The organism is Streptomyces sp. NPDC059679 (assembly GCF_042734105.1).
Classification (GTDB): Bacteria; Actinomycetota; Actinomycetes; order Streptomycetales; family Streptomycetaceae; genus Streptomyces.
Window position 1 is genome coordinate 1 of the sequence record NZ_JBHWES010000020.1, and the last position, 54,546, is coordinate 54,546.

General features: G+C 70.6%; 56 protein-coding genes and 2 pseudogenes (1 of these 58 only partly in view). 25 read left to right on the forward strand and 33 right to left on the reverse strand.

Annotation, left to right across the window (positions count from 1 at the left end; all coding sequences use genetic code 11):
• The 5 genes from ACFV2X_RS21830 to ACFV2X_RS21850 all read right to left on the reverse strand — a co-directional run.
• Positions 1-1,071 (reverse strand): replication initiator (locus ACFV2X_RS21830; protein WP_385618869.1); only part of this gene is annotated, 1,071 nt, incomplete at its 3' end.
• A 137-nt stretch (positions 1,072-1,208) separates the two neighbouring features.
• Positions 1,209-1,892 carry a DUF2637 domain-containing protein gene (locus tag ACFV2X_RS21835; protein ID WP_385618871.1) on the reverse strand — a complete coding sequence of 228 codons (684 nt, stop codon included), beginning with the start codon at positions 1,890-1,892 and terminating at the stop codon, positions 1,209-1,211.
• 41 nt (positions 1,893-1,933) lie between these two features.
• Entirely contained in the window at positions 1,934-3,316 is a 1,383-nt protein-coding gene (locus ACFV2X_RS21840) for a cell division protein FtsK (protein WP_385618873.1), read from the reverse strand.
• A 2-nt stretch (positions 3,317-3,318) separates the two neighbouring features.
• The gene (locus ACFV2X_RS21845; RefSeq protein ID WP_385618875.1) at positions 3,319-3,516 is read right to left on the reverse strand and encodes a hypothetical protein; all 198 of its coding nucleotides are present in this window, start codon (positions 3,514-3,516) and stop codon (positions 3,319-3,321) included.
• Positions 3,513-3,851 carry a hypothetical protein gene (locus ACFV2X_RS21850; protein WP_385618878.1) on the reverse strand — a complete coding sequence of 113 codons (339 nt, stop codon included), beginning with the start codon at positions 3,849-3,851 and terminating at the stop codon, positions 3,513-3,515. Before ACFV2X_RS21850 ends, ACFV2X_RS21845 begins: the two co-directional genes overlap by 4 nt.
• A 180-nt stretch (positions 3,852-4,031) precedes the next feature.
• Between ACFV2X_RS21850 and ACFV2X_RS21855 the strand changes: the two genes are divergently transcribed.
• Entirely contained in the window at positions 4,032-4,442 is a 411-nt protein-coding gene (locus ACFV2X_RS21855; RefSeq protein WP_385618880.1) for a GntR family transcriptional regulator, read from the forward strand.
• Here the strand turns inward: ACFV2X_RS21855 and ACFV2X_RS21860 are convergent.
• A complete protein-coding gene (locus tag ACFV2X_RS21860; protein ID WP_385618883.1) occupies positions 4,439-4,837 on the reverse strand; it encodes a VOC family protein in 399 nt (132 codons plus the stop codon). The two genes, ACFV2X_RS21855 and ACFV2X_RS21860, sit on opposite strands and share 4 nt — an antisense overlap.
• Positions 4,838-4,846: 9 nt before the next feature.
• The gene (locus ACFV2X_RS21865) at positions 4,847-4,981 is read right to left on the reverse strand and encodes a hypothetical protein (RefSeq protein WP_385618886.1); all 135 of its coding nucleotides are present in this window, start codon (positions 4,979-4,981) and stop codon (positions 4,847-4,849) included.
• Between the two features lie 534 nt (positions 4,982-5,515).
• Between ACFV2X_RS21865 and ACFV2X_RS21870 the strand changes: the two genes are divergently transcribed.
• Positions 5,516-5,782, forward strand: coding sequence for a hypothetical protein (locus ACFV2X_RS21870; RefSeq protein ID WP_385618888.1), 267 nt, complete (start codon positions 5,516-5,518; stop codon positions 5,780-5,782).
• A gap of 554 nt (positions 5,783-6,336) precedes the next feature.
• Here ACFV2X_RS21870 and ACFV2X_RS21875 read toward each other — a convergent pair.
• A complete protein-coding gene (locus ACFV2X_RS21875) occupies positions 6,337-6,822 on the reverse strand; it encodes an ATP-binding protein (RefSeq protein ID WP_385618890.1) in 486 nt (161 codons plus the stop codon).
• 137 nt (positions 6,823-6,959) lie between these two features.
• On the opposite strand from ACFV2X_RS21875, the gene ACFV2X_RS21880 reads away from it, so the two are divergent.
• Positions 6,960-8,507, forward strand: coding sequence for a hypothetical protein (locus ACFV2X_RS21880; RefSeq protein WP_385618893.1), 1,548 nt, complete (start codon positions 6,960-6,962; stop codon positions 8,505-8,507).
• A complete protein-coding gene (gene ribD, locus ACFV2X_RS21885) occupies positions 8,507-9,394 on the forward strand; it encodes a bifunctional diaminohydroxyphosphoribosylaminopyrimidine deaminase/5-amino-6-(5-phosphoribosylamino)uracil reductase RibD (RefSeq protein ID WP_385618895.1) in 888 nt (295 codons plus the stop codon). Before ACFV2X_RS21880 ends, ribD begins: the two co-directional genes overlap by 1 nt.
• Before the next feature lie 30 nt (positions 9,395-9,424).
• On the opposite strand, the gene ACFV2X_RS21890 is transcribed toward ribD, so the two are convergent.
• From ACFV2X_RS21890 to ACFV2X_RS21905, 4 genes are all read right to left on the reverse strand, one after another.
• Positions 9,425-9,907: a hypothetical protein gene (locus tag ACFV2X_RS21890; RefSeq protein WP_385618897.1), complete on the reverse strand. Its 483-nt coding sequence runs from the start codon at positions 9,905-9,907 to the stop codon at positions 9,425-9,427.
• A 391-nt stretch (positions 9,908-10,298) separates the two neighbouring features.
• Entirely contained in the window at positions 10,299-11,015 is a 717-nt protein-coding gene (locus ACFV2X_RS21895) for a hypothetical protein (protein WP_385618899.1), read from the reverse strand.
• A 477-nt stretch (positions 11,016-11,492) separates the two neighbouring features.
• Positions 11,493-11,846, reverse strand: a complete 354-nt coding sequence (locus ACFV2X_RS21900) for an antibiotic biosynthesis monooxygenase family protein (protein ID WP_385618902.1) — start codon at positions 11,844-11,846, stop codon at positions 11,493-11,495.
• A 138-nt stretch (positions 11,847-11,984) separates the two neighbouring features.
• Entirely contained in the window at positions 11,985-12,968 is a 984-nt protein-coding gene (locus ACFV2X_RS21905) for a LysR family transcriptional regulator (RefSeq protein ID WP_385618905.1), read from the reverse strand.
• A gap of 96 nt (positions 12,969-13,064) precedes the next feature.
• On the opposite strand from ACFV2X_RS21905, the pseudogene ACFV2X_RS21910 reads away from it, so the two are divergent.
• Positions 13,065-13,421: pseudogene (locus tag ACFV2X_RS21910) on the forward strand (NAD(P)-binding domain-containing protein); the annotation flags it as partial.
• Between the two features lie 94 nt (positions 13,422-13,515).
• Here the strand turns inward: ACFV2X_RS21910 and ACFV2X_RS21915 are convergent.
• Both ACFV2X_RS21915 and ACFV2X_RS21920 read right to left on the reverse strand, forming a co-directional pair.
• The gene (locus ACFV2X_RS21915) at positions 13,516-13,764 is read right to left on the reverse strand and encodes a hypothetical protein (RefSeq protein WP_385619192.1); all 249 of its coding nucleotides are present in this window, start codon (positions 13,762-13,764) and stop codon (positions 13,516-13,518) included.
• Between the two features lie 5 nt (positions 13,765-13,769).
• On the reverse strand, positions 13,770-14,261 hold the full coding sequence (locus tag ACFV2X_RS21920) for a hypothetical protein (protein ID WP_385618907.1): 492 nt from the start codon (positions 14,259-14,261) through the stop codon (positions 13,770-13,772).
• Positions 14,262-14,345: 84 nt separating this feature from the next.
• On the opposite strand from ACFV2X_RS21920, the gene ACFV2X_RS21925 reads away from it, so the two are divergent.
• Genes ACFV2X_RS21925 through ACFV2X_RS21935 form a run of 3 tightly spaced genes read left to right on the forward strand, consistent with a single transcriptional unit; the run spans position 14,346 to position 15,738 of the window.
• Positions 14,346-14,687 (forward strand): PadR family transcriptional regulator, encoded by a 342-nt coding sequence (locus ACFV2X_RS21925; protein ID WP_385618910.1) that lies wholly within the window; start codon positions 14,346-14,348, stop codon positions 14,685-14,687.
• Entirely contained in the window at positions 14,684-15,346 is a 663-nt protein-coding gene (locus ACFV2X_RS21930) for a hypothetical protein (protein ID WP_385618912.1), read from the forward strand. Before ACFV2X_RS21925 ends, ACFV2X_RS21930 begins: the two co-directional genes overlap by 4 nt.
• 8 nt (positions 15,347-15,354) lie before the next feature.
• Positions 15,355-15,738, forward strand: coding sequence for a hypothetical protein (locus tag ACFV2X_RS21935; RefSeq protein ID WP_385618915.1), 384 nt, complete (start codon positions 15,355-15,357; stop codon positions 15,736-15,738).
• A gap of 58 nt (positions 15,739-15,796) precedes the next feature.
• On the opposite strand, the gene ACFV2X_RS21940 is transcribed toward ACFV2X_RS21935, so the two are convergent.
• Together ACFV2X_RS21940 and ACFV2X_RS21945 are read right to left on the reverse strand one after the other, a co-directional pair.
• Positions 15,797-16,489, reverse strand: a complete 693-nt coding sequence (locus ACFV2X_RS21940) for a hypothetical protein (protein WP_385618918.1) — start codon at positions 16,487-16,489, stop codon at positions 15,797-15,799.
• Between the two features lie 133 nt (positions 16,490-16,622).
• Positions 16,623-17,876, reverse strand: a complete 1,254-nt coding sequence (locus tag ACFV2X_RS21945) for a hypothetical protein (protein WP_385618920.1) — start codon at positions 17,874-17,876, stop codon at positions 16,623-16,625.
• Between the two features lie 165 nt (positions 17,877-18,041).
• Between ACFV2X_RS21945 and ACFV2X_RS21950 the strand changes: the two genes are divergently transcribed.
• Positions 18,042-18,467: a DUF6210 family protein gene (locus ACFV2X_RS21950; protein ID WP_385618922.1), complete on the forward strand. Its 426-nt coding sequence runs from the start codon at positions 18,042-18,044 to the stop codon at positions 18,465-18,467.
• Positions 18,468-18,507: 40 nt separating this feature from the next.
• Here the strand turns inward: ACFV2X_RS21950 and ACFV2X_RS21955 are convergent, their stop codons facing one another.
• A complete protein-coding gene (locus tag ACFV2X_RS21955) occupies positions 18,508-19,536 on the reverse strand; it encodes a hypothetical protein (RefSeq protein ID WP_385618925.1) in 1,029 nt (342 codons plus the stop codon).
• Positions 19,537-19,583: 47 nt separating this feature from the next.
• Here ACFV2X_RS21955 and ACFV2X_RS21960 point away from each other — a divergent pair, with 47 nt between their 5' ends.
• The gene (locus ACFV2X_RS21960) at positions 19,584-20,186 is read left to right on the forward strand and encodes a DUF4240 domain-containing protein (protein ID WP_385618927.1); all 603 of its coding nucleotides are present in this window, start codon (positions 19,584-19,586) and stop codon (positions 20,184-20,186) included.
• A 33-nt stretch (positions 20,187-20,219) separates the two neighbouring features.
• On the opposite strand, the gene ACFV2X_RS21965 is transcribed toward ACFV2X_RS21960, so the two are convergent.
• Together ACFV2X_RS21965 and ACFV2X_RS21970 are read right to left on the reverse strand one after the other, a co-directional pair.
• Positions 20,220-20,594, reverse strand: coding sequence for a VOC family protein (locus tag ACFV2X_RS21965; RefSeq protein ID WP_385618929.1), 375 nt, complete (start codon positions 20,592-20,594; stop codon positions 20,220-20,222).
• A complete protein-coding gene (locus ACFV2X_RS21970; protein ID WP_385619195.1) occupies positions 20,591-21,241 on the reverse strand; it encodes a TetR/AcrR family transcriptional regulator in 651 nt (216 codons plus the stop codon). The genes ACFV2X_RS21965 and ACFV2X_RS21970 overlap by 4 nt, the downstream gene beginning before the upstream one ends.
• A gap of 286 nt (positions 21,242-21,527) precedes the next feature.
• Here ACFV2X_RS21970 and ACFV2X_RS21975 point away from each other — a divergent pair, with 286 nt between their 5' ends.
• Positions 21,528-22,697, forward strand: coding sequence for a trypsin-like serine peptidase (locus tag ACFV2X_RS21975; RefSeq protein ID WP_385618931.1), 1,170 nt, complete (start codon positions 21,528-21,530; stop codon positions 22,695-22,697).
• Positions 22,698-22,806: 109 nt separating this feature from the next.
• Complete coding sequence (locus tag ACFV2X_RS21980; RefSeq protein WP_385618933.1) at positions 22,807-23,349, forward strand: DUF1269 domain-containing protein; 543 nt, start codon at positions 22,807-22,809, stop codon at positions 23,347-23,349.
• An 80-nt stretch (positions 23,350-23,429) separates the two neighbouring features.
• Here the strand turns inward: ACFV2X_RS21980 and ACFV2X_RS21985 are convergent, their stop codons facing one another.
• The gene (locus ACFV2X_RS21985) at positions 23,430-23,906 is read right to left on the reverse strand and encodes a GNAT family N-acetyltransferase (RefSeq protein ID WP_385618935.1); all 477 of its coding nucleotides are present in this window, start codon (positions 23,904-23,906) and stop codon (positions 23,430-23,432) included.
• A gap of 65 nt (positions 23,907-23,971) precedes the next feature.
• Here ACFV2X_RS21985 and ACFV2X_RS21990 point away from each other — a divergent pair, with 65 nt between their 5' ends.
• Genes ACFV2X_RS21990 through ACFV2X_RS22000 form a run of 3 tightly spaced genes read left to right on the forward strand, consistent with a single transcriptional unit; the run spans position 23,972 to position 26,564 of the window.
• The gene (locus ACFV2X_RS21990) at positions 23,972-24,769 is read left to right on the forward strand and encodes an exodeoxyribonuclease III (RefSeq protein ID WP_089505259.1); all 798 of its coding nucleotides are present in this window, start codon (positions 23,972-23,974) and stop codon (positions 24,767-24,769) included.
• A 41-nt stretch (positions 24,770-24,810) separates the two neighbouring features.
• A complete protein-coding gene (locus ACFV2X_RS21995) occupies positions 24,811-25,350 on the forward strand; it encodes a tetratricopeptide repeat protein (protein ID WP_385618938.1) in 540 nt (179 codons plus the stop codon).
• Positions 25,351-25,373: 23 nt separating this feature from the next.
• A complete protein-coding gene (locus ACFV2X_RS22000; protein ID WP_385618941.1) occupies positions 25,374-26,564 on the forward strand; it encodes a barstar family protein in 1,191 nt (396 codons plus the stop codon).
• A 36-nt stretch (positions 26,565-26,600) separates the two neighbouring features.
• Here the strand turns inward: ACFV2X_RS22000 and ACFV2X_RS22005 are convergent, their stop codons facing one another.
• The 4 genes from ACFV2X_RS22005 to ACFV2X_RS22020 all read right to left on the reverse strand — a co-directional run bounded on the left by ACFV2X_RS22005 (position 26,601) and on the right by ACFV2X_RS22020 (position 30,675).
• Positions 26,601-27,620: a helix-turn-helix domain-containing protein gene (locus tag ACFV2X_RS22005; protein ID WP_385618943.1), complete on the reverse strand. Its 1,020-nt coding sequence runs from the start codon at positions 27,618-27,620 to the stop codon at positions 26,601-26,603.
• An 89-nt stretch (positions 27,621-27,709) separates the two neighbouring features.
• Positions 27,710-27,946, reverse strand: a complete 237-nt coding sequence (locus tag ACFV2X_RS22010; RefSeq protein ID WP_385618945.1) for a hypothetical protein — start codon at positions 27,944-27,946, stop codon at positions 27,710-27,712.
• A gap of 42 nt (positions 27,947-27,988) precedes the next feature.
• Positions 27,989-28,414: a winged helix-turn-helix transcriptional regulator gene (locus ACFV2X_RS22015; protein WP_385618947.1), complete on the reverse strand. Its 426-nt coding sequence runs from the start codon at positions 28,412-28,414 to the stop codon at positions 27,989-27,991.
• A gap of 65 nt (positions 28,415-28,479) precedes the next feature.
• Positions 28,480-30,675: a glycogen debranching N-terminal domain-containing protein gene (locus ACFV2X_RS22020; RefSeq protein WP_385618950.1), complete on the reverse strand. Its 2,196-nt coding sequence runs from the start codon at positions 30,673-30,675 to the stop codon at positions 28,480-28,482.
• Positions 30,676-30,807: 132 nt separating this feature from the next.
• On the opposite strand from ACFV2X_RS22020, the gene ACFV2X_RS22025 reads away from it, so the two are divergent.
• The 5 genes from ACFV2X_RS22025 (at position 30,808) to ACFV2X_RS22045 (ending at position 36,185) form a co-directional block, all read left to right on the forward strand.
• Entirely contained in the window at positions 30,808-31,884 is a 1,077-nt protein-coding gene (locus ACFV2X_RS22025; RefSeq protein ID WP_385618953.1) for a LacI family DNA-binding transcriptional regulator, read from the forward strand.
• A gap of 125 nt (positions 31,885-32,009) precedes the next feature.
• Positions 32,010-33,260, forward strand: a complete 1,251-nt coding sequence (locus ACFV2X_RS22030) for an extracellular solute-binding protein (RefSeq protein WP_385618954.1) — start codon at positions 32,010-32,012, stop codon at positions 33,258-33,260.
• A 237-nt stretch (positions 33,261-33,497) separates the two neighbouring features.
• Positions 33,498-34,484: a carbohydrate ABC transporter permease gene (locus ACFV2X_RS22035; protein ID WP_385619197.1), complete on the forward strand. Its 987-nt coding sequence runs from the start codon at positions 33,498-33,500 to the stop codon at positions 34,482-34,484.
• Positions 34,481-35,437, forward strand: a complete 957-nt coding sequence (locus tag ACFV2X_RS22040; protein WP_385618957.1) for a carbohydrate ABC transporter permease — start codon at positions 34,481-34,483, stop codon at positions 35,435-35,437. Before ACFV2X_RS22035 ends, ACFV2X_RS22040 begins: the two co-directional genes overlap by 4 nt.
• An 85-nt stretch (positions 35,438-35,522) precedes the next feature.
• Positions 35,523-36,185 (forward strand): NADPH-dependent F420 reductase, encoded by a 663-nt coding sequence (locus ACFV2X_RS22045; protein ID WP_385618959.1) that lies wholly within the window; start codon positions 35,523-35,525, stop codon positions 36,183-36,185.
• A 105-nt stretch (positions 36,186-36,290) separates the two neighbouring features.
• Here ACFV2X_RS22045 and ACFV2X_RS22050 read toward each other — a convergent pair whose 3' ends face one another.
• The 4 genes from ACFV2X_RS22050 to ACFV2X_RS22065 all read right to left on the reverse strand — a co-directional run bounded on the left by ACFV2X_RS22050 (position 36,291) and on the right by ACFV2X_RS22065 (position 42,179).
• Complete coding sequence (locus ACFV2X_RS22050; RefSeq protein ID WP_385618961.1) at positions 36,291-37,397, reverse strand: chondroitinase-B domain-containing protein; 1,107 nt, start codon at positions 37,395-37,397, stop codon at positions 36,291-36,293.
• Positions 37,298-37,816: a chondroitinase-B domain-containing protein gene (locus tag ACFV2X_RS22055; RefSeq protein ID WP_385618963.1), complete on the reverse strand. Its 519-nt coding sequence runs from the start codon at positions 37,814-37,816 to the stop codon at positions 37,298-37,300. Before ACFV2X_RS22055 ends, ACFV2X_RS22050 begins: the two co-directional genes overlap by 100 nt.
• 72 nt (positions 37,817-37,888) lie before the next feature.
• Positions 37,889-38,143, reverse strand: a complete 255-nt coding sequence (locus tag ACFV2X_RS22060; RefSeq protein ID WP_385618965.1) for a discoidin domain-containing protein — start codon at positions 38,141-38,143, stop codon at positions 37,889-37,891.
• 541 nt (positions 38,144-38,684) lie between these two features.
• Positions 38,685-42,179, reverse strand: a complete 3,495-nt coding sequence (locus ACFV2X_RS22065; protein WP_385618968.1) for a hypothetical protein — start codon at positions 42,177-42,179, stop codon at positions 38,685-38,687.
• Positions 42,180-42,669: 490 nt separating this feature from the next.
• Between ACFV2X_RS22065 and ACFV2X_RS22070 the strand changes: the two genes are divergently transcribed.
• Positions 42,670-44,343, forward strand: a complete 1,674-nt coding sequence (locus ACFV2X_RS22070; RefSeq protein WP_385619200.1) for an immunity 49 family protein — start codon at positions 42,670-42,672, stop codon at positions 44,341-44,343.
• 46 nt (positions 44,344-44,389) lie between these two features.
• Here the strand turns inward: ACFV2X_RS22070 and ACFV2X_RS22075 are convergent, their stop codons facing one another.
• The 3 genes from ACFV2X_RS22075 to ACFV2X_RS22085 form a co-directional block, all read right to left on the reverse strand.
• Entirely contained in the window at positions 44,390-45,265 is an 876-nt protein-coding gene (locus ACFV2X_RS22075; protein ID WP_385618970.1) for an NAD(P)H-binding protein, read from the reverse strand.
• A 126-nt stretch (positions 45,266-45,391) separates the two neighbouring features.
• Entirely contained in the window at positions 45,392-46,261 is an 870-nt protein-coding gene (locus tag ACFV2X_RS22080) for a YwqG family protein (RefSeq protein ID WP_385618973.1), read from the reverse strand.
• Positions 46,262-46,286: 25 nt separating this feature from the next.
• Entirely contained in the window at positions 46,287-47,060 is a 774-nt protein-coding gene (locus ACFV2X_RS22085; RefSeq protein ID WP_385618976.1) for a MerR family transcriptional regulator, read from the reverse strand.
• Positions 47,061-47,207: 147 nt separating this feature from the next.
• Here ACFV2X_RS22085 and ACFV2X_RS22090 point away from each other — a divergent pair, with 147 nt between their 5' ends.
• From ACFV2X_RS22090 to ACFV2X_RS22105, 4 genes are all read left to right on the forward strand, one after another.
• Positions 47,208-48,758, forward strand: a complete 1,551-nt coding sequence (locus ACFV2X_RS22090) for a flavin-containing monooxygenase (RefSeq protein ID WP_385618979.1) — start codon at positions 47,208-47,210, stop codon at positions 48,756-48,758.
• Complete coding sequence (locus ACFV2X_RS22095) at positions 48,755-49,765, forward strand: alpha/beta fold hydrolase (protein ID WP_385618982.1); 1,011 nt, start codon at positions 48,755-48,757, stop codon at positions 49,763-49,765. The genes ACFV2X_RS22090 and ACFV2X_RS22095 overlap by 4 nt, the downstream gene beginning before the upstream one ends.
• Positions 49,762-50,652 (forward strand): SDR family oxidoreductase, encoded by an 891-nt coding sequence (locus ACFV2X_RS22100; protein ID WP_385618984.1) that lies wholly within the window; start codon positions 49,762-49,764, stop codon positions 50,650-50,652. Before ACFV2X_RS22095 ends, ACFV2X_RS22100 begins: the two co-directional genes overlap by 4 nt.
• 82 nt (positions 50,653-50,734) lie before the next feature.
• Positions 50,735-50,944, forward strand: coding sequence for a hypothetical protein (locus tag ACFV2X_RS22105; protein WP_385618987.1), 210 nt, complete (start codon positions 50,735-50,737; stop codon positions 50,942-50,944).
• 73 nt (positions 50,945-51,017) lie between these two features.
• On the opposite strand, the pseudogene ACFV2X_RS22110 reads toward ACFV2X_RS22105, so the two are convergent.
• A pseudogene (locus ACFV2X_RS22110) lies at positions 51,018-51,659 on the reverse strand (RNA-guided endonuclease InsQ/TnpB family protein); the annotation flags it as partial.
• Positions 51,660-52,029: 370 nt separating this feature from the next.
• Positions 52,030-54,546: the 3' portion of a S41 family peptidase gene (locus ACFV2X_RS22115; RefSeq protein ID WP_385618990.1), read on the reverse strand. The gene runs 1,065 nt beyond the window's last position; the window shows 2,517 of its 3,582 coding nt (coding positions 1,066-3,582); its start codon lies off the right edge, out of view; its stop codon occupies positions 52,030-52,032.

Below are 54,546 nucleotides of genomic sequence, written 5' to 3' on the forward strand. Positions count from 1 at the left end.
GGGTTCGGACTGGCCGCTGCCCTCACACGACTCGCACAGGTCCCGGAAGCCATCGGGGCCGTGCTGGTAGCCGCGTCCGGCGCAGTGGGCGCAGCATAGGGAGCGGTCCACGGTGCCGGAGTCCTCGGCGCTCTTGGTGGCGTACTTGGCGACGTAGGCGGCGACCTTCTGATCGGTCAGCTCACCGTCGCCCAGGGCGGCGATCTCCCGGATGTCGAGCTGATCGCCCCACCTCAGCTCGCGCTCCCCGACTGCCTTGGAGGCAACGGTGAGCACGGCGCGCCCAGCGGCATCTTTGATCGCGTGGGTGAGTGCGTCGGTGGTGGCCCAGGCGGGCGGGGGCTGGTTGCTGCCTTCTGGGCCGTCGAGGCGGATGACGGCGTGGAAGTGGACCAGGCCGCGCCGCTGGTACTCGGCCACCTTGGCGAAGGAGACCCGCAGGGAGGCGTTCAGTGCCTTCTGTGTCATGCCGAGGTGCGCGGCCAGCTCGCGGCGCAGGTAGGTGGTGAAGCGTGCCCAGAGCGCTCCGGCGTGCGCGTTCCAGAGCACGGCCCCGGTGTAGTCGTAGGTGGCGGGGGACAGCGGAGTGCCGAGGGCGGGGTCATTGGCCGGGTGGCGGGTGCCGCAGCGGCAGGGCAGGTTCTGGCCCGCGTCGGTGGTGCGGCGGTTGTGGACCGGCCCGAAGGACGGGGCGGTGAGGGTGACGAAGACCCGGGGGTGTGTGCGGACGGCCTCAGGCACTGTCTTGCCGCCGGAGAGTCCGGCTTTGATCAGGTGGTAGGTGTCGGCGGCGTAGAGGCGGGAGCAGGCCGGGCAGCGGGACGAACGGCGGTTGCCACACGCGGTCAGGAGGCGGCCGGTCGGCTCGTCGGCGGTGCTGTACGACCGCAGCACGGTGTTCGTCGTGGCGTCGAGGGTCTGTGTGGTGCCGACGAGCTGAACCGGGCGAGTGCAGCCCCGGACCCGGCTGATCTGGTCGTGGACGCGGTCGAAGTCGGGGAGGTGTGCGAGTTCGATGAGGTCCCGCAGGGCCAGGCTCGCCACGTGCCGCAGGTCCAGGGGGCGTTTCACGGCGGATACCGTCCTTTCTTGGAGGGGGAAGGGCCCCGAGCGGGGCAGGCCAAGGCGTGCGGGTGCTACTCGGGGCATGGCGAACCGAGCCCGGGAGGCGGGGCCAAGGTCGGATTGCCGGGACGGCCGGCACGGGGTCAGAGCTGGGCGTGCGCGGCGGTGGCCAGCGGGAGGGCGACGCCGAGGCGGGTCCGGAGCTGGGCCGGGGTGATGGGCGCGCCGTGCTCGGCCTGGTAGGTGTCGGCGATGGCGCGGGCCGCGTTCAGCAGCGGCGCGGGCACGGTAACCGCCGGGGGCGCCGGGAGCTCTGGAGCCGGGGCTGAGACAGGGGCCGAGGCGGGGGCAGGCTCGGCAACCGGCGCGGGAGCTGTCTCGGCCGGAGCAGGGTCCGGGGTGGCCGCCGAGGCTGGAGCGACGTGGGTGACGGCGTGGAAGTGGCGCAGGAGTTGCGGGCCGACGGCTCCCCAGCCCAGGAGGAGGAGCGGGGCGACGGCGTCCACTGCGGCTCGGCCGTAGTGCTTGGCGACGAGGGGTTCGGCGATGTTGAGGGCCAGGGTCAGCAGCCCGGACAGGTGCATCAGGCGTGTGGCGCCCTTGATCTGCTCGGCGGGAATGCCGCGCAGGGACAGGTAGCGCAGGGCCACCAGGAGGCCGACGACGGACAGGTCAACCATGGGAGCGATCAGCGGAGCGATTGGACGGGGGACGCCGAGCCGGAGCGCGAGGGCCCAGACGTTGCCGAAGGAGAAGACGAAGGCCAGGGCCGCGATGATCGCCATGACCACGGTGACGGTGCGCTGAGTGATCCGATCCTCAGACATGAGGTGTTCACCTCCTTTCGGGTGTCGGCTCGTCGAGGAAGTCACTTGGTGAGGAGGACCGGCGCACCGGCGCCGCTGGAGAGTTGTTCGTGGAGGAGTTCGGCGGGGTCGCGGGTCAGGTGGGCGGTGTCAGTGGCGATGCGGGCGGCGTCCTCGTCAGCCACGTATGGGGTGCGGATGCGGGTGAAGCCGGGTCGGCCCTGATGAGCCATGGAGGCCACGCCGACATAGGCCGGGTCCTGGAGCGCGGTCGGGTTGGCGTCCGGCCAGTTGCGGATGTCCTCCCCGAGGGCGACCACGGCCGCCTCTGCCGTCTTCTGGGCGAAGGACAGGCCGACCGGGCACACGTCCCGGATGAAGGTGGGGATGGCATCGCCGGTCGCTTTCTGCGTCGCGATGATCACCAGGATGCCGACGCTCCGGCCCTTCTTCACCAGGTCCTCAACCAGCCGGGCGTTGTCAGCGGCCAGCGCGGCCAGCTTCTTCGTCTGCGGGTCCGACCCCTTGTGGTCGCGGAAGTAGGTGTGTGCCTCATCCACGATCAACACCGTCAGCGGCCACGTGGCGGAGGGGCCGAGGTGCCACATGTTCTTGACGCCCAGCACGGCGCGGATGGACGCCGAGCGGTCCCGCCGCAGCTTCACCAGCCGCTTGAACAACGTGTTCGCCTCTTCGAGGTCATCGCCGACGAACGCGAACATGCGTTGCGCCAGGTCGGCGTAGTCGCCCTCATGGGAGGAGGTCACCTTGCCGTCCGCTACGGCGTACTGGATCGCATCCGAGGGGGCGGTGTCGCAGATGAACTTGTTGACCAGCGATGTCTTGCCGAACCCGGGCAGCCCGGCCACCGTGACCCCGGGCACGTCCGACAGGCTCACGTCGATCGGCTGGGCGTACTCGTCCACCCCCAGGCCCCACACCGCCAGTTCCTCAGGAACCTCACCAGTGGGTATGTGCTCGGTCGGGACGATCAGCGGGTCAACCCGTACGCCACGGATCACCAGCTGCCCCGGCTTGTCCGGCAGGACCGAGACCCGCGTACACCGCCACGCATCAGCAAGGTACGGGGCCGCCCGCTGGAACTCCGCCAGGCTGACCTTCGGCAGGCACACCGCCCGCACCACCACGCCGTACCGGTCGGCGTGGACCTTGATCTTCGGGATGAGGACCCGGGGCTTGGGCACCTTCCCGTCCGGCGCCACGATCACCGCAGCCGGAGGCGTCTTGTCCATCACCGACAGGCCCGCCATCGGAGCCAGCCGACGCCAGCCACGCCGCACCCGCACCGCTTGCCGAATGCTCGCCCGCGTCATCTTGTCGGCACGCACATAACGCACCACCCACCACACGACCCATATCCCGCTCAGGGCCAGGGCCGCCCCGGCCAGAGACGGAGCCAACCCAATGACTTCACCCACCGTCACAGTCAGTCCTTGTTCTCGTAGAGGAATCGGAACAGAGAGATCCGGAGCTCCAGCAGGTCACGGCCGGAAGCGAACTTCGGGTAGCCGTGCGACTCGATCACCTCGACCACGTCCAGGAGCAGGCCGTTCGTGAAGCGCGAGTCGTCATCCCCGCTCTCTGGCGCCACCGGATAGACCGGCTCAGGCTTGGCGGTCGTCACTTGACCAGCTCCAGCGCCGCCGCCCGGTAAGCAACACCATCGGACAACTGCCCGTTGAAGACCCGCGCCCACGGCGTGGCGAACAGCTCCACCACCCGAACCGGGACACCCGGCTGAAGACCATCCGGCAGACCGCCCGCCGGGACAGTCAGCTTCAGCTGCTCCGCCCGACCCTCCTCCATCAGGAACACCGTCAGGGTGTGCAGGGTCTCCCCCGTGTCCCGGTCGGTGGCCAACTCGCCCGTCTCCGGGTTCTTCACCTTCGGGATCGGCGCCGTGCCAGCGATGAACATCGTCGAGGGCAGCAGCCCCACACGGATACGCGTCATAGCCATGCCTAGCTTCCTTTCGATCAACAGCCGCTCGGTGCGGCGAGATCAACAGTGCACCATGTGAGCTAGTGCGTCAAGCACATAGCGCACCACCGAAGTAGGGGAGCTAGCCCACATCGGGCATAAGGAGAGGCAACATGCGTTCTAGTGCGATGGGTGGGCTTAGCGGGCTACCCTCGTGCTATGAGCCTGCCGAGGGATACCCACACTCCGCCTTACCGGCTGGTCGCCGAGGAACTGCGCCAGCAAATCCGGTCCGGCCGCATCAAGCCGGGCGAACGGGTCCCGTCTTCCCGCGATCTCGAAGCCAAGTACGACATCGCGAACATGACTGCGCGGTCCGCACTGCGCGTACTGCGCGACGATGGGCTGATCTATTCCACGCCAGGGCGGGGCAACTTCGTCGTTGACCCCCTGCCCCCAGAGCCGGGCGAGACCCCGGGGGCAGGCGAGTCGGAGGGCCAGCGGCAGATGGCCAGCGCTGAGTATCTGGAGCTCTCTGGACGACTGGATGAACTCAACGCGAAGGTGGACGACCTCATGGGGTTCCTCCAGCAGCTCGCCAGCTTCACCGAGCGTCAGAAGAAGAGCTAGGTCGTTTCGTTTGGATCATCGTGTGCAACCCGGTGATGCCCGAACACAAGGCAGAAAGGATGACCGACCGGATCCGCGAAGACGCGGAAGCGTCCTTCCCACTCGCCTGGAAGGCGGCTGGCTCCGAGGGCTAGGACAGCGCGCTCTGCGGCGTCGGCATCATCGACACGGATGTCTAGATGCATCTGCTGTGGGTTGTGCGGATCGGGCCAGGCCGGTGGCCGCCAGTGTTCACTGCGCTGGAACGCCAGCTGTCGTGCTCCGGGCTCAGTGCCGATCACGACCCAGTTCTCCGAGTCCTCGTTGACCCGCATGCCCAGGAGCTCTGCATAGAAGGCTGCGAGCGCGCGAGGCTCAGGACAGTCGAGCACCGTCTTCTCCAAGCGACCAATCATGGATCGACGCTAGATGGTCTCGCGGGCGCCAGGGGAAGCGGCCAGACTCTCGGCGACCTGGCGGGCCAACTCCTCCAGCTGGGCAATCTTCTTGTCGAGTTCAGCGAGGCGAGCCAAGATCTCCGCCGACTCCTGCGCGTTCATGTGCACCCCGTTCGTGTTGCTTATTGCCTCTCACCTCCACCAAGTCTTTTTGCAGGGCCCGTTCAGACATCGACCCCCTGTGACGCTGGTCACGCCTGGCTCTTGCTTCCTGATCGGGCGTCCGCAGCGACGGACAAGCGACGCTCGGAGCGCCCAGAGCGTGAGCTGTTCAAAGTTTCTTTACTGGATCAAGAAGCGGCCCGCTTGCGCGGGCCGCGCGCGCTGGCGGCCCGTGGCCGCCGCCCGCTCCTGTCTCCGCCCCGCTCAGCGGCGCCCCCGGCCCACTCAGCGCGCCACCCCACAGCAGCGACCCACCAGACGCAGTCAGTACCTGGAACAGTCGCCCGCGGTGCTCCCACCGACCACAGCGCAGACGCCGAAGCAGCAGCACGACCAGGACCACGCGCCCAACCTGCCAGCCGTCGAGGGGCGGCTACGCAGAGCGGCTTACATGGCCGGCCGTCCGCCGACTGCGGCCATCGCTGTTGTGCGCGCAAAGAGGCCAGCGGGGAGAGGGGGCGCCCGGGCGGGGCCATGTCGTTCGTCGACCCGGGCCGGATGTGGCCGGCCGCCGTACTGCCGCCGTCACGGATGCGGGAGCGTGAGCAGACCGCACTGCCCGGCCGTGGCGGGCGGGGGGCAGCTGCTGCCGCGCAGTGGCTCAGGCCGCCGTGGTCGCTGCGCGTCGGCGCGGGCATCGTCGTGGCAGGGCAGCGTGTCGTAAACACTCTCCTCACCACCACCGCCGAGCCCACCGCGCCGCGCCTGCCTCGCACTCGCAAACCCCTTTTCTCCACCTGAACTCATCCGGGACAAGGCAGAGTCGAGCGAGAGCACGACAACCGCCCCGGTACCATCGGCACCGGGGTCCTGATCAAGGACTCTCCGCCGGACCACCCGTCCGCCTGCCAGGGTTTGAGGGGTGGTCCGGTTTTGCATCTGTGGTTGTTGTGCGCGGTCCGGCCCCCCACCCGCCGACCGAACGGGTATGAAGATCGCGGGGAGCCGGACCGCAGACGGCGGACGGGGCAGAGTCCGCCGCCACCCCCAAGGCACAGCGTGTGACGTCGGTGAGACCGGGGGAGCTCACAGGATGTGTGCTTGCCTCACGGACACTGAGCCAAGGGGAATTGGAGGACGGAGGCCACCGGGTCCTTCCCGGGGAACGGCAGCCCCCGCCCCGTCTCTAAGGCAGCAGCGCGCCGCCTTGCCACCAGGGAATCTGTCGTCCGCCCGAGCGCAGCGGTACGCCTCTGCGGTGAAGCAGGTCGTAGAGCATCGTGCTCGCTATGCCGAACCGTCGCTGAATCTCTATGACCCGCATGCCGTCTCGGTACGCAGTGATGATGTCCGGCTCAAGTGCCGCCCATTTCGGTGTCCGCTTCGCCATGCGGCATCCCACCCTTCATCCCTTGACCAACATCCGAACCAGGAGCCGTCAGCACGGCCCACACCGACTTGCCAACCACCGGGCGCGGGGTCACACCCCACCGGTCCGCGAGCGCTTCCACCAAGACCAGCCCTCTGCCATGGGGAACTTCAATGCTCGGGATCTTCAGCTTGGGCCGCTCGTCCGAGGCGTCATGAACCTCGATCCGTACGGATTCGCCCTGGAGCAGGTACCGGGTCTCGATCTCCCGGCCAGGTGACACCCGAGCATGGCGAACGGCGTTCGTCACCAGCTCGGACAGGACCAGGACCGCCATCTCCTCGACGGTCGCCAGGCCCCAACCGCTCAGGGCCTTGCGCAAGTCGGCGCGTGCCAGACCGACGGAACGAGGATGACGGGCCCAACGCCGGACCACCTCACACTCACTCGCGTTCGTCAGCTCTGGCTTCATGGCCACAAGCTTGCAGGTCAGAAGCCCCGTTCGGACCACCCAATGGGGTACCCATGGCCCCCAATTGGGGTACCCCATCAGCTGGCGCGATCTACGCTGGACTGACGCGCACGTCCCTACACCCTCGCGAGCCGCCCATGAGTGAACGTGAAGCCAGACGCAGCGGGTACCCCCTCACGATCCCGGACCGCCTCTTGCAGAGCGAAGACCTGAAAAGGGCATGCAGACGACGGGACTTCGGGGAGATCTTCAGGCTCGTCAACAGACGTGGACCAGCGAGCTATGCCGAAATCGCGGCAGCGGTCGGCAAGATGACCAGCGCCCGAGTCGGCGACGTAATCCGAGGTGTTCGGGGTATTCGTGGCCAGGCCGTCATGGAACGCATCGCTGACGGACTGGGGATTCCCGGCCACATGCTCGACCTCCCTGAACGTCCGTGGGAGGGTACCCCGGCAACGGACGCCATCACCCAAACCCGTGACTACGCTCGAAGTGGCCAAGACGGCTCGGACGGAGCATCGTCCGCATTCCAGATAGAGACTGTTTCCGGTCTGCCGACCGTTCACGTAGATCCAGCGGATTCGGCGGATGCGGATGCGCTACCCCAAATCGTTCTTGTTTCGGTGTGCGTCGACGGGAAAGAGCAGATCGTGCCGATAAATCGCCGAGCCCTTCTCGGGCATGCTATTGGTATCGCCTTGCAGGGGAATGGTGTCTTCAAGCCCGGCAATGTTTCGGCCGGGGTTGTGCGCTCCAAGTCAGTGAGGCAGCCGCGACTTCCGGCAGCGCGGAACGAAGCGGCGATCGAGCATCTTCGCGATATGTGGCACGTCCTTGTCAGGGCAGACAACCTCTTTGGTCCGCGCCATGCTCTTTCGACCGTGCATCAACAGCTCGACGTATTGCAAGGCCTGTTGGAAGACAGCAGGGGTGAGTATCGGCACGAGGTGCTGAAGCTGTCTGCTCAGTACGCCGAATCAGCCGCATGGCTTCACGAGGACTCCATGGACGTGGCCAGCGCCGAGACCTGGACGAGCCGGGCCATGGAATGGGCCATGGAGGCCGGAGACGAGGCCATGTTGTCGTGGACTCTGTTTCGTCGGAGCCAGCTCGCAGCGGGGAAGCGGAACGCGGGTCAGGCGATCGGCCTCGCGCAAGCTGTGCAGCGCCATGAACGAGTTCTCACCAGGCCGATGAAAGCGGCAGCCATCCAGCAGGAAGCGCAGGGCCTGGCGCTTGATGGTGACGAAGTCGCCTGCCATCGGAAAATGGACGAGGCTCATGAATTCGCTGCTTCCGTTGATTCATCCGGGGATGCGCGATCAGGGCACGGCGACTTTTGTACGTCCAGCTATATCGAGATCCAGCGCGCGAATTGCTGGCTCAACCTGGCGCGCCCGGACCGTGCCGTAGTCACCTTCCAGAGTGCATTAGCTGAGCTTCCGGACGTCTACCAGCGAGACCGAGGGTTTGCCCAGGCGCGCCTTGCTATGGCTTACGTGGGCATCCGGGAATACGAGCAGGCCGCAGCCGAGGCCGCAGCGGTACTCGACATGGCCCGCGGCTCCGGTTCCGGCCGCACCTTGCAAGAGGCAGTCATGGCGATCAACGCTCTTGCGGCGGAGAGTAATGTTCCAGCCGTGCGAGAACTACTCGACGCAGTCAAGGAGAATGCGGGGTTCTGATGGCCACGCCGAACGAACTAGCGGCCATGCGGCGAGCAATCGCCATCTCTGCCCAAGGACTTGGGACGACGAGCCCGAACCCGCCCGTTGGGTGCGTGATTCTCGACCGCGACGGCGTACCGGTCGGCGAGGGCTACCACCTCCGCAAGGGAGACCACCACGCGGAGGTGAACGCGCTCACCGCAGCGGGGGAGCGGGCCGAGGGTGGCACGGCCGTCGTGACGCTGGAGCCCTGCAACCACCACGGCCGGACCCCGCCGTGCCGACAGGCACTGATCGACGCGAAGGTGTCCCGCGTACTGATGGCCGTCATGGACCCCACCTCACGCGGGGAGGGCGGCGCGGCGGTGCTGGAACATGCCGGCATCGAGGTGGAGCGGGGCGTTCTTGAGCAGGAAGCGTTGCTTGTGCTGGGCCCGTGGCTGCATTCGCTGCGTATGGGAAGGCCGTACATCACCTGGGCGTACACCGTCGGTATCGACGAGGACCACGAGGGCCAGGTCGTGAACGAGCTGCGCCGCACGCACGATCTGCTGATCCGGTGGGATGGGACGATTGAGGAATGCGTGCCAGGTGGGCACGGCGAGGATTCCTTCCGCGTCCCGCTCCCCCCGGTCGGCGACGATCCCGCGAATGCTTTGCGTGCCTTGAGCGAGACAGGGGCTCGTACAGTGCTTATCGAAGGCAGCTCAAATCGATTGGGGAGGTTGCTCATCGACGTTGTCGACCGCGTGATCATTGACGCCCCCAGCACTTTGCCGTCATCTGGGGCGACTTCATCAGGTGGGATAGCGATGGAAACATCCCCCGAAGGATTCCGTTTGACTAGCGTCCATCCATATGGCTCGTTCATGCGTTTCGAGGCCGAGCGGACCATCCGGGGTTAGTAACACTTTGAGCGCTGGCGAGTGTTCAATTCATTCGTGTTCCTCAAGATCTTTAGCTTCCTCTCGAAGATTTCGCACAATCGGCGGTTCTTGGGGGAGTGGCTCTCCTCGCAGATGAGCGCCTACGCATTCTGTGGCGTCATTGACCGCGAGCCAGACAGGGTGTCCTTCAGTACCCATTAGAACGTGCCAGTACCACATGATTTGTGTTGCCCCCGTTAGGCGGGATCTCAGCTCTGCCGAGGTCAGAACCATCGAGTAGGTGTCGATGGTGTGTATCAGTTGCCTAAGCTCCTCCGGGCCGCCGGACTCCTCGTGGTCTGACAATGTGTGCTTCAGGTGATGCACGGAGATGAGGGCTTTTCTGATCTCGTAAGCGGCTTCCTCCTGCCGATTCGTCAGTCGCTCATCCGTCAGGGCTTTGCGATGCTGGCGATTGGCCCATATTGTTGTCCACATACTGCCTCCAAGGCCCAAGAAGACACCAGCGAGTCCAATTAATGCTTCATTCATTAGGCAAGCCTCTCAAAAGACCGACTCCATTCCCTGTTGCGTTTTTTGGTGCCTCTCGCTGACCTCACGGCTGAGTGGCCCTCCGTGTCTCCGCTCAGGTGCGGCATCTGAAGAGCTGGTCTGTCGGGGCGGTCCGGAAGAAGCCGCAGTGCTTGCGTAGTCTGACATCAGTGCTGACATCAACGACGACACACGGCACGCGCCAGCGGTACACGATGAGCACCAGGACAGGGCGCCATCGGTACTCGCACCAGGCCCCCGCCCGAACCTACGGATCAAGAGGTCTGGGCAGCGTCCGACGAGTCGTGAGTCAGCACCGCGGCCATGAAGCGAGCGAGGCGGCGGCATCCGTGTCGCGCGTCCGGACGGTGGCCAGCGCACATAGCCTGTATCACCTGGGCGCGGTGGCTTCCACGGTGACGTCGGCGACTACTTCCACCATGTCCGGTCCGTACTGGTCGGAGCTGAGAACCTTCAGCAGGAGGCAGAAGACCCCATCGGACCCGTACTGGCGGGCAAGCTGGACATGGTGCCGGGCTAGGTAGCGTATGGCTGCCTGGTTGTTAATCCCGCGCTGGCCTGCGGCGAGGAAGACTGGACGGTCACTCTCGGGTGCGGTGAGGCGGGCGAGCAGCGCATACTCGGCTACGCCCTTTGATATCCGGTACGCCTGTCCACCGATGGTGAATGCCAAACCATCGGGTATGTTCTCGTGGTCGGTGTTCACCTCGACCCCGGGCAGTAGCGAACGTAGGTGGGCCTCGGTGCGACGGTTCGATCCCGGGCCACCGACGCAGAACTCGGTCCGCGTACCGAAACCCAGGCGGGCGACGTCGTGGACTACGATCTCCGCACGCGCTCCGCACTCCTTGATGAGGGCCGATAGTTCGAGGAGTGCGAAGGCGTCATAACGCTGGACACTGCGACCAGGTGCGCTCGGGTCCTGGTTGACGACGAGCAGACATTCGGAGCCATTCGACAGTCCGAAGAACTTCTGCTTTCTTCGGAGCTGACGCCGCCACAGGTAGGTCCTGAAGAGCCAGCCCCCAGCAGCGCTGATCAAGCTACTGACCAGTCCCAGAGCGATATTGAGCGCGCCGTCATTCATAGGCTGTGAGCCTACGGGCGTGCACTCCCCCGCAAGCTCGGACAGCCGTAGACCCCGCTGGGCAGCTACGGCTGATCCACCGGCAGGACCTACCAGTGGTGTCGTCGCTCGCTGAGCCGACCGGAGGTTGCTGTGTGGACCTCCTGTGGGCCGCGAAGCCCTCAGAGGGCAGCGAGAGGATCTGTTCGTGCAGGCCAGGGCTATAGCTGTGTTCCGGCTACAGCCCTCTTGAAACCCGTCGTGGCCTGACCCCTACGGCGGTGGCTGTACAGCAGGGAAGTACAGCAACCACCGCCACCACAGCCGACCGACACCGGCCCCAGCCGACCGGCTGACCAGCCCAGCAGACCGCAACGACCGCCCCGCGCGTAGTTCGCATCGAGGGGGTCAGGGGTTCAAATCCCCTCAGGTCCACACAGCTCAAAGCCCCCGCCGGGCAATCCGGCGGGGGCTTTTTCATGGTGTACAGGCGGGCACCTACGCTCGCGTGAACCCGTGGCTCCGCTCCACTTTCGCCACATGCAGTGTGTAGCTCTGATACCACTCGGCTCGCCCGCGGTTTTGCGCCGCGCGGTGCTCGGCGTTGGTCCGCCACTCCGTGAGTGCGTCGGCGTCGCGGAAGTACCCGACGGTGATGGCCAGCCCACCAGGAGTCTGCGCGTGGTCCATCCCCAGGTACCCAGGAACTTCCTTCACCAGGTCTTCCATGCGCGCGTTGGTCTCGCTGTAACCGCTCTGGTCCTCGGTTCGCACCGAAGTGAAGACCGCGACGTAGTAGGGCGGTTCAAAGGCCTCGACGGGCGCGACAGGTGCTTCGGAGTGATTGCTCATGGCGCCACTGTGAGGCGGCACCCGCCCAACGATCAAGCATCTTTCCTGAACGGGATACATAAGGGATCCAGTTCTTGACCAAAGCTCTCTGAGCTGACGGCAACCCTGACGGCGACGACGGCACACAGAGACCGTTGATCACTCATCGGGCAGTGAGAGAGAACAATCGCGCGTGTCAGGGCGGTGGTCAGCGGGCGCGTGGGTGTGGCGGGCCCCGGCCCCGGTCGGCCCGTCCTGCCCACGCCGCAACGCAGCGGCGAGTTGATCGTGGAGAGACCCTGCACAGGGGTGGGGATCGCGGCGTGGTGTGACCGTGTAGATGCCCCGGGTCGGAGGATCGACGAGACCCACTGTGGTGACGTCGGTCCGCAGCGCGCACGTCAGCACCCCGGGTACCAGCGCGATGGCATGACCGGTTGCGACCAGGGCCAGCTTGCCGTGCAGATCGGCCGCAGTGAGGTCGATGCGGGCACTGACTCCGGCACGGGCGGCGTGCTGGCGCAGGAGTGCCGCCGAGCCGTCGTTGTCCTCGACCCAGGTCTGGTCGGCCAGCGTCCGTATGTGCACCGGGCCGCCCCCGGCCTGCGGATGGCCGACGGGCAGGACGACGACCATGTCGTCAAGGCCGAGGAACCGCCGATCGACCCGCGGGTCATGGGGCAGCCCCGGTGGTGCATCGGTGACGACGGCGATGTCGAGATCACCGGCGATCACGCGCTGGTACAGCTGCGCGCTCAGTCCGGGGACCAGGCTCCACCGGATGGATCCGGCCCGCTTCAGCAAGCCCCGGATGGCCTCGGGGACGACCCCGGAGGCCAGGGAGGGGGCGGCGCCGACAGCCAGCGGCCGACCGGACGGCCCGTCGTGAACGTCTCGTGCGGCGCGTACGGCGCGGTCGGCCTCGTTGAGCGTGGCCAGGGCGTGGCGCCGGAACACCTCGCCCGCGGCAGTCGGACGCACACCGCGCGCATGGCGATCCACCAGCGGTACGCCGATCTGCCGCTCCAGCCCGGCGATCTGCCGGGAGACGGCCGATTGCGTGTGGTTGAGCTCCGTAGCCGCCGCCGACAGCGATCCGAGGCGGCACACGGTCACGAAGGTCCGCCATACGGTCAGGTCCATGGGTGCCAGTATGCGCAGCTGGTATGCGTATCTCGCAGGGCTGACCTGCTGAATCTGCGCTTGTCGCAGCCCTCGCGGTGCACCACTGTGGCGCGCATGACCGCACCACACACGCCACACACCCTCGCTGTCCTCGGCTTGGGGCGCATGGGCACCGCGCTCGCGACACGACTCGCCGCCCAGGGCTGGGACGTCGTCGGCTGGACACGCTCCGGGCGCACATCAGGCATCGGCAAGGTGACAGGCGATCCGAGCGCCGCCGTGGCGAAGGCCGACCTCGTGCTCCTGTCACTGTTCGACGGACCTGCCTGCCAGCAGGTCCTCGACGATGTCCGCGACTCGCTGCGCACGGACACGATCGTGCTGAACACGGGCACGATCGCCCCCGCCGAGGCGTCGGAACTGGCCCGACAACTCGGCCCGTCCTATGTCCACGCGCCCGTGCTCGGCTCTTGGGTCATCAGTTGCTGCCAGGTGGGCCAGGGGGTGTTCGAGGTCCGCGGCCAAGGTCGTAGCCGACGCCGTCTCATGCTCCTTGTCGGTCATCTCAGTCTCCTTCCGGCTGGATTCGGCGGAGGACGAGCAGGCCGCCGATGCCAGGGATGACGGCGAGCCAGCGGGCGGTGGAGGTGGCGGTGGGGGTCATCCAGGTGCAGGCGATGGTGGCGAGGTAGGCCATGCCGTGGACCGGGCCGCCGAGGGCGGTGATGGCCTTGGTGTGGACGGTGGCCAGGTTGAGCAGCAGGGCCGCGAGGGATATCGCCTCGACGGCGGCCGCGATCCGCAGGGTGCGCATGGCGGTCACGCTCCTGTGGTGGAGCCGGGGCGGACGATCATCAGGACGACCACGATCGCCCACAGCAGATTGAAGATCCCGGTGGTCATGGCCAGTCGGGTCGCCGCCGCCCGCGTGTTCTCGGCGGTATCCGTGTCGTCCGGCGCGGCCAGCAGGCGTTGTTGGGTGGGGAGGATGGCCAGCGCCAGCAGGGCGGCGGCGATGGTGGTCAGCACGATCGAGGTGATGAGCCAGGCATCGCCCAGGACGCCGAGTTGGGCGCCGGTGGCGAGGCCGAAGACCGGGACGGCCAGGCCGACGACGGTGTAGCCGCGGCAGATGCGGTGCAGGAACGCGGCTATCGCGGGGCCGCGCCGAGCGTCTGGTTCCCGGTCGTCCGGTTTCCGGGCGTCGCCGGAGTCGCGGGCGAAACGGGGGAAGAGCGACGCGGCCACGGCGATCGGACCGATCGCCAGGATCGCGGCCAGGACGTGCACGGACAACAGCAGCTTGGTCACTGCGACTCCGTCGGTTGAGTGGGCAGCCTATATGTTGGCTGCCAATATATAGAGTGCCTACGGGTGGATGGGTAGGCTGCCTACATGAAGGGAGATGCGGTACGCGGACACCTGGACGCGCTGCTGCTGGCTGCGCTGGAGCAGGGGCCGTTGCACGGCTACGCGATCATCACGGCTGTTCAGCAGCGCAGCGGCGGCGCCCTGGAGCTGCGGACGGGCACGATGTATCCGGCGCTCAACCGGCTGGAGCGGCTCGGGCTGCTGCGCAGCGACTGGCAGTCGGTCGGCGAACGCCGCCGCCGCTGCTACGAGCTGACCGACGCCGGACGGCGCGGCCTGGCCGAGGAGCGTACGGCCTGGCGCGAGCTCACCGCCGCGATCGGCGCCGTCCTGGACCCCGCCCCGGCGCCGAGGCCGGCCACGTGACGGCCCTCGACCCGATCGAGGAGCATGTCGCCGCTCTCGCGGCCGCCCTGCACGGCCCTGCGCGGGTCAAGGCCCGGATGCTGACCGAGGCGCGCGATGCGCTCATCGACGCCGCCGCGGACATCGCCGACGAGGGGAGCCCCGACGGCCGCGCCGCGCGTCAGGCCGTGGAGGACTTCGGGAGCGTCGAGGACGTCGCGCCCGCCTTCCAGCGCGAGCTCACCATCGCGCAGGCCCGCCACACCGCGCGCCGCGTCGCGCTCATCGTGCCGTTCTTGGCCCTCACTTGGTATGTGCTGGTGATCGTCGACCACGGCCGGGGCCTGCCCTACCCCGTCGAGGTCCTGACCGCCCACGTGGGCGGCGTGGCGGCCGTCGCCGCGCTGCTGGCGGCGGCGTCGCTGGCCGCCACCGGCACCCTGGCCCGCCGGCTGCCCACCCCGCGGCGGCTTCCGCTGATGGTCGCCTGGACCGGTACCGCCGCCTGTGCGGCCGTGGCGATCAGCGCGGTGACGCTCACCACCGCATCGGCCCTGGCCGGGAACGGGCTGGTCAGCGCGGGCGTAGGCGTGCTCACCATCGCCTCACACGTACGGATCGCGGCCTCCGCCCGCTCCTGCCGTCAGTGCGCCCGGCTCCCCGTCGTCGCCCACAGGTGAGGCGGGCGATGGACACCTCCGCGGCGCATGACGTCGGTGGCCGCGTGGCCTTGGGAATCGCGGTGGCCGCGGCTCTCCTTGCCACCGTGTGGTGGGGGGTCGCCGGGCTCGGCACCGAGAACTTCGGCAGCGACTGCCTCCTCTACTACGGCGAGACCGGACCGCGAGCCGAGCACTGTCAGCAGGTGAACGAGCGGGCGGAGGCGTGGCTTCCGCGGCTGGTGGCTCTCGCGTGGGTCGGTGCGGTGCTGAGTCTGGTTCTGCGGGGCCTGCCGCGGCGGGTCCTTCCAGGGAAAGTGCCGGTGCGGCGGGCAGCCGCCGGGGTCGCCGTCGGCTGCCTGATCGCCGGCGTGGCGCTCGGGGTCCAGGCCATGGCCGTCTCCCGGCCATGACGGGCCATGACGGGCGATGACGGGCCATGACGGATAACGGGCCTTGGCCCGCGGGCGGTCAGCCCACGCGCTCGATGACGGCCCGGCGGATGAGGAACTTCCCGGGCTCGCGTACCTGCTCGAACGCGGCGTTGTTGAGCAGCGCGCAGCTGCCCGAGGTCGAGGTCACGCTGACCGTGGTGGACTTGTTGTTGTCCAGATTGGTGACCTTGAGCCGGGTGCCGACCGGGAACTGGTTGCTGGAGGCGGCGGGCGCGCCCTCCTCGCCGGAGAGGGTGACCGTGGAGCCGGCGCAGACCACCTCGCCGGAGGCCCCGCCGGTGTCACCGCCTGCGTCACCGCCCGGCTGCTGGCCGCCGCCGGTCGCAGGGGAGGTGGCCGGGGCGGTGGTCTCGGGGTCCGCCGCCGTCGGGGCGGAGGTCGGGGCGGTGGTGGGGGTGGAGGGTGTGACGGTCTCGGTGCAGCCCGCCACCTGGCGGCGCTGCTGGATCTGGGCCACCACCTCCTGCCGATTGGCGATCCTCGCCTCCGACTGGGCGTCGGGGTCGGCCTGTTGGCCGGCGATGAAGTTCAGATTGTTCCGCAGCGCGGTGTCGAGCCCGGCGCAGTTCTCCGTGGGCGCCTTGGCCTGAGCGGTCTCCGAGGCCTGGCTGACCCCGACGCCGACGGCGAGGCCGCCGCCCACGAGACCTACCGCGCCGATGGTCAGGGCGATCTTCTGGGGCCGGGTCACACGACGCTTCCGGGACATGCGGAACTCCTCGTTGGATCGGTCCGTGCTGTGCGGTGCCTTTCGCAGCCGAGATACGGCCGTGCGCGACGAACCGTTCAACGAGGTCCAGACCTTTGTTATCGGACCTGGTCAGAGCCTTGGAGGAGAACGCTCAGGAGTGGACGGCCGGGCCGACGTCCTCCATGACGAGGGCCGGGAGCACGGCCACGGCCACCTGCCGGGGAGCGGCGTGGGGCGAGGCGGTCCGCTCCGCGAGGGCGGGGCGCCAGGAGGTCAGGCGGTGCAGGGCGGTGCCGAGGCCCCTCTCGTCGTCGTCCAGGAGCGCGGCGATCAGGGCGACCGTGTCGGCGCGGGGTGAGCCTGCCGGGGCAGGGAGATCCTTCAGGCGGGGGACGAGGTGGGTGCCGACGCCCTCCGGTGCCGCGGCGGTGGCCAGCGCGGCGAGTACGAACCGGGCCGCGTCGGTCTCCTCGTCCCAGCGGTCCAGGAGACGCGGCAGCGCGCGGCCGATCGCCCGCCGCGTCATCTGTATGCCGGCCGGCTCCTGCCATATGTCACCGAGCGCGGCGACGCGGTCGGCCGTGAAGACGGCGAGCGAGGCGCCGGCGGACGCGAGTTGGAGCAGGTCGCCGAGCACGATCCCCCGGACCGCGGGCGGAATCGCGCCGTCGCGCGCCAACTCGGCCAGGAAGGGGACGGCATCGACGGTGTCGTCGGTGCAGTCGCCCTGGTGGGCCACGGCATCGGCCAGGTCGCCCAGGAACGCGCCCGCGGTCTCGTACGGCTCCCCGAAGGCGAAGTCCTCCTCCAACAGCCACCCGACGGCTTCGGGTGCCTCGTCCGCGCTGCCGTACATCCGCTCCGCCACCGCCACCACAGCCCGGACGACATCCTCCGGCCGGTGCGGTTCGGCGGAGGCCAGACCGGTCCACCGCGGCCCCGGGGCGGGCGGGGCCGGATCGGCGGGCAGCGGGACGGGCGGGGCGACCTCGGCCGTGGTGCGCTCGTGCACCAGGCCGTCCCGGGTGAAGACCTGCTGCAGGGTGGCCGCGTGCCCCTCGGCGCAGCCCTGATGGAACCCGCTGCGGGACCGGGCGGCCCCGGCGATCCGTATGTGCTCGTGCCGGAGGAACGGCCCCAGCGCCCGGCGGTCGTGGCCGGAGTGGACCGCGAGCGAGAAGACCTGCCACCAGCCGGCCAGTTCGGGGTCAAGCGACGGCTTGCCGTACCAGAAGCTCGACGGATCCGACCGGAAGTGGTCATGGGCCCGTATCGCGACCAGCCGATGCCCGGCCGCGGCCAGTTCCGCGGCGGCCTGCCGCGCCGCGTCCTCGGTGGGCAGACACAGGGTGTGCTGGACGCCCCACGCGGGTGGGGCGGTGGCGGTCGAGTCGGTACGTGCCATGTCGCCCATGGTGCACCCGGCCACTGACAGTGCCGGCTACGGACGGTGCCGGCCACTGACGGTGCCGGCTACTGACGGTGCCAGCCACTGACAGTGCCGATGGCTGACAGCGCCGCCCGCGGAAATCCTGTTGAGGCACTGGGCGCGGGGCCACAGACTGCGGGCATGGCCGGTCAGCGTTTTGTCTTCCTCGACCCCGACGGGGCGTCGGAGGACTGGATCTGTGTGGTGGTCGAGGCGGCCACCGGGGTGTCCTACCAGCAGCAGTACGGCGGAACGGCCTGTCGGCAGGGGCGGGTCGAGGGGTATTTGGTGCCGGTGTACGCGCCCGATGAGCTCGACGGGCTGTGCGAGATGTTCGAAGGGCATTTCCGAGGGGCCGGGACCTGGCATCACCAGTGGACGGCCGACGAGTTGGCCAAGCTGCGGGAGATCGTCGCGGGCGTGACCTTCTGGGCCTGCGACGGTACGAACGAGGAGCCGCGTTCGCTGCGCCTCGACGAGGGCCGGCTCGCCGAGGCCGACGAGGCGTGGATCCCCGTCACGACGCCGGACGGGCCGGGCGTGCTGCTGTGGTGCAACTCCGACTGAACCGCCTGACCTGATCCCGTCGTGATCCTCGCCGGGGCGATCAGCGCGCCGTTGCGCGGGTGATGGCCTCGGCGGTCTGCCAGAGGCGGGGGAGGAAGCGGGTGACCTCCTCGGCGCGGTGGAGGAGGTCGGACGTCGAGGCGATGCCGAGGTCGGCGAGGGCGGCGCGGAAGGGCGGGGTGAGCGCCTGGTGGGTCTCGGGGGCGTCGGCGGCCAGGATGGTGTGGCAGCGGGCGAAGGTCGCGGTGATCCAGAAGACCGCCTCGTGGTGGCGGCCGCGGTCGATGAGGGCCTGGCTGCCGTCGATCGCGATGGGCCGCGCCGCCGGGGTGATGTCGCTGCTGAAGAGGAACGGCGTCCTCGCGACGGGGGCGGTGGCGTCGAACGTCGTGGCCAGCTCCCGCAGATGGTGCCGGACGCGCTCGGCGGGCAGATGGGCGCAGCCGAGGAGGCCGAGGAGTTCGGGGTAGAGGTCGAGACGGCCGTGGTCGGCGAGGACTTCGCGGGCGGCCAGATAGCGCAGCCGTACGGTGGGGTTGCGCAGGGCGGCGACGAGCAGCACATGGGTGGTCACGCCGGTGGGGAACAGCCAGGCCAGCACCTGTTCGTGGAACGGCGCCGACGGGTCGATCGCCGCGAGCCTGCGCTCGATCCGAAGGCGGGCGTCCTCGCATCTGCGGAGCACCCAGGGCCGGGCGGCGAAGTCGCGCGAGACGCGGGCGTGCAGGGCGCGCAGCCGGCCGGTGGGGTCGTCGATGACCGTGTCGGTGCGGAAGCTGCCGGCCAGGTGGTACGAGGAGAGCACCGCGTCGGGCGGGGCGAGCAGTGCCCAGGGTAGATAGCTGATCTCCAGCAGGGCGCCGTCGTGGCGGAGTTTGCCCGGCTTGGCCGGGGGATCGTCCTCGGCGGTGACGACCACGACATCGACGTCGGAGGTCGGCGGCAGTTCGGCGGCGTCGGGCAGGCCGACCGTCGAGCCGCTGAAGTACGCCCCGCGGAAACCGGGTTGGGGACGGGCGTACCGGTCCACCCACCGGGCCGCGGCGGCACGTGCGGAGCCGACCTTCACCCTGCGTCCTCCCTGCGTTGTCAGACCCCCCTGGCACAGTTGACCACATGGACACGGATCGCTTCTGGACCGTCATCGAAGCCGCGCGGTCGGGCGGCCCGGACGGAAAGCCTGGCGACAAGCCTTTCGACGAGGTGCTGGTCGACCTGCTCGCCGCGCTCTCGAAGTCGGACATCCTCGAATTCCAGACGCGGTTCGACGAGATACACGACGCCGTCTATCGATGGGACGTCTGGGCCGCCGCCTACCTCATCGGCGGCGGCTGCTCCGACGACAGCTTCATCGACTTCCGCGCCGGGCTGATCGCGCTGGGCCGCGAGTGGTACGAGCGCGCGGCCGCCGACCCGGACAGCCTCGCAGAGCACCCGGTCGTGATCGAGGCCGCGGCCGACGGCGGCTATGAGGCCCTGTTCAACGAGGACGTCAACTACGTGGCGAGCAGGGCGTTCGAGCGGGTCGCCGCGGTCGGGGAGGACTTCTACGAGGAGTGGAAGCGTCATCGGTCCGCTCAGGGGGAGAGCGGGGGCGGCGGCCTCGGGGCGGGTTCCGAGGCGGACATGGGTGAGGACTTCGACTTCGACGACGACGAGGAGATGAGCCGCCGTCTGCCGCGCCTCGCGGCGCTGTATCTGGGCGAGCTCGTGGTCTGAGACGACGCTGCCGCATGGCGGGCCTCGTGCCCGTCACGCCGGGGACATCACCTCGTACAGGTTTCCCGTCTCGTCCTGGAAGAACAGGCCCCGGGGGCACAGGGGGTGGTCGATCCGGCTGTTGTCGGGCTGGGTGGGGTCGTTGCCGTACGGGATGCCCGCCGTGCGGATCCGGGACAGGATCGCGTCGAAGGTGGCCGGGTCCACGTCGAAGGCCAGGTGGTGTCCTTCGGGGTCGGTCACGGTCATGAAGTCCAGGGTGAGCGTGTTGTTCACCCGTACGGGGGCGAAGTGGCCGTCGCGGCCCGCCGGGGGCAGTTCCTCCAGGCCCATGACGGAGGCGAAGAAGTGGGCCGCCTCGCGGTGGTCGGCGGCGGGGACGATGGTGTGGTTCAGCGTGACGCTCATGTGCCGCTCCCGGGTTGGTTGAGGGTGCCGTGCAGGAGGACATCGACGAACTCCACCGGATCGACGTCGGCGCCCTCGGCGCCGAAGTGCAGCTGGGTGAAGAGCATGCCGAGGAAGATCGAGGCGACTCTTTCGGGGGGCAGGCGCAGGGTCGCCCGGTCGGGTTCGACGAGTTCGGTCAGGGCGTCGCGGGTCGCCCGCATGGATGTCTCCCGGCTGTCCGCCGGTCGGTCGGGGCCGTCGTGCGCATTGTCGGAGGTCCCGCCGCCGGTTGGTCGGGCGCCAGTTGGTCGGCCACCGGTCGGTTGGGCGCCGGTTGGTCGAGCGGCGGGGGTGCGTTCGCGGCGGTGGCCCGAGGCGTGCAGGGCCCCGGCCACCGCGCCCATGCGCGTCAGATGGGCCCGCATCGCCTCGGCCGCCTCGGTCAGCCGGTCGGCGAGCGGCTGGTCGAGGGAGATGGAGGCCAGCTCGCGCAGTACATGGCTGGGGTTCATCGCCTCGGCCGTGCAGGCGGCCAGCACCTCCTCCTTGTCCTTGAAGGCGCGGAAGATCGTCGCCTCGCCGATACCGGCGGCGCGGGCGATCTGCGCCGTGGTCACCGCGGCGCCGTACTCGGCGACCAGCGGGAGCGCGGCCGCGACGATCATCGCCCGGCGCTGCTCGGTGCTCATGCCCGGTGCACGCCGCCGGGCCGGTGGTTCCGCCATGCCGCCCACCGTACGGAGTGAGTACTCACTCCGTCAATGCGCATCGAGGCGATGTCATGGAATCGTGCCGACCCGGTTTGTGTTGTGTGCGGGCTGTGAACCAGGTGACGGCTGTGGCCTCAGGTGCGGGCATAGTGGGGGGTCTGTCCCAGAAGGGGCAGGTGGAAGACGGCTTCACGCGCAAGCAACAAGCGCGGCACGACAGCACACAGGGGGACGACGCTCCATGCCATCCATACGCCGCTCCGCCGCGGCCGCCGCGGCCATGGCCGCACTGCTCGCGGTCACCGCCACGGCCTGCGGGCCGAGCGACGACAACGCCGGGTCCGAGCCGAGCGCTTCGGCCACCACCGGGGACAAGGGCAAGGAGAAGGAAGGTCTGAAGATTCCGGACGGGGTGCCGACCAGTCTGGACGACCTGAAAAAGTGGAAGGACGGCGGCTGGAAGAACTGGGACGACTGGGCCCGCAAGGCTTCCGATTTCGCCAACCCCGTCATCAAGGACTTCTGGCAGCCGTCCCGGATGGCGAAGGCCAAGGACTCGCCGAGCACCGTCGCCACGCAGAGCGCCGGTGCGGGCCAGGCGGCCACCGACCCCGAGCCGTCCGCGATCCAGGCCAAGCAGGTCTCGCGGCCGTACCACCAGAACATGGCGCCGGTCGGCAGGGTCTTCTTCGACAGCCCCGACGGGCCGATGGTCTGCTCGGGCACGGTCGTCGAGGACCCGGCCCACCCGGGCAAGTCCAACCTGGTGTGGACGGCGGGCCACTGCGTGCACTCCGGCAAGCAGGGCGGCTGGATGCGGAACATCGTCTTCGTGCCGTCGTACAACGACAACGGGCTGCCCGCCAACCGGACCGAGACCGCCGCGAGCCAGGACGTCGCCCCGTACGGCGTGTGGTGGGCGGACTGGTCGCAGACCTCCTCGCAGTGGATCGACGGGGGCGCCCACACCGGCAATGTCGCCTCGTCGTACGACTTCGCGGTGCTCCATCTGAAGCCGGAGAACGGCGGCGGCAAGTCGCTGCAGGAGACGGTCGGGGCCGCGGTCCCGGTGTGGTTCGACGCGCCGTCGGCGAACCAGGTCAGCTCGATCGGCGCGTACGGCTACCCGGCCGCGCCGCCGTACGACGGGGCGCTGATGTTCAACTGCCTGGACCGGCCCAACCGGCTGTCGTTCTCGCCGACCGCGCCGACGATGTACCGGATCGGCTGCACGATGACCGGCGGCTCGTCCGGTGGCGGGTGGCTGGTGAACCGCGGTGGCAAGACGGCGCTGGTGTCCAACACCTCCATCAGCTCCAATGCGCACACCTGGCTCGCGGGGCCGCGTCTGGGCAGTGAGGCCAAGGGCGTGTTCGACGCGATCAGCCGGAAGTTCGCGGCCAACGGCTGACCGGCGGCTGTCCGGCGGCTGTCCGGCGGCGCCCCCGCGCACCCCGTATGCCCTGCTTATGCGGTGGTCACGAGGTGCGTGGGGGCCGTTCTGCGGCAAGAGTGGGGGTATGGCCGAGAACATCTTGTTTATGGATCTTCCGGGGCCGGAAGCGGCCCCTCGGGCGCTCGACGCACTGCTCCGCGCGGATGACGAGGGCACGCTGGTGCTGTGCGAGGGCGCGGTGATCGCGCGGGCCGTGGACGGGACGCTCGATCTGCCGGACTGTGTGGACAGCACCGGCGCCCGCTGCTTCACCATGGATGACCTGATGGGCGGGCTCGTGGGCGTTCTGGGCGGGCCGCTCGGCATCATGATCGGCTTCGGGGAGGGCGGGTTCGTCGGCGCGGCGCGGGACACCCGCGAGGGTATGGGCGCGGGCCGAGGTGGAGGTGAGGGCGCGGATGCGGGCGAGGCGGCGGGCGTGAGCGCCGCCCTGGAGATGCTGGCCGCCGAGGTCCCGCCGGGCACCACCGTGCTGGTCGCCGACGTGCGCGAGCCGTCTCCTGACGCGGCCGACCGGGCCTTGGCGCCGTACGGTCACCCGGTCGCCCGGTATCCGGCCGCCCGGGTGCGCAGGGAGATCGAGTCGGCCAAGGCCGAACGCTCCTAGGCGCTCTCCGACGGGCCACCCGCCGACAGCCATCCGGGAGCCTGCCGACAGCCACCCGGCCGCGAGCCCGCTGCCGCGGCCTACGCCAGCGGCTTGCCGTAGCAGCGGCTGGACTCCTCGAAGCGGTACAGCCCGAACTTGGTGATCGGCGCATAGCCGCACGAGGTGTAGAGCGCTATGGCCTCCGGCTGCTCGGTCCCCGTCTCCAGCACCATCCGCTGCCGCCCCGCCTCCCGCGCGCTGTCCTCCAGCGCGGCCAGGATCCGGCGGGCCAGCCCCTGCCCCCGCGCCTCCCGGACCACGAACATCCGCTTGATCTCGGCGTCGCCATCCGCGTGGCCCTCCTCGCTGTGCTCCTGGCTGCGCCAGCCGCCACTGGCCACCGCGCGGCCCTGCGCGTCGTACGCGAGGAGGTACAGCCCCCGGGGCGGTTCGAAGTGCGTCGGGTCCATGACGGTCAGGTCGGGGTCGCCGTAGCGCTCGACGTATTCGGCCTGCACTTCGTCGTTGAGCTTGACGGCGTCGGGGTGGTCGTAGGGGACGGACTGGATATTCATGCGAGAGATCGTACTTCCATGCGAACCTGCGGGGCGCTCGGTTTTTTCTGGCGTATCGTGCCGGAATGCTCACCGTGACCACCGTGAATGTAAACGGGCTGCGCGCCGCAGCCAAGAAGGGCTTCCTGCCATGGCTCGCGGGCACCGCCGCGGACGTGGTGTGCCTGCAAGAGGTGCGCGCCGAGCCCGGTGAGCTGACCGCGCCGGTCCGCGAGCCCGACGGCTGGCACACCGTGCACGCCCCGGCGGACGCCAAGGGCCGGGCCGGGGTCGCCGTCTACACGCGGCGCGAGCCGGAGGGCGTACGGGTCGGCTTCGGGTCCGCGGAGTTCGACGGCAGCGGCCGCTATCTGGAAGTGGATCTGCCCGGGGTGACGGTCGCCAGCCTGTATCTGCCGTCGGGGGAGGTCGGCACGGAGCGGCAGGAGGAGAAGGAGCGCTTCATGGGCGAGTTCCTGCCGTACCTGAAGGAGCTGCGGGAGCGCGCCGCGGCCGGCGGGCGCGAGGTGCTGGTGTGCGGCGACTGGAACATCGCGCACCAGGAGCCGGACCTCAAGAACTGGAAGGCCAACCGGAAGAAGTCCGGGTTCCTCCCCGAGGAGCGTGCATGGCTGAGCCGGGTGTACGACGAGGCGGCGTACGTGGACGTGGTGCGCAAGCTGCACCCGGACGTCGAGGGGCCGTACTCGTGGTGGTCGTACCGCGGGAGGGCCTTCGACAACGACGCAGGGTGGCGCATCGACCTGCTCGTCGGCACACCGGGGCTGGCCGAGCGGGCCGTGAAGGCGCAGGTGGAGCGGGCGGCGAGCTACGACCAGCGGTGGAGCGACCACGCCCCGGTGACGGCGGTCTTCGGCGGCTGAGGCGGCTGACACGGTCGGCCCCGGGCTGAGATGCTGCGCCGGTGAACACTGCGGCATCGGATTGGGAACGGCGGGTCGCGGACCTGTGGACCGCCTTCGACGACCACGACCCCGCCGACTTCCTGGCGGCCATGACGGCACTGGCGGCCGAACTCCCCGCCGGCGACCCCGTCGCGTCCTTCGAACTGGCCTCGGCGTACGACGCCACCGACCGCGAGGAGGAGGCCGCCCCGCGCTACCGCGAGGCCCTGGCCGCCGGACTCACCGGGCCGCGGCGCCGCCAGGCGGTGATCCAGATGGCCAGCACGGTGCGCAACCTCGGCCGGCCGGAGGAGGGCGTCGCGCTGCTCACTGCGGAACGGGAAGCGGAATCAGACGAACTCGACGACGCCGTCGCCGCGTTCCTCGCGCTGGCGCTCGTCGACGCCGGGCGGGAGCGGGAGGCGGTGGGCCTCGCCCTGTCGGCCCTGTCCCGCCATCTGCCCATGTACAACCGCTCGCTGGCGCGCTACGCCGACGAACTCGCTGGCGGAGCGAGCGGAGCGGACGGAGCGGACGGAGCGGACGGAGCAGGACGCTGAGCGCCGCGCCGAGCGGCGCGCGCGTGCACCGTTGGCCGGAGGGGGCCGGTCGGGGGGACACTCCCGCGTTCGCCCTGGCCGACTCGGATGACCAGGGCGTCTGGGGGGTCTGCGCCGATGTCTCGGGCCTGTTCGTCGACCCGCCCGTCTGCTCCTACCAACTCCTGGCCTGCGCCCCCGCCGGTCCGCTGCGCGACGCGCTGTACGAGAGCGGAAAGGCGCCGTACGAGCCGCGGCCGCTGGGCGACCTGTGGCTGCGGCCCGTCGGCGACGAACGGTGCCCGGAGGGTTCGGAGCGGCTCGACGCCTGGCGGTTGGAGGACGTACGGGTCATCGGCCACCGCCCCCACCCCGCCGACCCCTCCCTGACCGACGTCTTCATCGAGGGCGCCGACGGCTACCCGGACCCGCCCGACGAGCCGTACCTGGCGGCGGGCCTGCTGCTGCACAACGGCCGTGAACACCTCGGCACCTGCGCCGACTTCTCCGACATCGTCGCGCCGGACGCCCCTGACGACGAGCCGCCGGACACCCCGCTGTGTCTCCTCGGCTGCGCCCCAGGCGACCGGCTCCGGTCGGCGCTCGCCGCCGGGACCCGCCGCCGGCTGCGGCTGGGGGAGGCCCAGCTGCTCGTCCTCGACCGGAACGGCGCGGAGGACACGTACCGGTACATCACCGCCGAGATCGCCGACTGGAAGCCCTCACCGCTCGGCCCCGGCCTCCTCGACATCCGCCTCACCCAGGGCCTGCGGGACCCGCCGCCCCCGCGGGCCCGCTCCTTCTGGCAGCGGTGGTACGACGGTCCGCCGACGGCCCCGAACCAGTGGGCCGGGTACGGGACCCGCGACCGTGAGCTCTGGCTCGACTGCGTGCGCGAGCGAGGGTGTGCCCCGTCCGTTCCGGCCGCGCCGCCAGGGCGCGTGTACGAGCTGGACGGGCGGCACATCACGGATGTGCCCGGCCTCTATCTCGCGATCGGCGAGGCCATGCGCGGCCCCGGCGGCTACTTCGGCTGCAACGCCGACGCGCTGGACGACTGCCTCGGCGGAGGTTTCGGGGTCACCACGCCGTTCACGCTGGTCTGGCACGATGCGCGGATCGCGCGGCGGAGCCTGGGGCGGGTCCTCGACTCGCAGGGGGATCCGTACAGCTACTTCGACGTGGTGCTCGAGGTCCTGAAGGACGGCCGGGTCGAGGTGCGGCTGAGGGACTGAGCGACTGAGCGACTGAGCGACTGAGCCTGAGCCGCCTCAGGTGCAGTCGTTGGTGGCGTCCCAGCAGGTCTCCTCCGGGAAGGGGTCGCCACCGTCGGACGTCGGCGAGGTGTCCGTCGTGGGCGGCGGGTCGTCGGGGAGCGAGGGCGGGTCGTACGGGGTCCACTGCGATGTCGGTGAACTCCGCGAGGGCTTGGGCTTGGGGGCCGTCGTCTTCGCGGGCGTGGGCGGCGACGAGGTCTCCCGCGGTTCGGTGGCCGACTGTTCGTCCTTGGCGGGTTTGGCGTCGGCGGCGCTGGAAGTGGCACCGCCCGAGGGGCGGCTCGGTGTGCCCGAGGGGGTCGTGTTCGCCGGGGCTTCCGTACGGCTGCTCTCGCGCGGCTCGTCGGGGCGGTCGCCGGGGCGCAGAATCGCCGTGGCCGCGGCGGTCAGGAGCACGATCGCGACCGTGGCGGCGATGATCACGCCCGGTCGCCGGAGGCGGCGCCCGGCCGCCTTCAGCCCCTTCGGCCGTGTTGGCTGCTCTGGCCCCTCGGGGTGCGGTGTGCGGGGGGAACTTTCCGGCTCCGGGGCCGGCTCCCGGTCCGGCGCTGTGTCCGGTACGGGGTCCGGTACGGGGTCTGGGTTCTCGGCCTCGGGTTCGGGATCCTCGGCCAGCGGCTCGGGATCCTCAGCCACCGGCCCGGGGGCCTCAACCACCGGCCCAAGGTCCTCGGCCACCGACTCCGCCTCCACCGTGGGTGACGGCTCCTCGGCATCGGAGGGCTCCTGCCCGACCTCGACGGCCAGGCGCTTGCGGACCCCGACCCACGCCTCGACCGTGGCCTCGTCACCGCCGCAGGCCCGGACGAAGGCCGCCACCAACTCCTCGCGGGGCAGCTCCTGTCTGTTCAGCGCCCCGGCGAGGGTGGCGCGCGGCAGCACGTCCCCCGCCGCCCCGGCCCGGCGTTCCAGCTCGCGATAGCTCAGATCCGCCCACTGGCGCAGCTGGCGCATCACCGCCACGAACTCCGTGGAGTCCTTGACGTCGTGTGGCAGTGGAATCCTTCCGTCCACCTCGGCCCCCCGTGTGTTTTGTTGTGTCGGAGCTCGGTCCTCCCGGGGAGCTTAAACGGCTCGCCATGAAAACTCGTCAAGAATCAGGGTCACTTGCCGCGCATATGCCGTTCGACGACCTCGCGCACCCGAGGCCGCAGCCACCCGTCTTCGCCGCGCGGGTCCAGCCCTTCCGCCTTGAACACGGCATCGGTGAACTTGTCCACGCCGGCGGGCGGCGCTTCGCGCAGCCGCCGTATGTCGTGCGGTGGAAGGCAGAAACCGAGGTCGACACACAGCTCGTAGAGGAGCGCGTAGACCTCCTCCGATGACAGTCGTTTTGTCATGCCTCGGTACGGTACCGGCGACGCCGGGCCCGGGCACGTGAGTTATGCGTGCCGCCGTGCCTCGAACCGGTCCTGTGCGGCCAGCACGTCGTCCGTATGACGCTTCGCCCACGCGCCCATCGCCCGCATGGGGACGAGCAGGGCGGTTCCGGCCTCGGTCAGCGCGTAGTCGACGCGCGGCGGCGCCTCCGCGTACGTACGGCGCTCGATCAGGCCGTTGTACTCCAGGCGCCGCAGCGCGTCGTTGAGGACCTTGGGGCTGATCCCGCCGATCCGGGCGACCAGCGCCCGGGGCCGCATCGGGCCGCATGCGCCGAGCGTGTAGACCACGACGCTGTCCCAGCGGTTCGCGAGCACCTCGAACGCGATACGCGCATGGCAGTCCGCGGTGTACGCCGTGTCCCCCGTGTCGGCGGCGTGCGCGGCGTCAGCTCGCGCGGCGTCCCGCGGGCAGCTCGGCTTCTCCATACGCGCATCCTGCCCGATCCGATGCACACCACGCGGTGTGCATCGGCCGTCCTGAAGCCCCGGCCTCAGGCCGTGACCACCTCCAGTCCCTCCGGCGCCGTCACGCTCACCGCCCCGTCCGCCGCCAGCGTGACGTCCAGCTGCCCCCCGCCGACCTGGAGCCCGGTCACCGTCAGCGGGCCGTACGCCCGGGCGAAGGTGGGGGCCACCGTGACCGTGCCGCCCGGGACGTCCGCGTCCAGGCCGAGGGCCGAAGCGAGGACCTGGACCGAGGCGGCGGCCGCCCACGCCTGGGGGCGGCAGGACGCCGGGTAGGGGGCGGGGCGCGGGCCCGCGTCGGCGCCGTGGCCGGCGAAGAGCTCCGGCAGCCGGGCATCGAAGGTCGCCGAGGCCGTCAGCAGGCCCGCCGCCAGCGACGCCGCCGCGTCCGGGAAACCGGCCCTGACCAGGCCGTGCACGGCGATCGCGGTGTCGTGCGGCCAGATCGAACCGATGTGGTAGCCGTACGGGTTGAAGCCCACCGAGTCGCTGCTCAGCGTGCGCAGGCCGTGGCCCGAGTCGAGGTCGGGGCCGGCCAGCCGGGCGGCCAGCGCCGCGCTCTCCTCCTGGTTCAGCAGGCCGGTGCCGAGCAGGTGGCCGAAGCCCGAGGTGACCGAGTCCACCGGCCGGCCGTCGCGGTCCAGCGCGACCGCCGGGTACGGGCCCCGCGCGTCCTCCACCCAGAAGCGCTTACGGAACCGGTCGGCGAGCCCTTCCGCCCACTCCTCCCACGCGTCCGCGCCCGGCCGCCCGAACGCGCGCAGCAGCGCCGCCCCGCCCCGCGCGGCCTCGTACGCGTACGCCTGCACCTCGCACAGCGCGATCGGCGGGTCGGCGAGGCGGCCGTCGCGGTGGCGGATGGCGTCGCCGGAGTCCTTCCAGCCCTGGTTGGCCAGGCCCCGGCCGGTCCGGTCGACGTACTTGAGGAAGCCGTCGCCGCCCGCGTCCGCCTGGTCGCGCAGCCAGCCGAGCGCCGACTCGGCGTGCGGCAGCAGCTGTTCCACCTCGGCCGGGGCCAGGCCCCAGCGCCAGGCGTCGTGGAGCAGGGTGATCCACAGGGGGGTCGCGTCCACCGTGCCGTAGTACACCGGCGGGAGGGAGAAGGTGTCCGTGAAGTCCTGGGTGGCGCGCCGCACCTCGTGCAGGATCTTGCCCGGCTGTTCCTCCGTCGCCGGGTCGACGGCCGTGCCCTGGCGGCGGGCGAGGGTGCGCAGCGTACCGGCCGCGAGGTCGGTGCCGAGCGGCAGCAGCATCCGGGCGGCCCACAGCGAGTCGCGGCCGAAGAGGGTCAGGAACCACGGGGCGCCGGCGGCCAGGAACTGATCCACGCCGCCCGTGCCGGCCCCGCCCCTCTCGTCGGATCGCGGGTCCATCAGGCGCAGCCGGTCCGCGTCGGCGACCGACTGGTCCAGCCACTGGTCGAAGCGGCGGTCCGCGCTGCGCAGGGCCGGGGTGCGCCACGGCACGGCGTCCGCCGGGGGCGCGGGGAACTGGTCGCCGTCCGCGTACGCCGCCGTGCAGCGCAGCGTCGCCGTCCACGAGGTGCCGGGGGCCAGTTCGACGTCGTACGACAGCCGGCCCTCCGCCGCCCGGCCCTCCGCCGCCTCCGCCGCCTCCAGCGCGTCCTCCTCCAGCGCGTCCGGCGCCGGCTCGCTGGTCAGGCGTACGGAGAACCCGTCGCGGGACCACGCCAGACCGTGTCCGTCGCTCTCGACCCGTGCCCGTACCGGCTCCAGGACGTGGCCCGACTTCACCCGCTCCATCAGGGCGAGGTCCGTGGCCGCCGTGACCGTCAGCCGGAAGCGGACCCGCTGGGTGCCCACGTTGGTGACCTCGAAGCTCTCCTCCAACCGCCCGGAGGCGACGGTCCGGCGGCGGAGCAGGGTGACCGCCGGGTCGGGCGTCACCTCGCCGAGGCCCCGCAGGACCGACCGGAAGTCCGCCCGGTCGGCCCCCCTGAGCCCGCCGCCGACCGGGGCCAGGGCGATGGGCCCGGCCGTGACTGCCTGAGCCGTGACCGTCAGATGGGACAGCGCCCTGCTGTCGCCGTGGTAGAAGCCGTCCGCATCCCCGCCGAGCTGCCCGTCCGCGCGCGAGATCACAAAGCTCGGCGCGTACAGCGTGACGACCGCGTCGTGCAGGAACGGCTGCAGGTCCGCGGCCACCGAAGTGGTTGCCGTGACCGAGTCGTTGGTGTCCTGAGGCTTGACAGTGGTGTCCAAAAGAGTAGAACCTCTCAGCGTTGGATCGTTCAAAAGACATTAACGGCCTCTTGAGGGCGCTGACAATGCCTTTGGAACGCTCAAATCAAGCCTGTGGGACTGGGCTTGCAACCTCGTAGGCCGGAGACCCGTATGCCCCGCTCCACCAGCAGTTCCTCGCCCAAGGGCAGCGCCAAGGGCGGCCCGGTGACCCTCGCGATGGTCGCTCGCCGGGCCGGTGTCTCCACGCAGACCGTGTCCAACGCGATCAACTCGCCGGAGCTGCTGCGCCCCGAGACCCTGGAACGGGTCCGCCAGGCGATCGACGAGATGGGCTACCGCCCGAGCCGCGCCGCGCAGACGCTGCGCACCCGCTCCAGCAAGCTGATCGGCTACGGCATCCAGCCCGCCCCGGGCGGCAACACCGCCCCGGTCATGGACCGCTTTCTGCACGCCCTCTCCCAGGCGGCCGACGAGGCCGGCTACCGGATCCTGCTGTTCTCCTGCCCGCCCGGCGGCCCGAGCCTGGAGGGGTACGACGAACTGCTCGCCCAGCACGACGTCGACGGCTTCGTGCTCAGCAACACCGCCCGTCAGGACCCGCGCCAGGCGTGGCTGGCCAAGCGGGGCGTGCCGTTCGTCGGCTTCGGCCGGATGTGGTCGGGGCGCCAGATCGGCGACTGGGTCGATGTCGACGGCGCCTCGGGTACGGACGCCGCCGTGGAGCACCTGGTCGCCCTCGGACACCGCAAAATCGCCTTCCTGGGCTGGCCGCGCGGCTCCGGCGTCGGTGACGACCGAGCCGAGGGCTGGCAGCGGGCCATGCGCCGGCACGAGCTGCCGACGCGCGGACGGCGCGCGGAGAGCGTGGGCGACGTCGAGGCGGCCCGTATCGCCGTGAAGCCCTTACTGGACGCGGGTGCCACGGCCGTGGTCGCGGCCAGCGACATGCTGGCGCTCGGCTGCTACCACGCGCTGCGCGAGCGGGGCGCCGCCCCGGGCCGGGACGTCGCGGTGGTCGGCTTCGACGACTCGCCGACCGCCGGGATCCTCTCGCCCTCCCTGTCCTCCGTCGCCCAGCCGCTGGAGGCGGTCGGCCGGGAGTGCGTACGGCTGCTGCTGGCCCGGATGGCCAACCAGGACGCGGCACCGGAGCGCGTCCTGCTCGAGCCGTCCCTCGTCGTCCGAGACAGCGCCACGGCGCCGGGTTCCGACGCACCGACCCCCTGACACACCGACACCCCGGCCCCCTGCACCTCTGACACGCCGGCACGCCCCGACGCGCCGCGCCCCCCGACATCACCTCTCCTCCACCCCCCGAGCCGCACGTACCACCCCGAATCCACGGAGGAATCATGGTCCCCCGCACGGCCGCCGCCGCCCTCCTCACCTGCGCGGCGCTTCTGACCGCCACCGCCACCGGATGCTCGTCGAGTTTCGGCGGCGACAAGGAGAAGAAGCAGGACACCAGTGCCAAACAGCACCTGAAGGTGCTGATAGCCACCTCGGGTGACGCCGAGACCAAGGCGGTCAAGGAGGCGGCGGCCGCGTACGAGAAGAAGTCCGGCAACAAGGTGACCGTCGAGGCCGCCAAGGACATGAACCAGCAGCTCGCGCAGTCCTTCGCCGGCCATAAGCCGCCGGACGTCTTCTACGTCAACTCCGACATGTTCGCCAACTACGCCAAGGGCGGCTCCCTCTACGCGTACGGCGACAAGATCAAGGACGCGGACGACTTCGCCGAGCAGCTGCGCTCCTCCTTCACCTACGACGACAAGCTGGTGTGCCTGCCCAAGGACACCTCCACCCTCGCCCTCGCCATCAACACCGACCTGTGGAAGAAGGCCGGGCTGACCGAGAAGGACTACCCGACCTCCTGGGAGCAGCTGCGCAAGGTCGCGGGCAAGCTGACCGGGGACGGGGTCACCGGCCTGGTCACCAGCGACGAGTACCAGCGGCTCGGCGTCTTCATGAAGCAGGCGGGCGGGTGGATCACCGACGCCGGGCAGACCAAGATGACCGCCGACAGCGCGAAGAACGCCGAAGGGCTCGGCTTTGTGAAGTCCCTGCTGAAGTCCGGCTCGATGAAGTACGCCAAGCAGGTCGACACCAGCTGGGGCGGTGAGGCCTTCGGCAAGGGCAAGGCCGCCATGACCATCGAGGGCAACTGGCTGACCGGCGCCATGAAGCTCGACTACCCGGACGTCAAGTACAAGGTGGTCGAGCTGCCCGCGGGCCCGGCCGGGAAGGGCACGCTCGCCTTCAGCAACTGCTGGGGCGTGGCCGCCGAGAGCGCCCACCAGTCGGCGGCGGTGGACCTGGTGAAGTACCTGAGCTCCGGTGAGCAGCAGCTGAAGTTCGCCGAGGGCTTCGGCGTGATGCCGTCGCGCACCAGCGCCCTCGCCGAGTACGCGAAGCAGGAGCCGGACGCCAAGGCCTGGGTCGACGCCAACTCCTACGCACAGGGCCCGGTGACCATCGCCGGATTCGACAAGGTGCTCAGCCAGTTCAACACCGAACTGCAGTCGCTGCCCACCACCGACCCGAAGAAGATCCTCGCCAACCTCCAGCGCAACGGCGAACAGGCCCTCGCGAAGGGCAACTGAGCCGTTATGCCCTTCCGCACCACCCCGCGTACGGCGCGCCGCACCCCTCGCGGCGCGTCGTCCGGCCCCCGCCCGGCCCCCGAGGCCGGCGGCGGGGGTCCCCGTACGGCCGGCTCGCCGGGCGCACCTGACGCGCCCGGCGGGTCCGGCCCCAAGGCGGCGCCCCGCACCCCAAACACCCCGTCCGCGGGGCGCCGCCGCGGAGAAGGCGCCTGGGGATGGCTGTTCGTCAGCCCCATGGTGCTGATCCTCGGCCTGTTCCTGGTGCTGCCGATCCTGATGGCCCTGTGGGTGAGCCTGCTGGACTGGGACGGGCAGTCGAACCCCTTCGACGGCCAGACCAAGTTCGTCGGCCTGGACAACTACCGGGCGCTGCTCACCGAGGACGGCCTCGACCGCACCCTCTTCGCGACCTCGCTGCGCAACAACGCCTACTACGTACTGCTGACCGTGCCGCTGCAGACCGGGCTCGCGCTCGTACTGGCGCTGATCGTCAATCAGCGGCTGCTGCGCGCCAAGGGCGCCCTGCGCACCACGTTCTTCTTCCCGTCCGTCACCAGCTCGATCGCGGTCTCCACCGTCTTCCTCTTCCTCTTCCAGGGCAGCGGGGCCGTCAACACGCTGCTGTCCTGGATCGGGATGAAGGGCCCGAACTGGTTCGCCGATTCGCGCGGGGTGCTCTCGCTGCTGCTCGGCGGCCTGGGGATCGTCGACCTCGACCACCCCACGGGTGCGCTGGCCGACCACTCCTTCATGGGTCTTTCCTGGTACGAGTGGCTGTCCGGGCCGTCCGTCGCGATGTGCACGATCATCCTGCTCGCCGTGTGGACGACCTCCGGCACCTTCATGCTGATCTTCCTCGCGGCCCTCCAGGACATCCCGCGGGAGCTGGAGGAGGCGGCCGCCATGGAGGGCGTGAACCGGCGCCAGATGCTGCGGTACGTCACGCTGCCCGCGCTGCGGCCGGTGTTCTTCCTCGTCCTCACCCTGGGCACGATCTCCACCTGGCAGGTCTTCGACCAGGTGTATGTGATGGGCCAGGGCGCCCCGGGCAACACCACGCTGACACCGGCCTTCCTGTCGTACTCGTCGGCCTTCGACGGCTCCGACTTCGGGCAGGGCGCGGCCATCGCCTTCATCCTGCTCGCGCTGATCCTGTGCATCACCGCCCTGCAGCGCTGGGTGCTGCGGGAGCGCGGCCCCCGCCCCGGGAGGAACCGATGAACGCCGAAGCCAGGGTCAAGGCCAGGGGCAACGCCAACGCCGGGGCCAAGATCAAGGCCAGCGCCAAGGCCGCCGCCCGGGCGCAGGGGCGCCCGGTGCTCGGCCGGTTCCCGCTGCCGCTGCGGGTGCTGGGGTATGCGCTGGTGGTGGGGCTCGGGCTGCTGTATCTGCTGCCGTTCGCGCTCCAGTTGATCACCGGGTTCAAGACGGACCCGGACGCGGCGGCGCACCCCCTCGGGCTGGTGCCCACCACCCCGACGACCGCCGCCTACCAGCGGTTGTTCGGGCTGAGCCAGGCCGGCGACGGGGTGCCGTTCCTGCGCTGGCTGGGCAACTCCGCGTTTGTCGCGGTCCTGGTCACGGCCGGTCGGGTGCTGTTCGACTCGATGGCGGGGTACGCGCTGGCGCGGCTGCGCTTCCGGGGCCGCTCACTGCTGTTCGGCTTCGTCCTCGCGGTGATGGCGGTGCCCGGGGTGGCGCTGCTGATCCCCAAGTTCCTGGTGTTGAACACCTTCGGGCTGTTCGACACCTACACCGGCATGATCGTTCCGCTGCTGGTGGACGCGGCGGGCATCTTCATCATGAAGCAGTTCTTCGAGTCGATCCCCCGGGAGGTCGAGGAGGCCGCGCGGGTGGACGGCGCCGGGGTGTTCCGGACCTTCTGGTCGGTGGTGCTGCCGATGGCGCGGCCCTCGCTGCTCACCCTGACGATCCTGTCCTTCCAGAGCTCGTGGAACGAGTTCACGCACTTCCTGGTGTCCACCCAGTCCGGCGAGTACGAGACGCTGACGACCGGGCTCGCGCGGTTCATCTCGGGCGGCCTCGGTGGCGGTACGCAGTACCCGCTGAAACTGGCGGCGGCCCTGCTGGCGACGGTGCCGGTGGCGGCGCTGTTCTTCTGCTTCCAGCGCTACTTCGTCCAGGGGGCGAACTCGGGGGCGGTGAAGGAGTAGCGGCCCGACGCACACCGCGTGGTGTGCGTCGGCCTGCCTAAAGTCCCCGTGGTCAGTCACCACTGTTTCATCGGACGGGAGCACCATGACGATGCGCATCGGCATTCTGGGCACGGGCGGGATGGCCACCACACTGGGCGGCGCATGGGTCCGCGCCGGACACGACGTCCTCATCGGCGGTCGCGACGACGCGGCGGCCAAGGCCACGGCGGGGCGCATCGGCGCCACCGGCCACGGCACGCTCGCCGACGCGGCGGCGTACGGCGACGTCGTTTTGGCGGCGGTCCCGGCGGACGTGGCACCCGAGTTGGTCAAGGGGTTCGCGGAGGTCCTCGACGGCCGTACGCTGATCGACTGCACGAACCCCATCGTGCCGACCGACGACGGCCTGACGCTGTCCACCGGCGGCACGACCTCCATAGCCCTGCGGATGGCGGAGGCCGCGCCGGGCGCCCATGTGGTCAAGGCGTTCAACCTCTGCCACGACAGCATCTGGACCCTGCCGCAGCCGACGTTCGAGGGCGCCCCGCTGGCGGTTCCGTACTGCGGCGACGACCCGGGCGCCCTCGACCGGACCGCCGCGCTCATCACCTCGATGGGCTGCACGCCCATCCCCTGCGGCGGGATCGCCCGCGCGGTGTACGTGGAGGCGACGGCGGCCCTCGCGATCGGGGTGTGGATGAACGGCGCTGAGCCGCGCTTCGCGTTTCCGGTACCCATGGCGGCGCCGGGCGCGGCTGCCTCCTAGGGTTTCCGGGAGGGGCACGACTTGTCGGCACGGGACCGCCGTGGCCGGGTGCGCTGCCTGCCGTACGACCGGTGATGGCTGACCACCACCGGTCGTTGGCGCGTCCTACGGAGCGCTTGGGCCGACGTCGGTCGCGCTGAGCGGGGCTCGGGTGACAGCGGACGCCGACCGCTCGTCCGCGCCGACGTCGACGACGCCGGTGCGAGCCTGACCGTCCATGTCGTCGGTCACGAACGCGGAGCTGTCGGTGCCGGTGTCGATCGCCGGGCTTCCCGCACCGATCCGGTGCACCGGTCCGTCGGGGGCCAGCAGTGGATCGATCACCTTGATGGCGCCGGAGGGCACGGTCACGCCAACGGACGCAGAGCCTGTCGGCCACGCGATGTTGCCGGCGTAGCTCATGTTCAATGGTTTCTTGACTTCGTTGAACAGCTTGCCTTGGCTTCCCGTGACCACATTGTTGGCGATGATCGAGTCGACCGGCGGGAGCTTGTAGTTGGCGCCGACCTCGATATTCGACACGTTGCTCACGAAGGTGTTGTTCACGACGGTCGCCCGGTAGACACGCCAGTGCGCACTCAGCGCCCCTGAGGTGTCCACGTCGCCGCCGTCGATCTGCAGCGCGGCGTCGTAGCCGGTGCCGGTCAGGCCCTCGAAGTAGTTGTTGTAGATCGCGTGGTCCTGGCCGTAGATCCGGATTCCTCCGGTTCCCGCCTTCCCCTCCCCGAGGAAGAAGTTTCCGTAGAACGCGCCACGGTTCCCGTGCCGCTGTGACAACACGCCCTGCGAGGTGCGGAACGTGTTGTAGCGGACGATGTTGTCGTTGCTCTTCACGGAAACGATCTCCGGATCACCGTCGCAGTTCTCGAAGAGGTTCGACTCGACGACGGTGAATCCGTTCGCCTGGGAGATCCCGCTCCAGCCGACCCGGATCGCCTCCATTTCGTTCTCGGCACGCGGACCGATGTTGCGGAAGTGGTTGTGGTCGATGAGATCATGCTGCGACTGCTGGGTCTCGGAGCCGTCGATGGTGATGAAGTTTCCGAGTTGGTGCTTCTCCTCGAACAGGTTGTGATCGATCCGGTTGTGGTGGCTGTTCGCACCCTGGATGATCACCACTTCAGTGAGGATTCCTCGGTCAGCCGGAAGTGGTTGCGGGTCAGTCGAACATGGTTCGAGCTGGTGATCTTCAGCGTGTCGCTGTTCGTCCACTTCAGACCTTCGAAGGTCACGTACGCGGAATCCTTCACCTCCAGCTGCCCGTCGTCGATCACCGCCTGCCCTCGGTGCTCCGCGATGACGGTGATCGGCTGGTCGGCGGTTCCGTTCCTGCCGGTCATCTTGCCGACCGCGTAGTTGCCGTCTGCGAGCACGATGCGGTCCCCGGCCCGCGCGTCCCCGAACGCGCTCCGCAACTGGTCCGAGTCCGCGACGCGGACGGTGCGGCCGGGGCCCTGATCGTCATCGTCGCCGTCACCGCCGTCGGGCCCGTTGACGGTTGTCTCGGTGATGCTGGTCCAGTCGTTGGTGGTGTTGCCGTGGCCGACGATGCGCAGGTATCGGGCGGAGGTGTCGGCGAAGTCGTAGTTCTGCGGTTGGAGTGTGGTGCCGTTGCTGGTCTTTCGTGCCAAAGGCGTTGTCCAGGACGATCCGTCGTTGGACAGTTGGACGTCGAAGGTGTCTTTCCTGGTGTCGCCCTTGTGTCAGGCGATGGACACCGAGCCGATGGCCTGGGCCGAGCCGAGGTCGTACCGGATCCACACTCCGTCGCCCTCGGCGGACCAGCGGGTGCTCAGGTCCTTGTCCAGGGTGTTGGCGGGGACGTTTCCGTCATCCGCGCTGGCCGAGACTCCCGTGACTGTCACTGGAGAGCCCGCCGCCGACGCGACCGGGTGGAGCGCCCCCGAGACCCCGAGGGCGAGCACCCCTACTATGAGTGCACGATACGTTCGTCGCATAGAGCCTCACTTAGGTTGAAGCACCAGCTCAACCGAAGTGGTTGAGCTGGTGCTGAACGGCTGTGTCCGAACACCGCGAGGTGGTGCACGGCGATGCGGCGTGCCGAGCCGGGGCCGTGTCGGAGAGCGTTCTTCCAGGTGTGGCGCTACGGCCGCCCGGCCGGGCTCCGGCCCGTCGGCCAGGCTGTCAGGGGCGTGGCGGGACCGGTCCCACAGACAACCGCTGCCTTATGGCGCGTTGTGCGGCGGGTGCGCGATGTCTTCCGGCCTCGCGTACCACTCGTATCCACCGCCGCGCGGCCGGAGGAACGCGACGCGCGGCCACTGGGCGGCGGGCTCGTTGCGGGGAGGCAGAGTTCGTGTTGGTCGATGACGGCTTCCAGGGTGCCGACCCGCTGTGTTTCGGTGTCCAAGGCCAGCTCTCCCGGCCGCATGCGGCGGATGCTCAAGCTGGTCCGCCCGCATCTCAAGAACTCCGCCGCCCGCACGCTCCACGAGCGCGCGCGAACGGTAGTCCCGGCCCAGCGGGACGCGGCGCCCCTCAACCCTCGTCCGGCAGCGGCGGCAGGTCGTCCCACGTCCACCGGGCGGCGGGCCGCCAGTCGGCTTCCCGTCCGTAGCGCGGCACGGGCATGGGCACCTCCCTACCGGCTCTCGTGGCGCGGCAGGCCAAGGTGTCGGCGGCCTGGGGCGCCCCTGCCGCCCGCAGCGCCTTCAACAGTGATTTCACGCCGTGCGAGGGGGTGGGAACGGCGTGGATCTCCGGACGGCGGTCGAGCAGCGTAGCGAGGGCCTGCGTCGCGCCAGTCGTGCGCAATGCCTCCAGCAGGGAGGCGACCGCGGCCGGGTCGGTGAGGGCGGCCTCGCGGGCGGCGCGGTGTGTCAGGGCATCGGCGGCGTCCGCCCGTAGCCTCCCCAGCAGGCGGACGATCATATGCGGATCGGTGGTCGTGGTCATGACGCGCTGCGCCAGGGTGCCCGCGGCCTGATGCGCATGGGCCCTCATCAAATCGTCCAGCAGGAGGTTGACGGCGTTCGTGTCGGTGAGATCCGTATGGTCGACGATGCGGTGCGCGAGGGTGTTCGCGGCCTCCGGCCCCAACCACTTCAGCATGGTGGCGGCCATGTTCCTCTGGGTGGGATCGGCCTCGGTGATGACGCGGTGTGCGAGGGTGCCCGCGGCCTGGTCCGCGCCGATTCTCACCAACTCCTCGAGCAGATGGACGACGCTGTCCAGGTCACTGAGGTCCGCTTGCGCCTCCGGATGACGGTCCAGCAGTGCGTGAACCGCCTCCCACACTTCGACGGTGCACAGCTCCCGCAGCAGCAGGGCGACGCCCCGGGGATCGGTGAGGTCCGCGTGGATCTCCGGGTGACGGTCGAGCAGTTTCTGGACTCCTTCGTCCTCCCTGATCGCCCAGAGCTCCGCCAGGAGGCGGACGACGTCGCGCGACTCGGTGAGTTCGGCCTCATCGGCGGCACGACGTGCCACAGTGCCCGCGGCCTCCGTGGCGCCCGTCTTCCGCAGTTCCTCAAGCAAACGAGCGGCGCCGAGCGGGTCGGTGAGATCGACGGAGAGGTGCGGGTCGCGGCCCAGCAGCGCGGACATCGCCTCGGCCGGGCCGGCTTTCCGTAACTGCTCGAGCAGCAGGGCCAAGCCCTGCGGGTCGGTGAGGCTGACCTGGCCGGCCACCTGGTGCGCCAGCGCGTCGGTGGCCTCGTCCGCGCCCGCGTCCCGCAATGCTTTCAGTAGGAGGGCGGCTGTACGCGGTCTGGTCAGACCGGCCGCAGCAGCCACGCGACTTGCCGCCGTATCCACGGCCCGGCCCGCATCGACTGCCATTGCCTTCCCGAGGAGGGCGGCGGTGGTCCACTCGGTGAGATCAACCTGATCGGGGATCCGGCGGGGGACCGGAGGGGCTACGGCTGCGGCGGTGGCCCATGCGGCGACATCGACTCGGCCGACGATCCGGCGCGCCAGAACGGCCGCGGCCTCCCCGGTGCCCAGTCTCGCCAGGGAACGGAGCATGCCGGCGGCGGCGTGCGGGTCGGTGAGATCGGCATGGTCGGCCACCTGGCGTGCCACTGCTTCCGCGGCCTTGTCCTCGCCCGCCTCCCGCAGCCACTCCAGCAGGAAAGTGGCACCGACCGTATCGGTGATCGGGGCTTCGGTGACGATGCGGTGCACCACGGTCCGTACGGCCTCCTCGGCGCCCGTCTCTCGTAACTCCTCGAGCAGGAAGGTGATGTGGAGCGGGTCGGCGAGATCCAGGTGGTCCTGTGGACGGCGGCCGAGCAGTACGGCGACTCCCTCTTCGGCGCCTGCGTGCCGGAATCTACCGAGCAGGGAGTCGACCGTCTTCGGGCTGCTGAGGTCGGTGTGGGCGGCAATCCACCGGGCGGCGCGGGGAACGGAGGGGTCGTCAAGCGTGGCGAGGCGGTGGAGCAGGGTGGCGGAGGCTCCGGGGGCGCCCGCCGCGACGGCTTTGCGCCCCAGCAGGACCGCCTGCCGGTAGAGGGTGCGCTCCCAGGCGGCGTCGGCGAGCCGGGCCAGGTCGGCGGGGTCGGTGGTGTGGTCCAGCAGGCCCTGCCACAGCGAAGGGGTGCCGAGCTGGTCGACTCTCAGCAGACGGGTGTGCTGGTCGAGGTAGTCGGCCGGTTCGTAGTGGGCTGGGGTGCCCCCGCGGGAGCGCAGGGCGGTCAGCGGGGTGAGGGCCCGGCGGATATCGGTGCGGGTGCCGTCGTGGCGTTCTCCGGTGCTGAGGGCTGTCAGGGCGTGTTCGGCCCAGTCGGGGTCTCCGGGGCGAGTGCGGTCGGTGAGCGCACCGTCGGCGGCGTCGGCGAGCAGGGCGGCGGGGATCGGAGCGTGGTGGCCCAGACGGCGCGCGTCCAGGGCGGCGGTGATCAGGGCGTGGTCCACAGGGGTGTACGGGTCGCCGGGGCCGCGCTGATAGGCGGCCAGCAGCTCCGGACCCCCACTGAGGTGCTGCACGACGCGGCCGTCAGCCGCTCCGGCCTTCAGCGCGGCGGCCAGGCGGCGGTCGTCCTGTCGATCGGCCAACTCGCGCCACCGCGCCCGCTCGTCTTCCGCCAAGGTGGAGGTGACGTCAATGCGGTGGGTGACCGTGGCGGTGAGCAGGGCGCGGGCGTGGCTGTGCGGGTCTTCCGGCGCTCCGGTGGCGGCCAGATCGGCCCAGTAGGGGTCGGGCCACAGGGTGCCGACCGCGACCACGCCGGGCCGGGTGTGCAGCAGCTGCAGCAGGGCGGCTGCGGCCTGTTCGCTGTCGTGGCCGTAGAGGTGCCGTTGCGTTTCGTTCAGCCACAGCACCACCCCGGCCGTGACGCGGCCGGTGTCCAGCAGGTGCAGCAACTCCACCGCGGTGCGGGGGCGCAGCAGAGGGTGATGGGGCGCGAGGTCGCACAGCGCCTCGTACAGGGCGCGGGTCTTGCCCGTGGACGAGTCGCCGGTGAGCATCACCAGGACCGAAGGCCCCCCGTCCAGGGCGGGGGTGAGGGCGGACCTGATCGCGATGTCATGCGCCCTGGGCAGGTAGGGGGTCAGCTCGGGCAGCGCCGGGGCGGGACCTTTCTCGGTGTGGGGGAGGGCGGCCCGGTGGACCTCCAGCACCGCTGGACCGGCGGTCGTCACCGTCTGCGTCGGGTCCTCGCCCGGCTGCTGCGGGGGACCGGGGGGACTACGGCGCGCCGCGGCGTGTTCGGTACGGGCCCGCTCCAGCTGTTCGCGCCACCACCGCTCGTCAGCCGCCTCACCGGCCCACGACGCCCACAGGACGACCAGAGCGAGCACCTGATCGTCGCTGCCGTCCTGGGGCACCTTGAAACGGTCCGGATGTTCAGGCGCCCAGTCGCTGACGCGCTTCCCACGGAAAGCCGATGCGCCGGGCATGGCCGAGGCGCGGACGCGGGCCTGGACCACCGCCTGACTGCGGGACAGGCCATCGCGGGAGCGAGCCTGCTCGGCGCGCTCCCGCAATCCCCGCAGCCGCGCGTAGAGCTCGCGAACCTGTGGTCCCACCGGTCCTCCCCCTGCCGCCGTGCCGCCGGATGCCCGCGGCGGGCGCGGCGGGCGACCGGCGGGCAGGTGCGGTGACCAGCAGCGTAGAGGAGGCGGGCCGCCCAGTGCCCGCGATGGGGGACGAGGTGCGCGGTGCGGCGGGAGAGTCGGTTGTCGTCACGCCGGGCCCGGTGCGTGTGACAGCTCGATCCGTCCTGTGAGAAAGGGGAGTTGTGTTATGGCCGAGCGCCGCCGTCGTACCCGCCGAACCTCCGTCCGCCCGTCCGCCCCCGGTCCCGTCCCGCTGTGGCGGGAGGCCGCCCGACGCGCCGTGGTGGGGTTGGCCGCCACCGTCGGACCGGTCACCGTCGCCGTTGTGCAGTGGTGGCTCCGCGTAGGCTGACGCCGGAACGCGTGAACGGGGAGCAAGGCAGTGCGGATAGAGCGACACCAGATAGGCGAGGCCGCGGTTTCGGCGGCTCTTGAGGACTTCGCCAACCGGATCGGTTCGATGGTCCACTCCATGTCGAGGGCCGGCCGGATCTCCACCTACGAGTGGGAGCTGATCGCGGAGGAATTCCTCGACTACCTGGGCGCTCTGTCCGTCGGGACCCCCGACCTCGACACCCCGGAGGCCAAGGCCGTCCTCGACAACGCCACCGAGGCCGCCGCCGGTGCCGTGGCGTATGCCGCGTACTACCCGACCAACCACTTCCAGGTCTTCCTCGACTATGTGAACTTCGGGATGACCTACGACCCCGGTTCCGAGGGCGACCCGGAGTCCATCTCCGCGCACCGCTGGCTCGACGCCTTCTGCCTGGCGGTCCTCGCCGACAGGGCCTCATGGCACGGCGAGGCGTTCCACTTCGCCCGTGAGCCGTTCGAGAAGGACGGGGCCGGGCGGCCCGCCGTCGAGCTCATCAACGGCTTCATGGCGTACGTCATCGGGGACACGGGAGACGACGACGCCGACTACCCGCCGACAAAGGAACAGAAGCTCGCCGCGCTCGATGCCGCGCTGGCCCGGATACGGGCCCTCGACGCCGCGCCCGGCGAGGGCGGCCTCCTCGACCAGCCGCAGTCCATCGGGCTGGCCGCGCTGCGCGCCCTGACCACCGGAGACCGGGACGCCTTCCGCACCGCGCTGGCCAAGCTGCTGCTTCCGCACAGCGCCATCCCCGGCCCCGGCGCCAGGCCCCGTACCCTCCTGCCGCTCCTGCCGCTGGCCCTGACCGCGCTCGCCTACCGCCGCGAGGGCTGGCAGCCGCCCGTCGACACCGGGTATCTCCCGCGGGCGCTGGTGACCGGGTTCGAGACCGCGGGGCCACGGGTCCAGGCGTACGGCCGGGTACGGCGGCCGGACGCGGTCGCCGCGCTGGCCGCCGGGCCGGTGGTGGTCGAGCGGCCCGAAGCCCCGCAGGAGATGCACCCGGAGAGCGAGGCCCTGTTCGAGCAGTACACCAGGGAGGCCCTGACGTCGGAGGACGGAAAGCCGCTCTCCGCCTGGAACCTGTCGGATGCCGTGCGCTACCAGGACCTCCTGTTCAAGGCCCGCGCCTCGCTCACCTCCGACGTCACGGACCAGCAGCTGGAAAACCTGCGCCTCGCCGCGGAACTGGGCGCGGCGCTGTTCCGCGCCACGCTCGCCGAGCCCGGTACGGACGTCGAGGTGACGATCGGCGGCAGCACGCTCAGCTACCCCGCCTACCACGGGGATCAGGCCGGGCCCGGCGCCTGGCACACCGCCATGAACTTCGCCCTGATCGGCGGCCGGCGCGAGGACATCGCCGCGCTCGTCCTCAGCGGCTCCGCCCGCCTGGAAGGCGACGGCTCCGCCTTCGCCTCGTACCGCCGGGCGCTCCACGACTACTTCCGGGGCGTGGACCCCGAACCCGCCACGGACCGTGCGCTTGAGGACTGCGAGAAGGCCAGGACCTGGGGCTTCTTCCCGCCGCCCGGCGTTCTCTTCTCCCAGCTCGTCGAGGGCGACGAGGAGAGCTTCAACCTCGCCCTCATCGACGCCCTCGAAGCGCACCGCGACCACTACCGGGTCGCCGACCGTGCTGATGACTCCGACGCCGCCATCGACCTCGACATCCTGGCCCTGGCCTGCCACGCCCGCCGCCGGGGCTGGAACATCCGGGTCGTCTCCCCCTACCTGCCGCCGCGCCTGCTCGTCAGGTGAAGCCGGGGGGTCAGGTGAAGCCGGGGGGTCAGGTGAAGCCGGGGGGTCAGGTGAAGTCGGCGGCGTGGTCGGACGCCCAGGCGCGGTAGGTGCGGGCCGGTGCGCCCGTGACCGCCTCGACGGCCCTGGTGATGACCGGGGGAGAGGCGTCGAGCATCGCGGCGTAGCCGTCGAGGAGCGGGTCCACGAAGGAGCCGGGGAAGGAGTCATCGGCCAGCAGCCGCTGACGTGCTTCTTCCCGGGACAGCTCCTGCCACCGGAGGGGACGCCCCAGCACCTCGCCGATGGTGCGCACCTGCTCCGCCTGGGTCAGGACTTCGGGTCCCGTGAGGGCGTAGGCGGTGCGCCCGTGGCCGTCCTCGGTGAGGGCCCGCACCGCCACGGCGGCGATGTCGGCCTCGTGGAGCAGGGCCATGGGCAGGGCCCCGTACGCGCCCCGGACGACGTCCCCGGCGCGGATCTGATCGGCCCACCACAGGGTGTTCACGGCGAAGGTGCTCGGGCGCAGATGGGTCCAGACGAGCCCGGACCCCTCGATGAGGTGTTCCACGGACGCGGACCACCGGCCCACGGCGTGCCGCTGCCGCTCGCGGGGGACTCCCTCTTGGACGGCGGCGGACGACAGGAACACCACCCGGCCGGTATGCCACTTGAGGGCGTCCACGACGGCGGGTGCCGGATCGGCGCCGTGGAAGGGCCACATCAGGAACACCGTGTCCACCCCCTTCAACGCCGCCTCCAGCGCGGCCGGGTCGGCCAGGTCGCCCTGGCGTACGTCGACCCCGCCGGGCAGGGCGGCGGCGCCGGGATCGCGGGTCAGCGCCCGCACCTCGCCGGTACGCCCGGCCATGAGCTGGGACACCACCTGCCGCCCCACATTCCCGCTCGCCCCCGTGACGAGAATCGTCCTTCCGGCAGCCATCCGCGCTCTCCTTGCCTGTACGTCCGTTCCGAGGGCTTCACGATCGGTGAGCCAGGGGAGCGGTGCCAGTCGGCAGGGCTCATGTGCGGGAAACCGTCATCGCAGCCCTCGATATGACGGATGCCGTCAGTGGGACTGCCAGGTGAAGCGGGCCTGGTCGAAGCGGTGGGCGGCGAGGTCTTCGGGGTCGATCAGCCAGTAGAGGGCGCCCCCGTCGCCCCACATCATGTCGGCGTCGTCGTCGGAGGCGATCTGGAGAAGGAGCCGCCAGCGTGCCTCCTCGGCGAGAATGTCGTCGTAGTGGGGGTTGTCGGGATCGAATTCGTTCAGGTCCCAGTCGTTCGGGAAGTCGCCGACTTCGTACCCGACCTCGCCTTGGATGTTGGCGGGTTCGCCGCCCACTTGGTGGTGGACCCGGCGCAGATTCCACACGGCGTCCTGGAACTCGACGTACACCGGATCGGTGGACACCGTCTCGTAGTCGAGGCCGAGTGGGCCGCGGACCTCGGCGTCGGTGAGCTGGGGCAGGTCGACGGCCGCGTCGGTGCGCAGCGGCACGCGACGGTACGGCTTGAGCGGGGCCGGGGCCGGGTGCGGCAGAACGGGCGTGTCGGCGGGGACGTACAGGATGCGGGACCCCGGACGGGACTCGGGGTTCGAGGGGCTCACCCACGACTCGTATTCGTCGGCCTGTCCGTCGAAGAAGAAGAACAGCAGGGTGCCGTCGGCCGGCAGGGCCAGTCCGGTGGCGGCGGCCGACAGCCGGTCGCAGTCGAGCGAGGCGACGAACGACAGAGGGCCGTGTCCTTCCCACACCGGCCACTCGACGGCCTCGGGAAGCAGCGGCTCACCGCCGAGCACGCCGACGTGTTCGTCTCCGGGACGGGCGGGCGAGAGGACCTGACCTCTCGGTTCCAGCAGGGAGCAGAACCGGTCCGCGAGACCGGAGGGAAGCCGTTCGTGCGCCAACTCGCTGAGGAGGGGAAGACTGAGCATGGGCCGATGATGGCAGGGGCCACTGTCATCCCCGGTCCTGATCTCCCTCCGCCCACGCCGCCAGCTCCGCGCGGATACGGCGGTCCATGGCCATCGACAGCTCGGCGTCCACGACACCCTTGGCCATCGGCCGCAGTTCCTCCAGCGTCGCGCCGATCCGGGAGGCGGGCTCGGCCAGGACGGTGGTGCGCAGGAGGGCGGCGAAGACCTCGGCGATCGCGTCCACATGGTGGCGTACGTCGCGGGCCGCCCCGAGCACGGCGGCGAGCGGGAGGCCCCGGTCCACCAGATCGCGGGAGACGTCCAGCAGGCGGCGGCTGACATGCACCAACTGGTCGCCGTCGACCGCGAGATAGCCGAGGTCGAGGGAGGCCGCGAGGTTTTCCGGCGTCGCCTGCCCCTGGAAGTAGTCGGCCAGGGCCTCCGGGGTGAGCCGGACCGGGGTCTCCTGCGACCAGGCGGGGACGGGGATGGGGGTGGAGCGCAGGCCGAGGAGGTCGGCGACGTCGCGGGCGCCGCTGTCGAAGGCGGCGAGGAGTTCGGCGATGCCGCCGAGGGTGTGGCCGCGCTCCAGCAGGGCGGCGATCGTATGGAGCCGGGTCAGGTGGTGGTCGTTGTACCAGGCGACGCGGCCCTCGCGGCGCGGCGGCGGGATGAGCTTCCGCTCCCGGTAGAAGCGCAGGGTGCGCACGGTGATCCCGGCCTTCTCGGCCAGCTCTGCCATGCGGTATTCGCCAGTCTTCTCCGCGCCGCCCAAGCCAGGGTCGTCCGCGCCCTTGCGTTCTTCGCTCGTCGCCACGTCAGCAGCCTATGCCCGCACCACAGAGCGGTGAACCGCCGGTAACTTCCGTCCGTCCGGCCCCTACCGCTCGGTAGCACCCTGTCCTACGCTCAAACCGTGCCAGTAATTGCTGGCAACGTTCCGAGTGTTGCGGGAGGCGGCCATATGACTGGCGCTGAGGTGACGCGAGAGCACGTACGGGTGGCGGTGATCGGAGCCGGGTTCGGCGGGCTGGGGGCGGCCGTACGGCTGCGCCGGGCGGGGATCACCGACTTCGTGGTCCTGGAGCGGGCCGGGGCGGTCGGGGGCACCTGGCGGGACAACACCTATCCGGGCTGTGCCTGTGATGTGCCGTCCCATCTGTACTCCTTCTCCTTCGCGCCCAACCCCGATTGGCCGCGCAACTTCTCCGGGCAGCCGCATATCCGTGCGTATCTGGAGCGGGTCACCGACACGTTCGGGCTGCGGCCGCATCTGCGCTTCGACTCCGAGGTGCGGTCCATGCGCTGGGACTCGCGCGCGCTGCACTGGGAGATCGACACCGCGTCAGGCGCGCTGACCGCCGATGTCGTGGTCAGCGCCACCGGACCGCTCTCCGACCCCAAGATCCCGGACATCCCGGGCCTGGCGGACTTCCCCGGCCGGGTCTTCCACTCCTCGCGCTGGGACCACGGCTACGATCTGCGCGGCAAGCGCGTCGCGGTGATCGGCACCGGTGCCTCGGCCATCCAGATCGTGCCCGCCATCCACCGGGAGGTGGACCGGCTCACCCTCTTCCAGCGCACCCCGGCCTGGGTGCTGCCGCGCATGGACCGCCGTATCTCCGCCGCCGAACACTGGCTGCACACCAAGGTCCCGGCCACCCGCGCGCTGCGGCGGGCGGTGCTGTGGGGGGTGCGGGAGCTGCAGACCGGCTCGTTCACCAAACGGCCCGATTCGCTGCGGCTGGTGGAGCGGATGGCCGTCCGCCATATGCGGCGGGCCATCGAGGACCCGGCCCTGCGGGCCAGGCTGACGCCGGATTACCGCATCGGCTGCAAGCGCATCCTGCTGTCCGGCGACTACTACCCGGCGCTCGCTCAGCCGCATGTCGACGTCGTCGCGGCGGAGTTGAAGGAGGTGCGCGGCTCGGCGCTCGTCGCCGCCGACGGAACGGAGGCGGAGGCGGACGCGATCATCTTCGGGACCGGCTTCCATGTGACCGATATGCCGATCGCGCGGCGGGTGACCGGGGCGTACGGGACGACGCTCGCGGAGGAGTGGCGGGACGGTATGGAGGCGCTGCGCGGCACCAGCGCGGCGGGTTTCCCCAACCTGCTGACGATCATCGGGCCGAACACCGGGCTCGGGACCAGCTCGATGATCCTCATCATCGAGGCGCAGCTGTCGTATCTCGTCGACTTCATGCGGCAGTTGGACGTGCTGGGCGGGAAGGTGGCGCTGGACGCCCGGCCGTCGGCGGTGCGGGCGTGGACCGACCGGATGGCAGCGCGGCTGAGCCGTACGGTGTGGAACGTGGGCGGCTGCGACAGCTGGTACCTGATGGGCGGGCGCAATACGACGGTGTGGCCGGGGACGACGACGGAGTTCCGCAGGGTGACGCGGAGGGTGGACGTCACGGAGTACCAGGTGCTGCGGCCGGAGCGCGAAGCACCGCCCGGCGCCGCGCCGGATGTCGTGGGTGTCGGTGCGGGCGCGGGGCGGGAGGCCCGGTGAGCCGCCGTCCGGCGCGGCAGGCCGCGGGTCCGTACGCGCCGCCCGTCGCCGTGAGCGAACTGACCGTCATCTCCTCCGACGGCACCCGCCTGCACGCCGAACTGCACGGGCCCGAAGGCGCCCCGGCCGTCGTGCTGGTGCACGGCTGGACCTGCTCGACCGCCTTCTGGGCGCCGATCGTCCGCGAACTGGCCTCCGGCCACCGGGTCGTCCTGTACGACCAGCGCGGCCACGGCCGCAGCCCGGTCACAGACCCGGGCGGCTACAGCACGCACACGCTCGCCGACGACCTGGCGGCGGTGCTCGACCAGACGCTCGCGCCCGGGGAGCGGGCCGTCGTCGTGGGCCACTCCATGGGCGGTATGACGCTGATGGCCGCCGCCGACCGGCCACAGCTGCGCGAGCGTGCGACGGCCCTGCTGCTGTGCAACACCGGCGCCTCACGGCTGCCCGCGCGGGGCCGCGTCATACCGCTGCGCGGTGAGCGCCTGCGGACGCGGGTGCAGCGCGCGCTGCTGTGCTCGCGCGCGCCGCTCGGGCCGGTGACACCGGTCTCCAGACGGCTGCTCAAGTACGTGACGATGGGCCCGGCATCGGGCCCCGCCGTGGTGGAGGCGTGCGCGCGCATCGTGTACGCCTGCCCACGGGCGGTACGGGCCGCGTGGGGGCGGGTCATGAGCGACCTCGATCTCGACGCGGAAGTCGGCCGGCTGGCCCTGCCCACCGCCGTGCTCGCCGGCACGGCCGACCGGCTGACCCCACTGGACCACGCCCGAGCGCTGGCGGCTTCGCTGCCACGGTGTGTCGGCCTCACGGAGCTGGACGGGCTCGGGCATATGGCGCCCGTGGAGGATCCGGCGGCGGTGAGCGGGGTGATCCGCGGGCTGGTGGCGGAGTACGGGCAGGCGTACGGGCACGAGGGCACGGCGCAGGACACGGCACAGGGCACGAGGCAGAGGGCGCTGGGCGCCACGGACGACGACACTGTCGAGGAGCCGACGACATGAGTGCGCGCAGGAGTCTGGAAGGCCGGGTCGCCGTCATAACGGGCGCGGCGCGGGGCGTGGGGGAGTCGCTGGCCCGGAAGCTGTCCGCACGGGGGGCCGAGGTGGCGTTGGTGGGGCTGGAGCCCGACGGGCTGCGGCGGGTGGCGGAGGGGCTGCATACCGAGTCCGCCCACTGGCACGCCGATGTCACCGACCAGGAGGCGATGACCCGCGTGGCCGGGGAGGTCGTCGAGCGCTTCGGCGGTGTGGACATCGTCGTCGCCAACGCCGGAGTGGCCCAGGCCGGTCCGTTCGCCGACACCGACGGGACGGCCTGGCGGCGGGTCATCGAGGTCAATCTGCTGGGCAGCGCCGCCACGGCCCGCGCGTTTCTGCCCGCGCTCGTCGCGCGCCGCGGCTATCTGCTGCAGATCGCCTCGCTCGCCGCGCTCACGCCCGGGCCGATGATGTCCGCGTACTGCGCTTCCAAGTCCGGTGTCGAGGCGTTCGCGCACTGTCTGCGCGCCGAGGTGGGCCACCGCGGCGTACGGGTCGGCGTGGCCTACCTCAGCTTCACCGATACGGACATGGTGCGCGGCTTCGAGCGGGACGATGTGTTGTGGGAGTTTCGGCGGCGGCTGCCCTGGCCGGTGAACCGCACCTGTCCGCTCGGCCCGGCGGTCGACCGGCTGGTGGCCGGGATCGAGCGCCGGTCGGCGCATGTGTACGGGCAGTGGTGGCTGCGCGGTATGCAGCCCGTACGGGGTGCTCTGCCCGCGCTGATCGGCACCTTCGCGCAGCGCGATGTGCGGCGCTTCGAGCCTCGGTTCGCGGCGACGCGCGAGCGGCGGACCGGGCTGGTGGGGGCCGGTGGCGAGGCGGACAACAAGGCACGGGGGATTGATTGACCTCTGGGCCGAAATGCGCGGGATGTCGGTGCGTGTCACGCTGGTCGGGCCTGTCCTCTGCCACCCCATGAGAGGCGACACGATGGCCAGCAAGGACCAGTTCAACGAGAAGGCCCGTCAGTCGAGGCGCAAGGCGCAGGACGACCGCGGCCAACAGGCGCAGCCCGGCCGGCAGCCGCAGCAGTCGCAGCAGCCGCGGCGTGAGCAGCCGCCGCGCGAGAGCCGTGAGCAGCGCCCGATGCGGGACCGGGAGGAAGGGATCGAGGACCAGGAGCCCTACGAGGAGATTTGACTGCTCCCCTCCCTGAACGGGAGGGGATTCCTGGCTCAGGCTCCCTCCGGGAGCAGCGCTCCCGGAGGTCTTACAGCGGGAGTGCGTGCTTGGTTCTCGCTCCGCACGATGCGCAGTCCATGGTGGTGTGCGCGGGATGCACAAGGCGGATGTCCCGCCCGTGCTTGCGGCCCATTTCGATCAGGGCCTTCTTCGTGGCGCCGATCGCGGCGTCCGCCGCCTTGCGCGCCACCGAGGACCTGGCGAGGAACTTCGCCTTGAAGTCCTCCACCGCGACGGCGTCGTGGTCGGTCACAACCTTCTTCGCCCACTTGCGGCCCGTGTCCTGCCGCTGCCGGGCGATCTTCGCGTAGGCCTCCGCCCGCCACTTCTTCGCCTCGCGGTAGCCCCTCGATGCGGCCTGCCCCTTCTTCGGTCTGCGGCGGGCCATCATCCGGTCGTACCGGGTCAGCCTGGCCTGGGCCCTGCGCCCGTGCTCCGGATGCGGGAGGTCATGGACGTTCGAGGTGGTGGTCGCGGTCTGCTTCACACCCCAGTCCACACCCAGCACGCGGCCGGTCTTCGGCAACGGCCGCACCTGGGTGGGGACCACGAACGAGCAGTACCAGTGCCCGACGCTGTCCTGGTACACACGCACCGAGGAGGGGGCGGCGGGCAGGTCCCGCGACCACACCACCGTCAGCACGATCCCGCTCGCCAGGTACGGGGATCGTCCTCCACCGGCACCGGTCCCATTCCGCCAGCAGTGCCGTGCGGGCGGTCGACGACGTGCGAAGACGGTACGTGAACCGGGCGTACCCGGCCTCGTCGGCTTCACTCGATGTCACCATGCCGCCAACGTAGCGTCGTCGTTCGTGCCTCACTCTGTAATCCGGCAGCCCCACTCGAACGGGTGACCGCCCAAATTACTACGGACCGGCAGCCCCTCGACTCCGAGATCTCCACCCCCTGGCGAGCACCCTCCCCGCTCCCCGGGCGGAAGCCGGATCGCCCGGCGGCGATCCGGCTTCCCCTGCTCCGCCACGCTTCCGGGAATCCCGGTGACCACGGTGGGGCGCGTCCGATTCCGGACGCGCCTCACCGGCTCAGCCGCTCCTCGGCGGCAGCTTCGGGCGCCGCAGGTCCGGTACGTCCGAGTAGTCGGGCGGGGTCGCCGCCGGATGGCGTTCCAGCAGGTCGAGCGCCGTACGCACCGCGACACCCAGCTGCGGATGGCGGCCCTCCGCCCAGTCGAGCGGCGAGCGCAGCGCCTCGATGTCCGGCTCCACGCCGTAGTTCTCGACACCCCACCGGTACGCGTCGAACCACGCGGCGTTCATCGGCACCGTGATCGACGTACCGTCCCCGAGCCGGTGCCGGCCGGTCATGCCGACCACCCCGCCCCAGGTGCGCAGCCCCACCACCGGGCCGATGCCCTGGATCTTGAAGGCGGCCGTGATCATGTCGCCGTCGGAGGACGTCGCCTCGTCCGCGACCGCGACGATCGGGCCGCGCGGCGCGTTGCTGGTGTACGAGACGGGTTCGGCGTGGCGGGTCAGGTCCCAGCCCATGATGGTGCGGGTGAGCTTTTCGACGACGAGCTCGCTGATATTGCCGCCCGCGTTGCCCCGTACGTCCACGATCAGCGCGGGCAGCGACATCTCGCGGCGCACATCGCGGTTGAACTGGGCCCAGCCGGAGCCGCCCATATCGGGGATGTGCAGATAGCCGCACCGCCCGTCGCTCAACTCGCGCACCACCGCGCGCCGCTTGGCCACCCAGTCCTGGTAGCGCAGCGGCCGGTCGTCGATGAGCGGCTGGACCGCGACGCGGCGCGGCGGACCCGCCCCGTCGCCGTCGGTGGAGCTGTCCCCGGCCTTGCTGTCACCGGCCCCGCTGTCACCGGCCCCGCTGTTTCCGGCCTCGTCGGCGGGCTGGAAGGTGAGCTCGACCGTCGTCCCGCCCGCGGCGGTGAGCAGCGGGAAGGGGCCGGCCACCGGGTCCACGGGGCGGCCGTCGACATGCGTGAGCGTGGCGCCCTCGCGGATGCCGGTGCCGGCCAGCGGTGAACGCGCCCGGGAGTCGGAGGACTCGCCGGGCAGGATGCGGGAGATGATCCAGCGCCCGTCCTTCGTGCGCGCGAAGTTGGCGCCGAGCAGCCCGATGGGGCGCTGGTAGTGGGCCGGGCCCTCGTTGCGGCGGGCCGGCATGACGTACGCGTGCGAGGTGCCGAGCTCGCCCTGCACCTCGCGCAGCAGATCGGCGAACTCATCGGGGGAGGCGACGCGTTCGACCAGCGGACGGTACTGCTCGAGCGCCCCGTCCCAGTCGACGCCGCACATGCCCGGATCCCAGTAGTAGGCGCGGGTGATCCGGCCCGCCTCGTCGTAAGCCTGCCGCCACTCGGCGGCCGGGTCGACGGTGTGCTGGATGCGCCGCATATCGATATGGACGGTGGCGTCGCTGTCGGCGGTCTCGGTGGCGGGCACCGCCCGCAGATCGCCCTCGTCGTTGACCACCAGCCGGGTGCCGTCGCCGCTGACCGCGAACCAGTCCAGGTCGTCGGTGAGTTCGGTGCGCTTGGCCTTGACCAGGTCGAAATGTTCGAGGGTGGGGCGGGAGGAGGTCTCGGCCGGATTGGCGAAGGTCTCGCCGAGCGCGCCGGAGATCGGCCAGCGCAGCCACACCAGGCCGCCGCCGCTGACCGGGTACAGCGCCGAGTACTTCGAGGCGGCCACCGGGAAGGCGGTGACCCGGCTCGGCAGGCCCTCCACCTCGATCGTGACCGTGCCCTCGGCGGCCTCGCCGTCACCGTCGTCGCTGCCGCCCGTGTACGCGCTGTCCAGATCGAGGCCGCCCGCCGCCGGGCGGCCCTCGGGGGAGAGTGCGAAGGGGGACGGGGTCGCGGAGGACAGCGGTACGAGGTAGGGGCGGCAGCCGAGCGGGAAGGACAGGTCGCCGGTGTGCACGTCGTAGACCGGGTCGAAGCCGCGCCAGGACAGGAACGCCAGATACCGGCCGTCGCGCGTGAAGACCGGCTCCTCGTCCTCGAACCGGCCGCTGGTCACGTCCACGACCGTACGGTCCGCGAGGCGCGCGATCTTTATCTGGCGCAGCGAGCGGCCGATACCGGGGTGCGACCAGGCCAGCCAGCCGGAGTCGGGGGAGAACGCGAGGTCGCGCACCGGCCCGTTCGTCGACCGGATCAACTCGCTGACCTCGTCGACGTCCGGTATTTCGGCCGAGGTTGAGGGGTCGGGTGCGGGGGCGGTTGAGGGGTCCGGCGCGGTATCCGGCGCCGCGTCCGACGCCTCCTCCGGGGAGGTGTCTGCGGCTGCGTCCGGTGCGTTGCCCTCCGCCTCGGCCGCGCCGTCCGCCGACGCGTCCTCCACTGCCTCCTCCTCCGCCGCGTCCACCGACGTGTCCACCAGCAGCAGCCGCCCGTCGTGCGCCGCCACCGCCAGCCGCTTGCCGTCCGGCGACGCGACCATCTCGCGCACCCGCCCGAGCCGGCCCACCGCCAGCCGTCGCCGCTCCCGCGGACCGCTCGCGCGCGGCAGGTACGCGATCTCGATGGCGTCCTCGCCCTCGGCGTCCGTCACATACGCCACGCGCCCGGTGTC

Bases quoted from the DNA above. Each gene is read 5' to 3' on its own strand.
- ACFV2X_RS21890 (WP_385618897.1), bottom strand. From the start codon at position 9,907: ATGAATGAAGCATTAATTGGACTCGCTGGTGTCTTCTTGGGCCTTGGA.
- ACFV2X_RS21965 (WP_385618929.1), bottom strand. From the start codon at position 20,594: ATGAGCGTCACGCTGAACCACACCATCGTCCCCGCCGCCGACCACCGC.
- ACFV2X_RS22040 (WP_385618957.1), top strand. From the start codon at position 34,481: ATGAACGCCGAAGCCAGGGTCAAGGCCAGGGGCAACGCCAACGCCGGG.
- ACFV2X_RS21915 (WP_385619192.1), bottom strand. From the start codon at position 13,764: ATGCGCACCCTGCGGATCGCGGCCGCCGTCGAGGCGATATCCCTCGCG.
- ACFV2X_RS21935 (WP_385618915.1), top strand. From the start codon at position 15,355: ATGGACACCTCCGCGGCGCATGACGTCGGTGGCCGCGTGGCCTTGGGA.
- ACFV2X_RS22080 (WP_385618973.1), bottom strand. From the start codon at position 46,261: ATGCTCAGTCTTCCCCTCCTCAGCGAGTTGGCGCACGAACGGCTTCCC.
- ACFV2X_RS21835 (WP_385618871.1), bottom strand. From the start codon at position 1,892: ATGTCTGAGGATCGGATCACTCAGCGCACCGTCACCGTGGTCATGGCG.
- ACFV2X_RS22070 (WP_385619200.1), top strand. From the start codon at position 42,670: ATGGTCCACTCCATGTCGAGGGCCGGCCGGATCTCCACCTACGAGTGG.
- ACFV2X_RS22060 (WP_385618965.1), bottom strand. From the start codon at position 38,143: ATGCGACGAACGTATCGTGCACTCATAGTAGGGGTGCTCGCCCTCGGG.
- ACFV2X_RS21870 (WP_385618888.1), top strand. From the start codon at position 5,516: ATGTCGTTCGTCGACCCGGGCCGGATGTGGCCGGCCGCCGTACTGCCG.
- ACFV2X_RS22025 (WP_385618953.1), top strand. From the start codon at position 30,808: ATGCCCCGCTCCACCAGCAGTTCCTCGCCCAAGGGCAGCGCCAAGGGC.
- ACFV2X_RS21975 (WP_385618931.1), top strand. From the start codon at position 21,528: ATGCCATCCATACGCCGCTCCGCCGCGGCCGCCGCGGCCATGGCCGCA.
- ACFV2X_RS21860 (WP_385618883.1), bottom strand. From the start codon at position 4,837: ATGATTGGTCGCTTGGAGAAGACGGTGCTCGACTGTCCTGAGCCTCGC.
- ACFV2X_RS21990 (WP_089505259.1), top strand. From the start codon at position 23,972: ATGCTCACCGTGACCACCGTGAATGTAAACGGGCTGCGCGCCGCAGCC.
- ACFV2X_RS21875 (WP_385618890.1), bottom strand. From the start codon at position 6,822: ATGAAGCCAGAGCTGACGAACGCGAGTGAGTGTGAGGTGGTCCGGCGT.
- ACFV2X_RS21850 (WP_385618878.1), bottom strand. From the start codon at position 3,851: ATGGCTATGACGCGTATCCGTGTGGGGCTGCTGCCCTCGACGATGTTC.
- ACFV2X_RS21855 (WP_385618880.1), top strand. From the start codon at position 4,032: ATGAGCCTGCCGAGGGATACCCACACTCCGCCTTACCGGCTGGTCGCC.
- ACFV2X_RS21980 (WP_385618933.1), top strand. From the start codon at position 22,807: ATGGCCGAGAACATCTTGTTTATGGATCTTCCGGGGCCGGAAGCGGCC.
- ACFV2X_RS22030 (WP_385618954.1), top strand. From the start codon at position 32,010: ATGGTCCCCCGCACGGCCGCCGCCGCCCTCCTCACCTGCGCGGCGCTT.
- ACFV2X_RS21960 (WP_385618927.1), top strand. From the start codon at position 19,584: ATGGACACGGATCGCTTCTGGACCGTCATCGAAGCCGCGCGGTCGGGC.
- ACFV2X_RS21895 (WP_385618899.1), bottom strand. From the start codon at position 11,015: ATGAATGACGGCGCGCTCAATATCGCTCTGGGACTGGTCAGTAGCTTG.
- ACFV2X_RS21970 (WP_385619195.1), bottom strand. From the start codon at position 21,241: ATGATCGTCGCGGCCGCGCTCCCGCTGGTCGCCGAGTACGGCGCCGCG.
- ACFV2X_RS21950 (WP_385618922.1), top strand. From the start codon at position 18,042: ATGGCCGGTCAGCGTTTTGTCTTCCTCGACCCCGACGGGGCGTCGGAG.
- ACFV2X_RS22015 (WP_385618947.1), bottom strand. From the start codon at position 28,414: ATGGAGAAGCCGAGCTGCCCGCGGGACGCCGCGCGAGCTGACGCCGCG.
- ACFV2X_RS21925 (WP_385618910.1), top strand. From the start codon at position 14,346: ATGAAGGGAGATGCGGTACGCGGACACCTGGACGCGCTGCTGCTGGCT.
- ACFV2X_RS22090 (WP_385618979.1), top strand. From the start codon at position 47,208: ATGACTGGCGCTGAGGTGACGCGAGAGCACGTACGGGTGGCGGTGATC.
- ACFV2X_RS22100 (WP_385618984.1), top strand. From the start codon at position 49,762: ATGAGTGCGCGCAGGAGTCTGGAAGGCCGGGTCGCCGTCATAACGGGC.
- ACFV2X_RS21940 (WP_385618918.1), bottom strand. From the start codon at position 16,489: ATGTCCCGGAAGCGTCGTGTGACCCGGCCCCAGAAGATCGCCCTGACC.
- ACFV2X_RS21865 (WP_385618886.1), bottom strand. From the start codon at position 4,981: ATGAACGCGCAGGAGTCGGCGGAGATCTTGGCTCGCCTCGCTGAACTC.
- ACFV2X_RS21905 (WP_385618905.1), bottom strand. From the start codon at position 12,968: ATGGACCTGACCGTATGGCGGACCTTCGTGACCGTGTGCCGCCTCGGA.
- ACFV2X_RS21880 (WP_385618893.1), top strand. From the start codon at position 6,960: ATGAGTGAACGTGAAGCCAGACGCAGCGGGTACCCCCTCACGATCCCG.
- ACFV2X_RS21945 (WP_385618920.1), bottom strand. From the start codon at position 17,876: ATGGCACGTACCGACTCGACCGCCACCGCCCCACCCGCGTGGGGCGTC.
- ACFV2X_RS21985 (WP_385618935.1), bottom strand. From the start codon at position 23,906: ATGAATATCCAGTCCGTCCCCTACGACCACCCCGACGCCGTCAAGCTC.
- ACFV2X_RS22105 (WP_385618987.1), top strand. From the start codon at position 50,735: ATGGCCAGCAAGGACCAGTTCAACGAGAAGGCCCGTCAGTCGAGGCGC.
- ACFV2X_RS22075 (WP_385618970.1), bottom strand. From the start codon at position 45,265: ATGGCTGCCGGAAGGACGATTCTCGTCACGGGGGCGAGCGGGAATGTG.
- ACFV2X_RS22045 (WP_385618959.1), top strand. From the start codon at position 35,523: ATGACGATGCGCATCGGCATTCTGGGCACGGGCGGGATGGCCACCACA.
- ACFV2X_RS21900 (WP_385618902.1), bottom strand. From the start codon at position 11,846: ATGAGCAATCACTCCGAAGCACCTGTCGCGCCCGTCGAGGCCTTTGAA.
- ACFV2X_RS22010 (WP_385618945.1), bottom strand. From the start codon at position 27,946: ATGACAAAACGACTGTCATCGGAGGAGGTCTACGCGCTCCTCTACGAG.
- ribD (WP_385618895.1), top strand. From the start codon at position 8,507: ATGGCCACGCCGAACGAACTAGCGGCCATGCGGCGAGCAATCGCCATC.
- ACFV2X_RS22035 (WP_385619197.1), top strand. From the start codon at position 33,498: ATGGTGCTGATCCTCGGCCTGTTCCTGGTGCTGCCGATCCTGATGGCC.